The organism is Bradyrhizobium sp. HKCCYLS1011, assembly GCF_051167795.1.
Lineage (GTDB): Bacteria > Pseudomonadota > Alphaproteobacteria > Rhizobiales > Xanthobacteraceae > Bradyrhizobium.
The window spans coordinates 519,045-574,875 of record NZ_JBNPTT010000007.1 but is presented as its reverse complement, the minus strand read 5'-3'; the positions used below and the strand labels follow the sequence as shown (position 1 = coordinate 574,875).

Annotated in this window: 54 protein-coding genes (2 of these 54 only partly in view); 16 read left to right on the top strand and 38 right to left on the bottom strand. The window is 64.4% G+C overall.

From position 1 onward, the window contains the following. The 4 genes in view from ACQR1W_RS25785 to deoC are tightly spaced (at most 60 nt apart) and all read right to left on the bottom strand, a layout consistent with a single transcriptional unit that may run on beyond the window. A protein-coding gene (locus tag ACQR1W_RS25785; RefSeq protein ID WP_434853428.1) for a ribokinase crosses the window boundary here: on the bottom strand, positions 1-21 show its 5' end (the start). 912 nt of this gene lie to the left of the window's left edge; only the first 21 of its 933 coding nucleotides appear in the window; the start codon lies at positions 19-21; its stop codon lies beyond the left edge, outside the window. 2 nt (positions 22-23) lie between these two features. Further along, a complete protein-coding gene (locus ACQR1W_RS25780; protein WP_434853427.1) occupies positions 24-482 on the bottom strand; it encodes an RbsD/FucU family protein in 459 nt (152 codons plus the stop codon). 60 nt (positions 483-542) lie between these two features. Further along, positions 543-2,927 carry an aldehyde dehydrogenase family protein gene (locus ACQR1W_RS25775; RefSeq protein ID WP_434853426.1) on the bottom strand — a complete coding sequence of 795 codons (2,385 nt, stop codon included), beginning with the start codon at positions 2,925-2,927 and terminating at the stop codon, positions 543-545. Positions 2,928-2,937: 10 nt separating this feature from the next. Further along, positions 2,938-3,969 carry a deoxyribose-phosphate aldolase gene (deoC, locus tag ACQR1W_RS25770; protein WP_434853425.1) on the bottom strand — a complete coding sequence of 344 codons (1,032 nt, stop codon included), beginning with the start codon at positions 3,967-3,969 and terminating at the stop codon, positions 2,938-2,940. A 225-nt stretch (positions 3,970-4,194) separates the two neighbouring features. Between deoC and ACQR1W_RS25765 the strand changes: the two genes are divergently transcribed. Beyond that, positions 4,195-4,995, top strand: a complete 801-nt coding sequence (locus ACQR1W_RS25765; RefSeq protein ID WP_434853424.1) for a DeoR/GlpR family DNA-binding transcription regulator — start codon at positions 4,195-4,197, stop codon at positions 4,993-4,995. A 43-nt stretch (positions 4,996-5,038) separates the two neighbouring features. Here ACQR1W_RS25765 and ACQR1W_RS25760 read toward each other — a convergent pair whose 3' ends face one another. From ACQR1W_RS25760 to ACQR1W_RS25725, 8 genes are read right to left on the bottom strand one after another with little or no spacing between them, the layout of a single operon-like run. Continuing rightward, positions 5,039-5,758 (bottom strand): ABC transporter ATP-binding protein, encoded by a 720-nt coding sequence (locus ACQR1W_RS25760; RefSeq protein ID WP_434853423.1) that lies wholly within the window; start codon positions 5,756-5,758, stop codon positions 5,039-5,041. Next, positions 5,751-6,506 (bottom strand): ABC transporter ATP-binding protein, encoded by a 756-nt coding sequence (locus ACQR1W_RS25755; protein ID WP_434853422.1) that lies wholly within the window; start codon positions 6,504-6,506, stop codon positions 5,751-5,753. The genes ACQR1W_RS25760 and ACQR1W_RS25755 overlap by 8 nt, the downstream gene beginning before the upstream one ends. After that, on the bottom strand, positions 6,503-7,462 hold the full coding sequence (locus ACQR1W_RS25750) for a branched-chain amino acid ABC transporter permease (protein WP_434853465.1): 960 nt from the start codon (positions 7,460-7,462) through the stop codon (positions 6,503-6,505). Before ACQR1W_RS25750 ends, ACQR1W_RS25755 begins: the two co-directional genes overlap by 4 nt. A gap of 35 nt (positions 7,463-7,497) precedes the next feature. Next, a complete protein-coding gene (locus tag ACQR1W_RS25745; protein WP_008967997.1) occupies positions 7,498-8,373 on the bottom strand; it encodes a branched-chain amino acid ABC transporter permease in 876 nt (291 codons plus the stop codon). A gap of 15 nt (positions 8,374-8,388) precedes the next feature. Then, complete coding sequence (locus ACQR1W_RS25740) at positions 8,389-9,639, bottom strand: ABC transporter substrate-binding protein (RefSeq protein ID WP_434853421.1); 1,251 nt, start codon at positions 9,637-9,639, stop codon at positions 8,389-8,391. A 21-nt stretch (positions 9,640-9,660) separates the two neighbouring features. Continuing rightward, positions 9,661-12,036 carry a xanthine dehydrogenase family protein molybdopterin-binding subunit gene (locus tag ACQR1W_RS25735; protein WP_434853420.1) on the bottom strand — a complete coding sequence of 792 codons (2,376 nt, stop codon included), beginning with the start codon at positions 12,034-12,036 and terminating at the stop codon, positions 9,661-9,663. Further along, positions 12,033-12,569 (bottom strand): (2Fe-2S)-binding protein, encoded by a 537-nt coding sequence (locus ACQR1W_RS25730; RefSeq protein WP_434853419.1) that lies wholly within the window; start codon positions 12,567-12,569, stop codon positions 12,033-12,035. Before ACQR1W_RS25730 ends, ACQR1W_RS25735 begins: the two co-directional genes overlap by 4 nt. Further along, the gene (locus tag ACQR1W_RS25725; RefSeq protein WP_434853418.1) at positions 12,566-13,426 is read right to left on the bottom strand and encodes an FAD binding domain-containing protein; all 861 of its coding nucleotides are present in this window, start codon (positions 13,424-13,426) and stop codon (positions 12,566-12,568) included. The genes ACQR1W_RS25730 and ACQR1W_RS25725 overlap by 4 nt, the downstream gene beginning before the upstream one ends. Positions 13,427-13,677: 251 nt before the next feature. Here ACQR1W_RS25725 and ACQR1W_RS25720 point away from each other — a divergent pair, with 251 nt between their 5' ends. Then, positions 13,678-14,292 carry a TetR/AcrR family transcriptional regulator gene (locus tag ACQR1W_RS25720; RefSeq protein ID WP_434853417.1) on the top strand — a complete coding sequence of 205 codons (615 nt, stop codon included), beginning with the start codon at positions 13,678-13,680 and terminating at the stop codon, positions 14,290-14,292. Between the two features lie 40 nt (positions 14,293-14,332). Here the strand turns inward: ACQR1W_RS25720 and ACQR1W_RS25715 are convergent, their stop codons facing one another. Then, entirely contained in the window at positions 14,333-15,358 is a 1,026-nt protein-coding gene (locus ACQR1W_RS25715) for a LacI family DNA-binding transcriptional regulator (protein ID WP_434853416.1), read from the bottom strand. 222 nt (positions 15,359-15,580) lie between these two features. Here ACQR1W_RS25715 and ACQR1W_RS25710 point away from each other — a divergent pair, with 222 nt between their 5' ends. The 4 genes from ACQR1W_RS25710 (at position 15,581) to ACQR1W_RS25695 (ending at position 20,340) form a co-directional block, all read left to right on the top strand. Continuing rightward, positions 15,581-16,720: a sugar ABC transporter substrate-binding protein gene (locus tag ACQR1W_RS25710; protein ID WP_434853415.1), complete on the top strand. Its 1,140-nt coding sequence runs from the start codon at positions 15,581-15,583 to the stop codon at positions 16,718-16,720. Between the two features lie 124 nt (positions 16,721-16,844). Further along, a complete protein-coding gene (locus ACQR1W_RS25705; RefSeq protein WP_434853414.1) occupies positions 16,845-18,386 on the top strand; it encodes a sugar ABC transporter ATP-binding protein in 1,542 nt (513 codons plus the stop codon). After that, positions 18,383-19,363, top strand: a complete 981-nt coding sequence (locus ACQR1W_RS25700) for an ABC transporter permease (protein WP_434853413.1) — start codon at positions 18,383-18,385, stop codon at positions 19,361-19,363. Before ACQR1W_RS25705 ends, ACQR1W_RS25700 begins: the two co-directional genes overlap by 4 nt. Then, positions 19,360-20,340, top strand: coding sequence for an ABC transporter permease (locus ACQR1W_RS25695; RefSeq protein WP_434853412.1), 981 nt, complete (start codon positions 19,360-19,362; stop codon positions 20,338-20,340). The genes ACQR1W_RS25700 and ACQR1W_RS25695 overlap by 4 nt, the downstream gene beginning before the upstream one ends. Before the next feature lie 120 nt (positions 20,341-20,460). Here ACQR1W_RS25695 and ACQR1W_RS25690 read toward each other — a convergent pair whose 3' ends face one another. The 6 genes from ACQR1W_RS25690 to ACQR1W_RS25665 all read right to left on the bottom strand — a co-directional run bounded on the left by ACQR1W_RS25690 (position 20,461) and on the right by ACQR1W_RS25665 (position 26,360). Further along, the gene (locus ACQR1W_RS25690; protein ID WP_434853411.1) at positions 20,461-21,036 is read right to left on the bottom strand and encodes a histidine phosphatase family protein; all 576 of its coding nucleotides are present in this window, start codon (positions 21,034-21,036) and stop codon (positions 20,461-20,463) included. Positions 21,037-21,111: 75 nt separating this feature from the next. Further along, the gene (locus ACQR1W_RS25685) at positions 21,112-22,203 is read right to left on the bottom strand and encodes an ABC transporter ATP-binding protein (protein WP_434853410.1); all 1,092 of its coding nucleotides are present in this window, start codon (positions 22,201-22,203) and stop codon (positions 21,112-21,114) included. Between the two features lie 9 nt (positions 22,204-22,212). Further along, positions 22,213-23,046 (bottom strand): carbohydrate ABC transporter permease, encoded by an 834-nt coding sequence (locus ACQR1W_RS25680; RefSeq protein ID WP_434853409.1) that lies wholly within the window; start codon positions 23,044-23,046, stop codon positions 22,213-22,215. Positions 23,047-23,056: 10 nt separating this feature from the next. Beyond that, a complete protein-coding gene (locus ACQR1W_RS25675; RefSeq protein WP_434853408.1) occupies positions 23,057-23,974 on the bottom strand; it encodes a carbohydrate ABC transporter permease in 918 nt (305 codons plus the stop codon). 170 nt (positions 23,975-24,144) lie between these two features. Further along, positions 24,145-25,407 carry an extracellular solute-binding protein gene (locus ACQR1W_RS25670; RefSeq protein ID WP_434853407.1) on the bottom strand — a complete coding sequence of 421 codons (1,263 nt, stop codon included), beginning with the start codon at positions 25,405-25,407 and terminating at the stop codon, positions 24,145-24,147. After that, entirely contained in the window at positions 25,404-26,360 is a 957-nt protein-coding gene (locus tag ACQR1W_RS25665) for an N-acetylmuramic acid 6-phosphate etherase (RefSeq protein ID WP_434853406.1), read from the bottom strand. Before ACQR1W_RS25665 ends, ACQR1W_RS25670 begins: the two co-directional genes overlap by 4 nt. Positions 26,361-26,453: 93 nt before the next feature. Here ACQR1W_RS25665 and ACQR1W_RS25660 point away from each other — a divergent pair, with 93 nt between their 5' ends. The 4 genes from ACQR1W_RS25660 to nagA are packed head-to-tail and all read left to right on the top strand — an operon-like array spanning position 26,454 to position 30,239. After that, positions 26,454-27,332, top strand: coding sequence for a BadF/BadG/BcrA/BcrD ATPase family protein (locus ACQR1W_RS25660; RefSeq protein ID WP_434853405.1), 879 nt, complete (start codon positions 26,454-26,456; stop codon positions 27,330-27,332). Continuing rightward, positions 27,323-28,078: a GntR family transcriptional regulator gene (locus ACQR1W_RS25655; RefSeq protein WP_434853404.1), complete on the top strand. Its 756-nt coding sequence runs from the start codon at positions 27,323-27,325 to the stop codon at positions 28,076-28,078. The genes ACQR1W_RS25660 and ACQR1W_RS25655 overlap by 10 nt, the downstream gene beginning before the upstream one ends. Beyond that, entirely contained in the window at positions 28,075-29,100 is a 1,026-nt protein-coding gene (locus ACQR1W_RS25650) for an SIS domain-containing protein (protein ID WP_434853403.1), read from the top strand. The genes ACQR1W_RS25655 and ACQR1W_RS25650 overlap by 4 nt, the downstream gene beginning before the upstream one ends. Beyond that, positions 29,100-30,239, top strand: a complete 1,140-nt coding sequence (nagA, locus tag ACQR1W_RS25645; protein WP_434853402.1) for an N-acetylglucosamine-6-phosphate deacetylase — start codon at positions 29,100-29,102, stop codon at positions 30,237-30,239. The genes ACQR1W_RS25650 and nagA overlap by 1 nt, the downstream gene beginning before the upstream one ends. A gap of 68 nt (positions 30,240-30,307) precedes the next feature. Here the strand turns inward: nagA and ACQR1W_RS25640 are convergent, their stop codons facing one another. From ACQR1W_RS25640 to ACQR1W_RS25615, 6 genes are read right to left on the bottom strand one after another with little or no spacing between them, the layout of a single operon-like run. After that, positions 30,308-31,357 carry a LacI family DNA-binding transcriptional regulator gene (locus ACQR1W_RS25640; RefSeq protein ID WP_434853401.1) on the bottom strand — a complete coding sequence of 350 codons (1,050 nt, stop codon included), beginning with the start codon at positions 31,355-31,357 and terminating at the stop codon, positions 30,308-30,310. Continuing rightward, entirely contained in the window at positions 31,354-31,998 is a 645-nt protein-coding gene (locus tag ACQR1W_RS25635; protein WP_434853400.1) for a ThuA domain-containing protein, read from the bottom strand. Before ACQR1W_RS25635 ends, ACQR1W_RS25640 begins: the two co-directional genes overlap by 4 nt. Before the next feature lie 10 nt (positions 31,999-32,008). Further along, entirely contained in the window at positions 32,009-33,106 is a 1,098-nt protein-coding gene (locus ACQR1W_RS25630; RefSeq protein ID WP_434853399.1) for a Gfo/Idh/MocA family protein, read from the bottom strand. A gap of 22 nt (positions 33,107-33,128) precedes the next feature. Next, on the bottom strand, positions 33,129-33,977 hold the full coding sequence (locus tag ACQR1W_RS25625; RefSeq protein ID WP_434853398.1) for a carbohydrate ABC transporter permease: 849 nt from the start codon (positions 33,975-33,977) through the stop codon (positions 33,129-33,131). Continuing rightward, entirely contained in the window at positions 33,970-34,911 is a 942-nt protein-coding gene (locus tag ACQR1W_RS25620; protein WP_434853397.1) for a carbohydrate ABC transporter permease, read from the bottom strand. Before ACQR1W_RS25620 ends, ACQR1W_RS25625 begins: the two co-directional genes overlap by 8 nt. A 1-nt stretch (position 34,912) precedes the next feature. After that, complete coding sequence (locus ACQR1W_RS25615) at positions 34,913-36,172, bottom strand: extracellular solute-binding protein (protein ID WP_434853396.1); 1,260 nt, start codon at positions 36,170-36,172, stop codon at positions 34,913-34,915. 394 nt (positions 36,173-36,566) lie between these two features. On the opposite strand from ACQR1W_RS25615, the gene msrA reads away from it, so the two are divergent. Further along, positions 36,567-37,079 carry a peptide-methionine (S)-S-oxide reductase MsrA gene (gene msrA / locus ACQR1W_RS25610; RefSeq protein WP_434853464.1) on the top strand — a complete coding sequence of 171 codons (513 nt, stop codon included), beginning with the start codon at positions 36,567-36,569 and terminating at the stop codon, positions 37,077-37,079. A gap of 98 nt (positions 37,080-37,177) precedes the next feature. Here msrA and ACQR1W_RS25605 read toward each other — a convergent pair whose 3' ends face one another. Genes ACQR1W_RS25605 through ACQR1W_RS25595 form a run of 3 tightly spaced genes read right to left on the bottom strand, consistent with a single transcriptional unit; the run spans position 37,178 to position 41,135 of the window. After that, positions 37,178-37,600, bottom strand: coding sequence for a RidA family protein (locus ACQR1W_RS25605; protein WP_434853395.1), 423 nt, complete (start codon positions 37,598-37,600; stop codon positions 37,178-37,180). A gap of 21 nt (positions 37,601-37,621) precedes the next feature. After that, positions 37,622-38,800 (bottom strand): acyl-CoA dehydrogenase family protein, encoded by a 1,179-nt coding sequence (locus ACQR1W_RS25600; protein WP_434853394.1) that lies wholly within the window; start codon positions 38,798-38,800, stop codon positions 37,622-37,624. 16 nt (positions 38,801-38,816) lie between these two features. Then, a complete protein-coding gene (locus tag ACQR1W_RS25595; RefSeq protein ID WP_434853393.1) occupies positions 38,817-41,135 on the bottom strand; it encodes a bifunctional salicylyl-CoA 5-hydroxylase/oxidoreductase in 2,319 nt (772 codons plus the stop codon). A gap of 265 nt (positions 41,136-41,400) precedes the next feature. Here ACQR1W_RS25595 and ACQR1W_RS25590 point away from each other — a divergent pair, with 265 nt between their 5' ends. Further along, positions 41,401-41,907 (top strand): MarR family winged helix-turn-helix transcriptional regulator, encoded by a 507-nt coding sequence (locus ACQR1W_RS25590; RefSeq protein WP_008968028.1) that lies wholly within the window; start codon positions 41,401-41,403, stop codon positions 41,905-41,907. 13 nt (positions 41,908-41,920) lie between these two features. Here ACQR1W_RS25590 and ACQR1W_RS25585 read toward each other — a convergent pair whose 3' ends face one another. From ACQR1W_RS25585 to ACQR1W_RS25555, 7 genes are read right to left on the bottom strand one after another with little or no spacing between them, the layout of a single operon-like run. Next, entirely contained in the window at positions 41,921-43,579 is a 1,659-nt protein-coding gene (locus ACQR1W_RS25585) for an ATP-dependent acyl-CoA ligase (protein WP_434853392.1), read from the bottom strand. A gap of 15 nt (positions 43,580-43,594) precedes the next feature. Then, positions 43,595-44,752 carry an ABC transporter substrate-binding protein gene (locus ACQR1W_RS25580; protein ID WP_434853391.1) on the bottom strand — a complete coding sequence of 386 codons (1,158 nt, stop codon included), beginning with the start codon at positions 44,750-44,752 and terminating at the stop codon, positions 43,595-43,597. Positions 44,753-44,808: 56 nt separating this feature from the next. After that, complete coding sequence (locus ACQR1W_RS25575; protein WP_434853390.1) at positions 44,809-45,591, bottom strand: cyclase family protein; 783 nt, start codon at positions 45,589-45,591, stop codon at positions 44,809-44,811. 34 nt (positions 45,592-45,625) lie between these two features. Further along, on the bottom strand, positions 45,626-46,867 hold the full coding sequence (locus ACQR1W_RS25570) for an SDR family NAD(P)-dependent oxidoreductase (protein WP_434853389.1): 1,242 nt from the start codon (positions 46,865-46,867) through the stop codon (positions 45,626-45,628). A gap of 2 nt (positions 46,868-46,869) precedes the next feature. Continuing rightward, positions 46,870-48,042: a thiolase family protein gene (locus ACQR1W_RS25565; protein ID WP_434853388.1), complete on the bottom strand. Its 1,173-nt coding sequence runs from the start codon at positions 48,040-48,042 to the stop codon at positions 46,870-46,872. A 25-nt stretch (positions 48,043-48,067) separates the two neighbouring features. Further along, on the bottom strand, positions 48,068-48,493 hold the full coding sequence (locus ACQR1W_RS25560) for an organic hydroperoxide resistance protein (protein ID WP_434853387.1): 426 nt from the start codon (positions 48,491-48,493) through the stop codon (positions 48,068-48,070). Between the two features lie 19 nt (positions 48,494-48,512). After that, entirely contained in the window at positions 48,513-49,295 is a 783-nt protein-coding gene (locus ACQR1W_RS25555) for an aspartate/glutamate racemase family protein (RefSeq protein ID WP_434853386.1), read from the bottom strand. A 634-nt stretch (positions 49,296-49,929) separates the two neighbouring features. Between ACQR1W_RS25555 and ACQR1W_RS25550 the strand changes: the two genes are divergently transcribed. The 4 genes from ACQR1W_RS25550 to ACQR1W_RS25535 are packed head-to-tail and all read left to right on the top strand — an operon-like array spanning position 49,930 to position 54,643. Further along, positions 49,930-51,078, top strand: coding sequence for an ABC transporter substrate-binding protein (locus tag ACQR1W_RS25550; RefSeq protein WP_434853385.1), 1,149 nt, complete (start codon positions 49,930-49,932; stop codon positions 51,076-51,078). A 45-nt stretch (positions 51,079-51,123) separates the two neighbouring features. Continuing rightward, on the top strand, positions 51,124-52,167 hold the full coding sequence (locus ACQR1W_RS25545) for a branched-chain amino acid ABC transporter permease (protein ID WP_434853384.1): 1,044 nt from the start codon (positions 51,124-51,126) through the stop codon (positions 52,165-52,167). After that, complete coding sequence (locus ACQR1W_RS25540) at positions 52,164-53,933, top strand: branched-chain amino acid ABC transporter ATP-binding protein/permease (protein ID WP_434853383.1); 1,770 nt, start codon at positions 52,164-52,166, stop codon at positions 53,931-53,933. The genes ACQR1W_RS25545 and ACQR1W_RS25540 overlap by 4 nt, the downstream gene beginning before the upstream one ends. Next, entirely contained in the window at positions 53,930-54,643 is a 714-nt protein-coding gene (locus ACQR1W_RS25535; RefSeq protein WP_434853382.1) for an ABC transporter ATP-binding protein, read from the top strand. Before ACQR1W_RS25540 ends, ACQR1W_RS25535 begins: the two co-directional genes overlap by 4 nt. 13 nt (positions 54,644-54,656) lie before the next feature. Here the strand turns inward: ACQR1W_RS25535 and ACQR1W_RS25530 are convergent, their stop codons facing one another. The 3 genes in view from ACQR1W_RS25530 to ACQR1W_RS25520 are tightly spaced (each overlapping or abutting the next) and all read right to left on the bottom strand, a layout consistent with a single transcriptional unit that may run on beyond the window. Next, entirely contained in the window at positions 54,657-55,364 is a 708-nt protein-coding gene (locus ACQR1W_RS25530; RefSeq protein WP_434853381.1) for a hypothetical protein, read from the bottom strand. Beyond that, positions 55,361-55,798, bottom strand: a complete 438-nt coding sequence (locus ACQR1W_RS25525; RefSeq protein WP_434853380.1) for an acyl-CoA thioesterase — start codon at positions 55,796-55,798, stop codon at positions 55,361-55,363. Before ACQR1W_RS25525 ends, ACQR1W_RS25530 begins: the two co-directional genes overlap by 4 nt. Further along, positions 55,798-55,831, bottom strand: the 3' end of a protein-coding gene (locus tag ACQR1W_RS25520; protein ID WP_434853379.1) for a fumarylacetoacetate hydrolase family protein. The gene runs 875 nt beyond the window's last position; the window shows 34 of its 909 coding nt (coding positions 876-909); its start codon lies off the right edge, out of view; its stop codon occupies positions 55,798-55,800. The genes ACQR1W_RS25525 and ACQR1W_RS25520 overlap by 1 nt, the downstream gene beginning before the upstream one ends.

Sequence of the window (55,831 nt, the reverse complement as noted above, 5' to 3'; positions counted from 1 at the left end):
GGCAACACCTGTCTGCGCCATGATTACTGCGCTCCATCCGGCGGGATCACGCCCTTGGCGAACAGGAAGCAGCCATAGAAGCGGCGCTCGCCGGTCGCGATCACGCAATAGGCATTCTTGGCTTGCTCATAGAAGGCATGGCGTTCGACGCCGACCAGCGGCCAGGACTTACCCTCGGCGCGATCGATCACCGCCTGCACCTCCTGTTGCACCGGCGGCACCTCGGTCGGATGACCGACGATCTCCATCCTGACAGCGGCGTCGTCCACGAACGTGTCGAGCGGCAGCACCGAGAGCACTGCCTGGGCAGCGCGCGCCGCGCTGACATTGTCGATGCGCAGCAGCTCGCCGAACACGGTCTGTCGCGCGATTGAATCGGCCGGGAAATTGGTATCGCAGATGACCAGACGGTCGCCATGGCCCATCGCGCGCAGCGCGTACAGCACATCTGCATTGAGCAGCGGATCGATCGTTTTCAGCATGGTCCCTCCCTTTTTGCTTGGCCAGGACCTTAACGGTCCTTGTGCCCTGTTGTCGCGTCGCTAATCGCCATAGGGAATCCAGATGTTCTTCACCTGCACCGCATGGCGCAGCAAAATCGGCCCCTCCGATGCCGCCGCATCGTACCAGTCGGTCAGCAGCCCGTGATCGACCAGCGTGCGCTTGAGGTTGCCGACCGACAATCGCTCCGCAACGGCCGAGGCCTCCTTGGAGCCGAACACCCAGAGCGCGTCAACATCGTCATGCTCGGCCAGCACCTTAACCAGCGCGTCGCGCTTGCCTGTCACGATGTTGATCACGCCCGCCGGCACGTCCGATGTTTCCAGCACCTGATAGAGATCGGTCGCGACCAGCGGATGCCGCTCGCTTGGGACCACGACGACGCGGTTGCCCATCGCTATCAGCGGCGCAACCAGACTGATAAGCGCGAGCAGCGGTGCCTCGTCGGGACAGGCGACGCCGACTACCCCGATCGGTTCGTGCATGGCGAGCGCGATGCCGCGCAGCGGCGGCGTGTGCACTGCGCCTTCATATTTGTCGGCCCACGCACCATAACTGAACAGGCGGAAGATGGCGGCATCGACCTCCGCTTTCGCTTTGGCAGCCGTCAGTCCCGTCATCGCTGCGATGCGGGTGGCAAATTCGTCGCCGCGCGCGGACAGGTTCTCGGCGAGATAATACAGGATCTGGGCGCGGTTATGTGCGGTTGCCCGGCCCCACCCGTCGGCCGCTCGCGCCGCCGCCACGGCATTGCGGATGTCCTTGCGGTTGCCGTCGCCGACCTCGCCGAGATGCTTGCCCTTCGGGGACAGCACCGCGCGCGAATAGTTGCCGTCGGGCCGAACCTGCTTGCCGCCGATGAACAGTTTTGGCGTGCGGTCGATCGTCGGCAGCGCGAAACTTGCAGGCTCGTCTGTCTCAGTCACCGCGGGCTGCACAGCGCGCGGCTTGCGCCCTCTCCATGCGACCGGCTTGAGATATTCGGTGATACCCTCGCGGCCACCTTCCCGGCCAAAGCCGGACTCGCGATAACCGCCGAAGCCGACGCCCGCGTCGAACAGGTTGGTGGCGTTGACCCAGACCACGCCGGCTAGGAGCTTCGGCGCGATATCGAGCGCGCGGCCGATGCTCTCGCTCCACACGCTGGCCGCCAGGCCATAGCGCGTGTTGTTGGCGAGCATCACGGCCTCTTCCGGGGTGCGAAACGTCATCGCCACCAGCACCGGGCCGAAGATTTCCTCGATTGCGACCGTGGAGGACGGCTGTACGTCCCAGAGCAAGGTTGGCGAATAGAAGCAGCCGTGCTGGGGCAGTGCGCCGGGCGCCTGGTATTTCTGCGCGCCCTCCTTGACGCCGGTCTCGACCAGCGATGCGATGCGCTCGAGCTGAACCGGATCGACGATCGCGCCCATGTCGATCGCCTTGTCGAGCGGCGGCCCGACGCGCAACGTCTCCATCCGCCGCACCAGGCGCCGGCGGAAGGTTTCGGCGATCCCTTCCTGGACGAGCAGCCGCGAGCCGGCGCAGCACACCTGGCCCTGATTGAAGAAGATCGCATCGACCACGCCTTCGACGGCGGCATCGAGGTCGGCATCCTCGAACACGATGAAGGGCGACTTGCCGCCGAGCTCCAAGGTCAGCGATTTGCCGGTGCCGGCCGTGGCCTGCCGGATCAAGCGGCCGACTTCCGTCGATCCGGTGAAGGCGATCTTGTCGACGCCATCGTGATCGACCAGTGCGGCCCCCGTTGCGCCGTCGCCGGTGATGACGTTGAGCACGCCCGGCGGCAGGCCGGCCTGCGCGGCCAGCTCAGCAAACAGGAGCGCGGTGAGCGAGGTGAATTCCGCGGGCTTCAACACCACCGTGTTGCCCATCGCCAGCGCCGGCGCAAGCTTCCAGGCCAGCATCAGCAGCGGAAAATTCCACGGAATGATCTGACCGATGACGCCGAGCGGTGCGTAGTCCGCAAACTCGCGCTCCTGAAGCTGGGCCCAGCCGGCATGATGCAGGAAGTGCCGTGCCGCGAGCGGAATGTCGAGGTCGCGCGTTTCGCGCAGCGGCTTCCCGTTGTCGATCGCCTCCAATACCGCGAACAACCGCGCATGACGCTGCAGCATCCGAGCCAGTGCATAGAGATGCCTGGCACGGCCATGACCGCCGAGCCTCAACCATTGCGGCTGGGCCTTGCGCGCCGCCATCACCGCCGCATCGATATCTGCAGCGGAGCCTTGCGCCAGCTTCGCCAGCACCTTGCCGGTGGCGGGCTCCGAGGTCGTGAAATGCTTGCCATCCGCGGATGCTGCGAAGGCGCCATTGGTGAAATGGCCGAAGCTTGCGCCGTGTCTGGCAAGCCACGCCCGCGCCTCCGTATCTGCCTCCGGCGCCGGACCGTATTCCATCGTCTCGTAATATTGCAGGACGCTCACGGCCTTGTCCTCATGCCACGGGATGACGATTGAAGGCCGAGTAGCGACCGGTGACGTGATGCTCGAGCTGGCGCTCGATGTCGGCGAGCAGGCTCGAGGCGCCGATGCGGAACAGCGACGGCTCCAGCCACTCGCGTCCCAGTTCCTCCTTCATCAGGATCTGATAATTGAGCACGTCCTTTGCAGTCGAGATGCCGCCGGCCGGCTTGAAGCCGATCTTGTAGCCGGTGCGGTCCTGATAGCTACGGATCATCCGCAGCATCACCAGCGACACCGGAAGCGTCGCGTTGACGCCCTCCTTGCCGGTGGAGGTCTTGATGAAATCGGCGCCCGCCATCATGCAGACCATCGAGGCCCTGGCGACATTCCGCAATGTCTTCAGATCGCCGGTGGCGAGGATCGTCTTCAGATGCGCGTGGCCGCAGGCCGCGCGAAAATCCCTCACCTCTTGATAAAGCGCGCGCCAGTCGCCGGTCAGCACGTGCTCACGGGTGATCACGATGTCGATCTCCTCGGCGCCATCCTGCACCGAGGCCTCGATCTCCCTGAGCTTGACGTCATGTGGCACGAGGCCGGCGGGAAAGCCGGTGGAAACGGCGGCGACCGGAATGCCGGAGCCGTCCAGCGCCTCGACCGCGATCGCGACGAAGCGGTGATAGACGCAGATCGCGCCGGTGTGCAGCTTGCGGCCGGCGAAGCCCAGCGCATCGAGAATATCTGCGCGCACCGGCTGCCTGGCCTTGGCGCAGAGCCGCCGGACGCGGCCGGCTGTGTCGTCGCCATTGAGCGACGTCAGATCGATGCAGGTGATAGCCTTCAACAGCCACGCCGCCTGCGCCTCGTTCTTGACCGTGCGCCGGCCCGGCAGGCTGGCGACGCGGCGCTCGGCCGCTGAGAGGTTGACCCTGATCTCGTCGACCCAGTCCAGCTCGAGCGCGCGGCCCGCATTGCGCGCAATCGCGGCGGCCTCGACGGCGACCGACCGTTCGCGTCCGCGCAACGGGACGCGGGATGACTCCGGTATCGACGCACTCTGCGACATCGCGAAAGCCGCCGTGGCCACTAGTAAAACGACAGGCGCGGTCGCTGCGCCGGCTGTTTGAATCCTAACATTGGCACCCTCCCAGAGCCCGGCTATGCAGCTATAGATGCACACCGGCCAGCGGCTGATGTTCCGCCGTTGTTATATTCGCAACGTATTTATGTTTGAATTCTCACATCGTGTGACGCTATTGTCAACCGGCAGGACGCAAGGCTATTGAACGGCATGGTCGATATTCCCCCAAGCGCTGCGGGCCAACCCGACGCGCGCACCCAACGCCTGCAACGGCTGCGGCGCGCCATCGCCGAGAACGGTGCGCTGCATCTGAAGGATGCAGCCCAGCTGTTGAACGTCTCGGAGATGACGGTGCGGCGCGATCTGGCCACCGCCGATGCCGCGCTGGTCTGCCTTGGCGGCCACGTCGTGAATGCGACCGCACCCAGCGCCGTGAAATACACGATCGAGCAGGAGATCGATCAGCACACCCAGGACAAGCGGCTCGCCTGCCGGGCCGCTGCGGCACTGCTGCAGGCTGGCGATACCGTCTTCATCGACTGCGGCACCACGATGCAGTCGCTCGCCGAATGCTTGCCGGATGACCTGCCGTTATCGGTGATCTGCTACTCGATGAACGTCGCTGCGATCATGACGCAACGGCCGAGGACGCAAGTGATGCTGATGGGAGGCCTGTATCACCCCTCCTCCCAATCCTTTTCTTCCGACGAGGGCCTCGCCTATCTGCGCAAGCTCGGCATCAACAAGGCCTTCATCTCGGCCGGCGGTGTCCATGCGGTTCGCGGCGCGAGCTGCTCGAACTTTCATGAGACGGCGATCAAGCAGGCGGCCATCGCAACGGCGGTCGAAAGCATTCTGGTGGTCGATGCGAGCAAGCTCGACAGCCTGAAGCCGGCCTTTTTCGCCGAGCTCGAGTCGTTCTCCAGAATCATTGTCGGCGGCGCCGTGCCGCGCGAACACCGCAAGCCGTTCAAGCATCTCCCGCTGGAATATGCGACCAAGACCGGCTGACGATGGCGCTTCAAAAGGCAAGCGCCCAAGCCAATGGCTGCGATCAGACCGCGCAGTAGCGGTCCTGGATGTCCTTGTCCGCGAGCAGCGCCGCGGCGCTGCTTTCATAGACCATCTCGCCCTGATCGATGATCACAGCGCGATCGGCCAGCCGTAGCGCCCATTCGACATTCTGCTCCACGAGCAGCAGCGTCGTGCCCTGGTCGCGCAGCTTTCGAAACAGCACGCCCATCTCCTCGACCAGCACCGGCATGATGCCTTCCGAGGGCTGGTCGAGCAGGATCATCTTCGGTTTCGCGATCAGCGCACGGGCAATCGCCAGCATCTGCTGCTCGCCGCCGGAGAGCGTCACGCCTTCCTGATCGAGACGCTCCTTCAGGCGCGGAAAGGTTTCCGCGATCTCGTCGATCGCCGTGCGCTCCTTGATGCTGCTTGCAGCCGCGACCAGACCAAGCCGCAGGTTCTCGCGCACGGAGAGCCCCGGCACGATCCGCCGCTCCTCGGGCACATAGGCGAGACCAAGGTGGTAACGTCGATGCGCGCGAAGCGGCAGCAGGTCCCTGCCCGCAAACCGCACCCCTCCCGTCGCCCGCGGCATCAAGCCCATCACCGCCCGCAGTGTCGTGGTCTTGCCGGCCCCGTTACGACCGACCAGCGCCAGCACCTCGCCCGCCTTCACCTCAACGGAGATCCCATGAAGGACGTGGCTGGTGCCATACCAGGCATGAAGATCTCGGATTTGGAGCAGCGCGGTCTCAACCATAGCCTTCACTCTGTCCGAGATAGACCCGCCGAACCTCCGGGTTGCTCCTGATCTCGTCCGGCGCTCCGTCCGCCAGCAAGCGGCCGTGATGCAGCACGAGGATGCGCCTGCTCAGACCGAGCACCATCTTCATCTTGTGCTCGACCAGCAGGATGGTGCGCCGGTCGGCGAGCCGCTCCAGCAGCGCCACCATGTCCTTGGTCTCCTCCGGTCCCATGCCGGCGGTCGGCTCGTCGAGCAGCAGCAGCTCGGGCTCGGACACCAGCGCGATCGCGATCTCCAGCGCGCGCTGCTGGCCATGGGCGAGGAATTTTGCCAGCTCGCCGCGCCGGTGGAGCAGCCCCACGGCCTCGAGCGCGGCGTCGGCGCGTGCACCCAATTCGGCAAGACGCGCGCGGTTGCGCCACACATCGTACCTGACACTGAGCGCCTGTGCCGCGACGCGGACATTCTCATGCACCGTCAGGTCCGGAAAGATGTTGGTGATCTGGTAGGAGCGCGAGATGCCCCGATGCACGAAGCGGTGCTGCGGCAGCCCGTTCAACTCGCAGCCCTTGAAATGCAGCGTGCCGGAGCTCGGCGACAGCGCGCCGGACAGGATGTTGAAGAAGGTGCTCTTGCCGGCACCGTTCGGCCCGATGATCGAAGTCAGCTGGCCCGCCGCGAACGACACCGTGACGCCCTCGAGCGCGACGAAGCCGCCGAAGCGCTTGCCGATCCCTTCGGCACGCAACAGCTCGCCGCTCATCGTCGGGGCCTTGCGATGAGCAGGGTTTCCAACAGCGTGCCCCAGATGCCCTTTGGCAGGAACAGCACAAACAGGATGAAGATCGCGCCGACGAAGATCTGCCAATGCGGCGTCCACAGCGAGATGACGTCCTCCAGGATCAGGAACGCCGCGGCGCCCACGAACGGACCGAAGAAGCTGCGCGCGCCGCCCAACAGCACCATCATCACGATCATGCCCGAGGTCTGGTAATGCAGGATGTCGAGCGGCACGATCGACAGATGCAATGCCAGCATGCAGCCGCCGAGCGCCGAGATTGATCCCGACAACATGAACACGAGCAGCTTGCTGCGCTCGACGTCGTAGCCGCAGGCCCGGGCGCGCTGCTCGTTCTCGCGAATGGCCTCGATCACCGCCCCGAACGGCGAGTTCAAGATCCGCGACTGGAACCACAGCGCCGCCGCCGCGAACACCATCAGGACGTAGTATTTGTTGAGAGGATCGAGGAAGTTGATCTGCAGGCCGAACAGGCTGATGCGGTCGACCGTGAAGCCGCGCAGCCCGTTCTCGCCGCCGGTGAAAGAAGATGCCTGCAGCGCCACATAGTAGACGAGCTGCGCCAGCGCCAGCGTCACCATCGAGAAGTAGATGCCCCGGGTTCGGGTCGAGATCACGCCGATGACGGCGGCAAGAATAGTGCTGACCACAACGGCGGATGCAACCGCTGCGAACCACGGCATGCCATAACGGCCGATGGCAATGCCGGTGACATAGGCGCCGCAGCCGAAGAACGCGGCCTGGCCGAACGACAGCAGGCCGGTATAGCCGAACAGGAGATTGTAGCCCATCACCACGACGCCGTAGATCAGGACGTTGACGGCCAGCGCCTGCGAGGGCAGCAGCCACGGCAACGCCATCAGCATCGCGACGGACAGGAGAACACGCTGGTCCCCGAACCGGTCGAGCGCCCCGAACACCGATCTTGTGGCCGCGGCGCGATTGGATTGCGCGGTCACGCGACCCTCCCCCGCACGTTGAACAGCCCTTGCGGCCGGATCAGCAGCACGGCCGCCATCAACGCGAACATCACGATGGTCGCCATCTCGGGCGCAACCAGCGCCACCATGCTGATGGAGATGCCGACCAGGAGGCCGGCGACAACAGCGCCGGGAATCGAACCGAGGCCGCCGATCACGGTAACGACGAACGCCTCGGCCAGCACCAACGAACCCATCTCCGGATTGACACTGCGCATCGGGCCGGCCAGCACGCCACCGAGTGCTGCAAGCGCGACGCCGAGACCGAAGATGGCGAGCCAGACCCGGCCGATGTCGACACCGAGCACTTGCATAATCACAGGATCCCGCGCGCCCGCACGCACGATCAGGCCGATGCGGGTCTTCTCCAGCATCAACCAGAGCAGAACCAGGACCGCAGCCACCATAACGATCACGAAAATCCGGTAGCGGGGGAAGAAGCCGACGCCGAGATCGACGACACCAATGAGCTGAGACGGCGTCGGGAACGGGATGCCGTCACTGCCGAACAGGATCCTCACGCCTTCGACCAGGACGTAGCTGAGCCCGAAGGTCAATAGCAGCGGATCGTCGATCGAGCGGCCGTACAATCTGCGGATCAGAACGAATTCGATCAGCATGCCGAACGCGCCGATCAGGATCGGCGCCAGCAACAGGCCCCACCAGAACGAGCCGGTGAGGGACGCGAGATACAGGCCCGCATAGGCGCCGATCATGAACATGGCGCCGTGGGCAAAGTTGACCACGCCGAGCATGCCGAACACGATCGTGAGTCCGAGCGCAGTGATCACCAGGACCGCACCAAGGGCGATCCCGGACAAAAGCTGCATGATGATCAGCGACAGGTCCATCGGCGTGTGGCACGCTCAGGTCGCGTGGCCGAGTTCGCTGCAGCTCCGCAGCATATCCTCGGAGCCGGCATCGTTGGCCAGGATCGCAAACAGATCGTTGTCGTTGGCCATGGCGGACTTCTTCTTGGATTCCAGCACCAGCACCGACTGAACCGACTGGTGGTCGCATTTGCGATAATGCTGCGGGCCCTTGGTGAGATCGTATTGCAGCTTCTCCAGGGCATCGACGACCTTGTCCGTGTCGGTACCGCCGGCAGCCTGCATGGCCTGCAGCAGCGAGGCCACGCCGGAATAGCCATAGGCGCCGTAGTCGGTCGGGATGGCGCCGCCATTCGCAGCCCGGAAAGCGGCGTTGAAATCGGCCGCCGATTTGGACTGCGTCTCCAGCCCCCAATAGTAGTTTGCGCCGCCGACGACGCCCTCGAAGACATCGGCGCCAACCGCCAGCCGCTGATTGTGCAGCAGGACCGGAACCACGATCTTCATCTGCTGCTTGACGCCGAAATCCACGGCCTGCTTGATCGCGTTGGCCTGATCGCGGCCGAAATTGCTGATGCAGAGAACGTCCGGCCGCATCGACATCAGCCGCGGCATGAAGGTGGAGTAGTCGGCAGCCCCGAACGGGTGCAAGATCTCGCCGACGCTGTCGGCGCCGATCACCGCCTGTGCCCGCTTGAAGCCGCGCAGCATTTCATGGCCATAGGCATAGTCAGCCACCAGATGGGCGACCTTCATCCCTTTCTTGAAGGTGTGCTGCGCCACCGCCGCGGTGGTCATGTGGGGATTGAGCGCCTCGTGGAAGGTGTATTTGCTGAAGTCCTTGGCCTCGTTGATGGTGTCAGACTGGCTGATCGAGACGTAGATCACGCCGCGCGCGCGGGTCACCTCGTTGACCGCGAGCTGCACCGCGCTGGAGAGCGCGCCTACGACAGCGTGGACCTTATCCTTTTCGATCAGCTCCAATGTCCGGGTCGCTGCCTCGCCCGCATTGAGCTTATCGTCGCGCACGAGCAGCTCGACCTTCCGACCGCCGATGCCGCCCTTGTCGTTGACGAGCTTCACCGCGAGCTCGGCGCATTTGACCTGGTCGCGGGCCTCCGCAGCGAACGGCCCGGTCAGCGGCGTCGGAAAACCGATGCGGACGGTGTCGTCGGCAGCGCGGCCGAGCCGGGGCATCGCGACGGCCAGCGCGCCCGCGGACAGGCCGGCCAGCGCGGTACGGCGGGAGATCTTCAACTCTGTCGGCTTCGATCCGGCCTTCTGCATGATTTCCTCCATGATGTTCTGTTAGAAGCGCTTGAGCGCCTTCAGCACTGTTGTCGGCGTGATCGGAATTGAATTGATTGATGCGCCGAACGGCGCCAGCGCATCGTTGACGGCATTGAGCACACAGGCAGAGGCTGCCGCGGTGCCGGCCTCGCCGCATCCCTTCGCGCCCAAGGCCGTATCTTTGGTCGGCGTCTCGATATGCGCGATGACGATGTCAGGCATCTCCATCGCCATCGGGACCAGATAGTCGGCGAGCGAGCCGTTGATGAGCTGGCCGGTGTCGCTGTGGCGGCATTCCTCGAACAGGGCCGCACCGAGCCCCTGCACGACGCCGCCGCGCAATTGCTCGTCGACGAGCATGGGATTGATGATGCGGCCGCAATCCTCGACGACGAAATGCTTCAACAACTTGATGAAGCCGGTTTCGACGTCGACCTCCAGCGAGCAGCCCTGGATGCCGTTGGTGAAGGCAAAGGGGTAACCCTGCGGCGCGAAGTGGTGGCTGACCGTCAGCTGCGCCTGCGTGCCTGGCGGCAGCGTGTCGGACCGGAAATAGGCGATGCGCGCGATCTCGGCGATCGGCAGGCGCGGCGTCGCCGTCGACGCATCGACGACCTGGCCGTCAATGATGTCGAGCGCGGACGGCTGCTCCTGGAGAATGACCGCCGCGATTTCCAGAACGTTGCGCTTGAGCGCACGGGCAGCCTGCAGCGCGGTCTCGCCACCGATCCCGGCGCCGCGGCAGGCCCAGGTCGCGCCACCATGCGGGGTCACTTCGGTGTCACCGGTGATGACCTTGACCTGATCCTGCACGACGCCAAGCTGGTCGGCGACGATCTGGCTGATGATGGCCTCGGTGCCCTGCCCCTGCTCGGTCACCGAGATCAGGCAGCGTACCTCGCCCGACGGCGTGAGGCTGACGGTCGCACCATCCTGGGAAGAGATGCGCGCGCCGCCGACGCCGTAGAAGGCGGGGCTCGGATTAGTGATCTCGACGAAAGTTGCGATGCCGATGCCGCGATAGATGCCGCGCGTCCGCAGCTCCGCCTGCTCGGTCCGCAACGCGTCATAATCCATCATCGCATGCAGCCGCTGCAGGCAGGCCTGATGCGACAGCGCCTCGAACCGGTAGCCGGTCGGTGATGTCCGTGGATAGCCGTCATCGGCGATCACGTTTTTGTCCCGAATGGCAAATGGGTCAAGGCCAAGGCGGGCCGCAGCCATATCCACCAGCCGCTCGGTGACAGCGCAAGCGATGGGATGGCCGACCGCGCGATACTGGCTGGTCTGCACCTTGTGCTGGAAGATCACCTCCAGCGCGGCACGGTAGCTCTTGAACCCATAAGGTGCGCCGATCAGGCGGATCACCTGGTTGCCTTCGACCACGCTCGTGCGCGGATAGGTCGAGAACGCGCCGATCGCGGTGAGATCCTGCACATCCATCGCCAGGATCTCCCCGTCCGCGTTCAGCGCCATGCGCGCGCGCACACGATGGTCGCGGGCATGGATGTCGGAGACGAAGGACTCGGTGCGGTCAGCGACATATTTTACCGGGCGGCCCAGCAGGATGGAGAGGCCGACCGCCGCCATATCCTCGTGATAGACGTGCAGCTTCATGCCGAACGAGCCGCCAATATCGGTCGCGATCACGCGAACCCGCGCCTCAGGGATGCCGTAGTGGCGGGAATAGAGATCCTGGAATTGATAGGGCGTTTGCGTGGCGTGGTGGACCGTCAGCATTCCGGCGCTAGGATCGTAATCGGCGACGATGGCGCGCGGCTCCAACGTCACGGCCGTGTGACGGCCGAAGGAGAACTCCCCTTCCACGATATGGGTCGCCGTCGCAAAGGCGTCGTCGACGCCACCGCTGTCGAGCTGGCTGCGGAAGCAGACATTGCTGGCGCTGCCGGGATTGACCAACGGCGCGCCGCTCTGGCGCGCAGTGTCGAGATCGACCACGCTCGGCAGTTCCTCGTAGTCGACGACGATCAGTTCCAGCGCGTCTTCGGCGATCGCCCTGCTCTCGGCAACGACGGCGACCACCGCCTGCCCGGCCCAGACCACGCGATCCAGCGGCAATGGCAGCTGCGGCTCCGAAATCATGCCTTTGAAATGATCGAGCGTGCCGATCCAAGGTGTACAGATCTTGGCAAGGGCCTGACCAGTGGCGACGAGATGCACGCCTTCGAGCGCACGCGCCTGCTCGCAATCGATCGAGACGATCTTCGCATGCGGATGCGGGCTGCGCAAAAAAGCCGCGTGCAGCATGCGCGGCAGCCGGAGGTCGCTGACATAGCGGCCCCGTCCGGCGAGCAGCCGCTTGGCGTTGGGCCGTGGCACGGAACGGCCGATGTATGAGTTCGGGCGATCGAGCGAGGTCAGCGGCGCACTCATGCTGCGCCTCCATCCTCGCAAGACGCGGACGCGCGGGCCTTTGCCACCGCCTCGATGGCGTCGACGATCGCCTCGTAGCCGGTGCAGCGGCAGTAGTTGCCCGACAGCGCATCGCGGATCTCGTCGCGGGTGGGCCGCGCCGTCTGCGACAACAGCTCATGGGCACTGACCAGCATGCCCGGCGTGCAGAAGCCGCATTGCAGCGCATTGCGGCGATGGAATTCGGCCTGCAGATCGGAGATCGCGCCGCTTTCAGACAATCCTTCGATGGTATCAATGGCGGCACCGTCGGCCTGCACGGCGAACATCAGGCAGGAATGGACGGCCCGTCCGTCGAGCTGCACCAGGCAGGCGCCGCAGGCCCCCATCTCACACCCGGCATGCGTGCCCGTCAGTTCGAGCGTCGTGCGCAGGCAATCGACCAGGGTTTCGCGCGGGCTGGCGTCGCGTGCGACCTTGCGGCCATTGACGACGAAACGAACTCGAACAGTCTCCTCGGCCTCATCAGGCACATCGGCGTCGCGCTCGCTCATGCGCCCTCTCCGAGACGGCCGAGCAGCCGACCGAGCAGCACCCGGGCCAGATGCAACCGCATCGCCGGCGGCACGTCGTCGCTTTCGGGCGGCATCAGATCATTCGCAAGCGCGGCCTGAGCCGCGGCGATATGGGCAGCGTCCACCGCGGCTCCGGCCAGGACAGACTCCGCCTGCTTCGCCCGCGTCGGCACGTTGCCGACTGAGAAGAACGCGATACGGATGTCGTCCACGCGCTTGTCCGTGTAGGTCGCGAGCATGCCGCAACCGACCTGCGCATAATCTCCGCGACGCCGCGCCAGCTCGTCGAACGCAATGCGCTGGCTGGATTTGAATAGCGGGACATGGACCGCGACGATCAATTCGCCGGGCTCCAGCGCGGTCTCGAACAGGTCGAGGAAGAAATCGTCGGCTTTGACGCGCCGCTTTCCGGAGCGGCCGGCGATCTCGATCTCGGCATCGAGCGCCAGCGCCATGGCCGGAAACTCGGCGGCCGGATCAGCCAGCGCGATGCTGCCGCCGAACGTCCCCCGATTACGGATCGCCGGATGGGCGACGAACGGTGCTGCCGCCCGCAGCAGCGGCGCGAACTCCGCGATCAGTGGCTCGCTCAGCATCTCGCAATGGCGCGTGAGGGCGCCAACGCGCAAGAATTCGCCTTCGCGCCTGACGCCGCGCAGTCCGGCAATATGGGCGATATCGATCAACAGCCGCGGCGCCTGGAGGCGCAAGGACAGCGCGGGCACGAGGCTCTGGCCGCCCGCGATGTAACGGGCCTCGTCGCCGGCGCGCACATGCGCATCGAACGCCTCTTCCATCGTGCGCGCACGAAAATAGCTGAAAGCCCTCGCCTTCACCGCCGTTTCCTTGATCCCTCGGCTCGCCAGCCGGGATTGCCAGATTTGTAACCATCTGGTCTCAAAATCCTGACACGGGGGCAAACCGCGGTCAACAGGAAATGACCATTTGGTCACAAATGCGACCTGAGCTATCAAGACAGTCCCATCGCAGTTCATCGACGAGAATGGCACGGATAGCGAAGAAAGCGGCGAAGAAAACCGCCCCGAGACGGAGCAAGGCAGCGCGGACCGCTCCGCGGCGGCGCAACATGCGCGCGGCCGAACGTGAGCGGGCGATCGTGGACGAAGCGATCCGGTTCTTTGCCGAGCACGGCTTCGAGGGCCAGACCCGCGAGCTCGCTAAGCGCATGGGCATCACCCATTCGGCGATCTACCGTCATTTCCCGAGCAAGGAAGCGCTGATCGAACGCGTCTACCAGGAGGTCTATCTCAGCCGCTGGTCACCCGACTGGGCTCCCCTGATCCGCGATCGTGAGTTGCCGCTGGAGGCGCGACTGACACGGTTCTACCTGGACTATGTTGCCCGCGTGTTCGAGTACAACTGGGTCCGCATCTTCGTCTTCTCCGGCATGAAATCGTTCGGCATTGCCGGGCGCTATCTCGACCTGGTCCGCCGCGAGATCATCGAGCCGGCGACCATCGAACTGCGCCACGAGCTGGGGCTGGCGAACATCCAGGCCAGCCAGCTCACGGAGCGCGAAACCGAGCTGTTTTGGGGGCTGCATGGCCGCATCTTCTATCTCGCGATTCGCAAGTTCATTTACGCTACTCCGGTGCCTGCTGATATGAACGAGATCGTTCGAGATGCGGTACTGACGTTCCTGGACGGCGCAAGAAAGAGGATGCCCGCGCTCGTCAGTTAGCCTCCCGAACCCCCGGGGCACATCGGGCGGCGTCTGTCATTTACAGGCGAGCGCCGCGAGGACCGGTGCTGCCCCGCGCCACGATCTCGAAGCCGAGATCGATCTGGCGCCGCGCAGGCCGCTTGCCAGTTGCGATCACCTGAAGCACCAGCTCGGACGCCACGCGCCCCATATCGGCGCGCGGGGTCAGCACGGTCGACAGCGGCGGATTGGACGCCGCGGCGAATTCGAGGTCGTTGAAGCCGATCAACGAAATCCGACCGGGGACATCGAGTCCCGCCTGCTGGCAGGCGAACAGCGCCCCGAGCGCGATATTATCGTCGCAGCAGAAGATCGCATCGGGCGCCTCGACCGCGAGCATGTCCAATGTCAGCTTGCGCCCGAGCGAGATCGTCGCCTGCGCCGGCAGCCAGCCGACCAGCGATGAACAGTCCAGTCCCGCCTCCTCCAGCGCCGCGCAATAGCCCTCGAGCCGGGCCCGCGCACGATCGTCGCGTTGGCCGGAGAGATAGGCGATCCGCTGGTGCCCGAGATCCAGGAGAAACCGGGTCGCGGCATAGCCGCCCTTGCGCTGCGACAGGCCAACATTGAGGTCGATCGGATCATCGGCGAGCTCAAACGTCTGTACGACGGGGATGCGCGAACGCTCCAGCACGCGCTGCGCTGCCCGGGTCTGGTTGACCCCGACGAGGATGAGCGCTTCGACGTTCTGCCCGAGGAGTGTCTTGATCGCTCCCTCCTCCTCCTCGGCCGAGTAGCGGCTGCTCACGACCACCGGCCGGAAGCCGAGCGGCAGCAGGCTGTCATAAATCGCCTGCAGGTAGTCGGCGAAGATGCCGTTGGAGAGCGATGACACCACGACCCCGATCGAATGCGTGCGCGCGGAGGCGAGCCGGCTCGCAGCGAAGTTCGGCACATAAGCCAGTCGCTCGACCGCAGCATCGATCCGCTTGCGCAGCTCGGGCGAGACCATATCGGGCCGCCGCAGCGCCCGCGAAACGGTGATAGCGCTGACATTGGCAAGGCGCGCGACGTCCTCCAAGGTGGTGCGACGCTTCTGAAGCATGATCTCCGATGCGTAGTTCCAGGAGCTTTTGTGCTGACCTCACCTATGGCTTGACACATACCGCGCGGCAAACCGGGCAAGGGCAATTGACAGCGCTATCATAGGCCAGTAACCCTTGAGGTGTCGAGATGGCGGGCCACGCCCGAAAAACCTCCGTAAAAGAAGTGAGGCATCTCGCGCTGGCGTCACGCATTGGCACCACAACAACAGGGGAGGTCACAAATGTCGTCCAAGTCGATGAGGGCGCGATGCCTTGCAACCTGCGCATCGCTCGTGCTGCTGTCAGCCTTCGCCAGCAGGGCGTTGGCAGAACCCGAGACGGTCAAGGGTCCGGCGTCCGATCCCCAATGCATGGTCCCGTGGACCACCGACACCAAGTTTTTCAAATTTCCGGCCAAGAAGGGCCCCTACCGGATCGCCTTGGCGAACGGCTACATCGCCAACACCTGGCGCATCCAGATGATCCAGACAGCCAAGGCCTATGCGGCGCAGCCGGAGGTCAAGGCCAAGCTGAAGGAATTCAAGGTTGTCTCGACCGGCGAAGACGTGCCGGCGCAGATTTCGGCGATCAACAACTTCATCGACTCCGGCTATGACGCAATCGTCGTCAACGCGCAGAACCCGACCGCCTTCAGTCCGGTGATCAAGCGCGCCAAGCAGGCCGGCGTGATCCTGGTCGCCTTCGACAACATTCTCGCAACCGAAGACGCCATCAACGTGAATGTCGACCAGAAAGGACTTGGAGAGCTCTGGGCGAAATGGCTGGTCAAGAACGTGCCTGATGGCGGCAAGGTGCTCGAGGTGCGCGGCGTGGCCGGAACCTCGGTCGATACCGACAGGCACAACGGATTCCATGCAGTCCTCGACGGCTCCGGCAAGAAATGGCAGGTCACCGAGGTGGTCGGCAAATGGGACGACGGTGTTGCCCAGAAGGCGACGGCGGATGCCATTGCGACCAACGGACCGTTCGATGCGATCTCCGGCCAGGGCGGTGACACCGGAATCGTGCAGGCCATGCTCGATGCCAAGCAAAAGATGGTGCCGTTCGGCGGTGAGACCGAGAACGGCTTTCGCAAATTCTGCGCTACCAAGGCGTCGGAAGGCTTGAAGTGCTCCTCGGCGGGCACCGGACCCGCGCAGGTCGCGGTCGCGATCAAAGTGGCGCTCGCCGCGCTGGAGGGCAAGGTGGTGCCGCAATCGGTCAAGCTGCCGCTCGCGGTGGTCGAGGATCCCGACTTCAAGAAGGATCAGGACTACTTCCCCGCCCAGTCCGATAACTTCTTCGTCGGTAACTCCTTCCCGACCTGCGGCATCAACTTCACGGCGCAGGAAATCATGGGCCAGTCGAAGGAAAACCAGTAGGCCTCACAGCCCGCCGGCAGTGAGGTAGACCTGTCGTGCGCATGTCACCGTCGGATCGGGAGCCTGGACGCGAACGCGTTCGCGTCCAGCGTGGTCGGCTCGTTCGAGCCCTAAGGGAGCAAGCATGATCGCGGCCGAGCCGCTGTTTCGCGCCGAGGGGCTTTCCAAGCGCTACGGCGGTGTGATCGCTCTCGACCGGGCGGACCTCGAGGTTCGTCCGGGCCGAATCCACGCCATCCTCGGCGAGAACGGCGCCGGGAAGTCGACGCTGATCAAGTTGATGGTGGGCGTGGTCGCGCCGGATGAAGGCCGCATGACGCTGGAGGGCCGCGAGGTCGCCTTCGCGCGGCCGGCAGCGGCGACTGACGCGGGCGTCGTCTGCATCTTCCAGGAGTTGTCGCTGATCCCCGATCTGTCGGTCGCTGACAACATCATGATCTCCCACCCGCCGACGCGGTTCGGCATGATCGATCGGCCACGCCAGCGCCGAATCGCCGAAGAGGCGCTGCAACGTGCCGGCGCCGGCGACATCCATCCGCGTGCGCTGGTGAAGGATCTGCCGCTCTCACGCCGGCAGATGGTCGAGATCGCCAAGGCGCTGGCCCGGCAACCGAAGATCCTGATCCTCGACGAGGCAACGTCGGCGCTGACGGCATCCGACGTGACGAAAGTGTTCGAGGTGCTGAAGCGCCTGCGGTCGGAAGGACTGGCACTGCTCTACATCTCCCATCGCATGCACGAGATCGCCGCGCTCGCTGACGAATGCACCGTGTTTCGCAACGGCCGCAGGATTGCGACCTTCGCTGCCGGCACCAAGCGTGACGCGGAGGTGATCGAGCTGATGATCGGCCGCGAATACAAGCATGCCTTTCCCGAAAAGCCCGGGCCGAAGGCCGTCGGCCGGCCGCCGGCGCTGCAATGCAGAAGCCTCGGCTGGGCCGACCGGCTGAAAGATATTTCCTTTTCGCTGCATGCCGGAGAGATCATCGGCCTCGGCGGCCTCGACGGCCAGGGCCAGCGCGAACTGCTGCTCGCTCTGTTCGGTGTGCTGCGCGACTGCCGCGGCGACATCCTGATTGACGGCAACAACGTGAAGATCGAGAGCCCCGTCGCCGCCAAGTCCGAACGCATCGGGCTTGCCCTCATCCCGGAGGACCGCAAGACCGAGGGGCTGATGCTGCCGATGTCGGTGCGCGACAATCTCTCCGCCGCGGCGTTCGACCGCTTTTCGCGCTTCGGCGTCATCGATCGACAGCGGCAGTCCGCCTTGATCGACGAGATGATCCGCCTGATCGAGATCAAGACCGCCTCCCCCGACCTCGCCGTCAGCGCGCTGTCCGGTGGAAACCAGCAGAAGGTCGTCATCGCGAAATGGCTGATGAACAAGCCGCGCATCATCCTGCTCAACGATCCCACGCGCGGGATCGACGTCGGCACCAAGCAGGAGATCTACCGCCTGCTGCGGCGGCTCGCCGACGACAGCGCCGCCATCCTGCTCTATTCGACCGACTATGACGAGCTGATCGGCTGCTGCGACCGCGTGCTGGTGATGTATGATGGCGCCATCAAGCGCGAGCTGGTGGGCGCTGACATCACCGAGCGCGCGCTGGTCAGCAGCGCCCTCAATGTGCAGGACACCGAACCGGCTGAAGCGAGCGTGCCATGACTGAGTGGCGATACTGGTTCTCAGAACAGCGCGGCACCCTGCTGGCGATCGGCATCTTCGTCGCGATGTTCCTGATCTATGCCACCAACCATCCGGCCGGGTTCAGCGTCAACATGGTGCAGACCGCGGCCAACAAGGCGACGCTGCTGGCCTTCGTCGCGATGGCCCAGGCGATCGTGGTGATCACCGCCGGCATCGACCTGTCCGTCGGCATGATCCTGACATTGACCAACTGCCTCGCCTCCTGGATCGTGGTCGGCACCGCAACCGAGACGGCGCTCGGCGTGATCGGCGTGCTCGGCGCCGGCCTCCTCTGCGGCATGATCAACGGCGCCGTCGTGATCTTCGGGCGCCTGCAGCCGATCGTGACCACGATCGCCACAGGCGCGATGTATTACGGCGTCGCGCTATTCCTGCGGCCCAATCCCGGAGGGTCGGTCAACGAGACGCTCGCGGATACCTTGACCGGGCGGTTGTTCGGCGTGCTGCCGACCAGTCTAATGGCCCTGGCAGTGACGGCGCTCGTGATCTGGGTGCCCTACAGCCGGTCGGTCGTCGGCCGTGCCGCCTTCGCGACCGGCTCCTCCGAGGTCGCCGCCTACATGTCCGGCGCCCCGATCCGCGCCGCCAAGTTCACCGCCTACACGCTCGCCGGCTTGCTGTCCGCCATCGGCGGTCTGTTCCTGACCTTCTTCTCCTACACAGGCGAAGCGGCCTATGCGAGCGGCAATGCTTACACACTGTTCTCGATCGCGGCCGTGGTGCTTGGCGGCGTGTCGCTGATGGGCGGACGCGGCAGCGCGATCGGCGCCATCTTCGGCGCACTTGCGTTCCGAACCATCGGCGATCTCCTGTTCGTGTTCGACTTCGATCCGCTGTGGCAGCCGCTGTTCCAGGGCCTGGTGCTGATGCTCGCGGTTTCGATCGGCGCGTTTGGCCTGGTTCGCGTGCGCAATCGGCTGGAGTGGTTCGGATGAGTGACGCGATGGCATCCCGATCGGTCCAGCGCGGGACCGCCATGCTGCGCCGGCTCGACCCGGCCGTGGCCGCGTCCTTCGGCTGCATCCTGCTGCTGCTCCTGCTCGGCAGTCTCTATTCGCGCAGCTTCCTGTCGCCGGAATATCTTCTGCAGCAGCTGAAGGTCGCGAGCTTCCTCGGCGTGATCGCAACCGGCATGATGCTCGTGATTCTGCTCGGCCAGATCGATCTGTCGGTGCCGTGGGTCGTGACATCAGGCGCGATGATGGCGTGCGCGGTCGCCGCCCACGGGACCACCGGCGCCGTCATTGCGATTCCCTGCGGCATTCTCTGCGGCGCAGCTATCGGGATCGTGAACGGCATCGGCGTCGCCTATCTGCGCATTCCTTCGATGATCATCACGCTCGCGACCAACGCGGTCGCCCAGGGGCTGATGGTCGCGTACACCGGTGGCTTCGCTCCGCAGGACGCGGCCTCCAGGGCAATGCGCTATCTTGCCACTGGCAACGCCGTTCCCGGCCTTCCCAATGCGGTGCTGGTCTGGGCTGTCGTCGGAGCCGCCGCGATCTGGATGCTGTCGCGCACCACGTTCGGCCGCTCCATCTATGCGATCGGAAACCGCGAACAGGCCGCCTATCTCTCGGGCATCGACACGCGGCGCGTCACCATGCTGGCGTTCGCGCTGTCCGGCGCCCTCTCCGCCTTCGGCGGCGTGCTGCTCGCTGGTTATGCATCGAAGGCAGCGCAGTCGATGGGCGATGCCTACCTGCTGCCTTCCATCGCGGCGGTCGTGCTCGGCGGCACGCATATTCTCGGCGGCCGCGGCAGCTATCTCGGCACGGTGGCCGGCGTCGTGCTGATCACACTGCTGCAGTCGATCCTGTCGGTGATGCAGATTTCCGAAGCCGGCCGCCAGCTGATTTACGGCGCCGTGATCATCCTGATGCTCCTGATCTACGGCCGGCAGAAGACGTGAACAGCCGCGTGGTCGCCGCCTCGCTAATGGGTGCGCGAAACCACTCCGTTCGAGCGCCCATCCGTTGGTGGACCAGCTTGTCACCGACAACCATCCAACCGCAGTGCTCCCTCGGCACGATCAGAGGTCTTCGAGGGGACGCCACGAATGCTGCACGCGACGGCACTCCTTGGTGAATGCGAAGAAGCAGCCGCCGCCGCCAGGTTGATCATAGACTCGGTCGATCGCAACACCCGAATAGTAACAATACAGCAAGGTGCCGACGCCACCATGGCCGACGAAGAGGACGTCGCCCGGTTCATCTCGCGCCAGGACCTCTTCCAGCTCGCGGACGACACGCGACTGGGCATCAACCGCCCGCTCCCAGCCCCGGACGCTGATGTGGGGCTGGGCAAAGAACTGATCGGCGACCGCCTGAAACTCGTCCGGAACCAGGAAACCAGTCGCAGATCGATCATTTTCATGCATCGCCTCGCGAACCTCGACGGTAACGTTCAGCCTGGCCGCGATGATCTCGGCGGTCTCGATCGCCTTTCGCTCGCCGCTGCAGATGATCTGCGTTGTGCGAGCAAGCTGACGCGTGCTCCCGATCGCCTTCGTGCGCGTTCTTCCGATCTCGCTCAGGCCCCAGGATGGGACGGGGATCGCCGGATCGATGTTCACTTGAGGATGGGTGAGATAGCGTACGACGCTCATCATAGTTCAATGCTGACCCACAAGGCTGTTTACGATCGGCCGGCGTGCCGAGGCCGACCGATGCGTTCCGAACCGTTAGGCCTCGTTCTGCGTCGAAACCCTCAGGCCCGAAGCATCGAAGACGTGCACGTCCCGAGCCCCAGCGCCGAGCGTGGCTCGCTCGCCCGGCGTCGGCGTCTGCCGGCCGCGGACCTCGGCAACGAACAGCCTGTTGTCCGCGCGGCGCAGATAGGCGAAAGAGGATTCGCCGAGCCGCTCGACCAGCTCGACAACGCCTTCCACGGCGAAGGGACCATCTGCTCCGCGACCAAGATGCTCCGGACGGACGCCGACCGTCAGCAGGTCGCCGACCTCAAGTGATGGCGCCGACAGCTCGAAACTGCGAAAGCCGGCTCCAGCAACGCGCGCGCATCCGCTCTCGATACGCTCGACCTTCGCTTCAAAGAAATTCATCGCAGGCGAGCCGATGAATCCGGCGACGAACAGGTTGGCGGGCGCATAATAGAGATCGAGCGGCCTGCCGACCTGCTCGATACAGCCCCTGTTCATGACGACGATACGGTCGGCCAGGGTCATCGCCTCGACCTGGTCGTGCGTGACATAGACGATGGTCGATTTCAGCATCCGATGCAAATTCGCGATCTCGACCCGCGTCGAAACGCGCAAGGCCGCATCGAGATTGGAGAGCGGCTCGTCGAACAGGAAAACGGCAGGCTCGCGCACGATGGCGCGGCCGATCGCAACGCGCTGACGCTGCCCGCCGGAGAGATCGCGCGGATAGCGATCGAGCAACTCCTCGAGTCGCAGCATGCGAGCGGCCTCCGCGACGCGCCGCTCGCGCTCGGTCGGCGGCACGCCGGTGAACTTCAACCCGAAGGTCATGTTCTTGCGCACATTCATGTGCGGATAAAGCGCGTAGGACTGGAACACCATGGCGATGCCCCGCTCGGCCGGAGCGAGCGCGTTGACGAGCTTGCCGGCAATATGGATGTCGCCGCCCGATGCGCCGTCGAGCCCGGCGATCATGCGCAGAAGCGTCGACTTTCCGCATCCTGAAGGGCCGACGAGAACGACGAACTCGCCGTCCTCTATGTTCAGATTTATATCGTTGAGCACCTTCGTCGCGCCGTAACGCTTGTTGAGGTGCTCGATGCGCAGATTGGCCATTTTCCAAACCTATTTGACTGCGCCGGAAGTGAGGCCTGCGATGAGCTGGCGCGAAAGGATCACGTAGATCACGACGACGGGCAGGATCGCCATCGACAACGCTGCGAGCACGGAATTCCAGTCAGTGATGTATTGGCCGAGAAACTGCTGCACGCCGAGCGTGACGGTATGCGTCGTATCGCTCGAGGTCAGGATCAGCGGAAACCAGAGGTCGTTCCAGATCGGCACGATGGTGAACACGGCGACGGTCGCGATGGCGGGGCGCAGCAGAGGCGCCACGACTTCGAAGAAGATGCGGATCTCCGGCACCCCGTCGCAGCGTGCGGCGTCACGCAGGTCCTTCGGGATCTGCTGGATGAACTCGCTCAATATGAAGATCGACATCGGCAGGCCTTGCGCGACATAGACGAGGATCAGGGCCGTCAGGGTGTCGTTGAGGCCGGCAGACCGCATCATGTTGAGGATTGCGACAGAACCGAGCCGGATCGGCACCATGATCCCGATCGAGAGAAACAGCGCGAGCGCGGTCGAACCGCGAAAGCGGTATTCGGTCAGCGCCCAGGCCGCCATCGCACCGAACAGCAGCACCAGCGCCATGCTGACCAGGGTGACGATCAGCGAATTCGAATAGTAGGTCAGGATATGGGCGGTGCGAAAAACCTTCTGGTAGCCGATGAGGCTGAAGGTGGCAGCGTCCGGCGGAGCGAGCGGCGCGCCGAAGATGGCGCTGCGCATCTTGAACGAATTCATCACGACGAGCAGGATCGGACCGACCGCAAGCAGGCTGTAGGCGATCAGGACAAGATGGACACTGAAGCTCCTGGCGCGTTGCTTTCCGCTCATGCCGTCTCCGTCAGAATGCGTAGCGGCGGATGCGCCGCTGCACGAGAACGAGATAGAGGCAGAGGCCGACGAGGATGATGAAGAACATGATGGTCGCGACTGCGGCGCCCATCGTCGGATTGCCGAGCTGGAGCTGGTTGCCGAAGAAGGTGCGATAGAAGAACGTGCCCAGAATGTCGGTCGCGAAATTCGGCCCCGCGAGCGCGCCCTTGACCGAGTAGATCAGATCGAAAGCATTGAAGTTGGCGACGAAGGTCAAGATCGAGACCAGGCTGATCGTCGGCAGGACGAGAGGAAGCTTGATGTGCAGGAAGATGCGGAAATGTCCGAGCCCGTCGACCCGCGCCGCATCGATCAATTCGTCGGGGATGTTGAGCAAGGCCGCATAGATCAGCATCATCGGGATGCCGACGAATTGCCAGACCGAGATGAGGGACAGGGTGACGAGCGCGCTCGACTCGAGGCCGAGCCAGGGGGCGAACAGGGAGCCCAGGCCTACCGTCTTCAAGGCGCCGGCGGCCACGCCCCAGAGCGGCGAGAGGATCAGATTCCAGGAGAAACCGACAATGACGACCGAGAGCATCGTCGGAAGAAACATGACGGTGCGGTAGAAGCCCTTCAAGCTCAGGCCCGGCAGACTCAGAAGTCCGGCCAGCGCGATGCCTATCGGATTCTGCACGCACATGTGCACGGCGAAGAATATCAGATTGTTGCGGAAGGCGTTCCAGAACGGCTTCGACCACAACGCATCGCCGAGCAGCGCCTGGAAATTGGCGATCCCGATGAAATGCCGGGCTCCCGACGGGTCGCTCGTATAGGTCGATAACGCCATCGTCGCGACCAGCGGGTAGATCGAGAACAGGCTGTAGACCGCGAGCGCCGGTCCGAGAAAGAACAGCAGAAGGGCCGCGAGTCTTAGACGCGGCATTTGGGAGGTGATGTTAGAGACCGGTTCAGGCATGACAGAAAAAGATCGGACCTACAGCGCGTGCTCATCCTCTCCGCGCTTGCGCGTTGTGGCAAGACCTAGCGGAGTGTGCAGCGATCGAAGACAAGCACGGCTCCCTCGCCCCGCCGTTACGGAGAGAGGGACCGGCGTCACCTTGCGGGCTTGTACCACTTGTCGAGGCCGTCCTGCAGTTGCTTGGCCGCGGCCTCGGGCGTCAGCTTGCCGTTGACGACCTGCGCGGACACGTTCCAGAGCTCGTTTTCCAGATTAGGCGTACCGCGCGACAGGATCTGATACGAATTGCGGATCGTCGACTTGCAGGTCTGCCGCCATCCGACCATCGTTGCGGCGACGTCGTCATCAATCTTCACCGGTGTCTTGGCGAGCGGGAAGAAGCCGGGCAGCGCGTTGGCGTAGATCGTGGCGAATTCCGGGGTTGTCAGCCACTCCAGAAACTTTCTGGCATCTTCCTTGTTCTTGGATGCCGCATTGACGCCCATCGCGATGTCGGTGTGATCGGAAATATAGCAATCCGTCGTGCCGGCCGGCTGCGGCGGCGGGAACGCCCCCATGGCGAATTGCGCCTGGCCTCGGAACGTCGAGATGTCCCAGGAGCCGGCGGCATAGATCGCGCCCTTGCCGAGCGAGAACAGGTTCTGACTGTCGGCATAGGTCTGCGCCTGGAAACCGGACCCGAGATACGGCGCCCAGCCTGCGATCTCCTTGAACGCGGCGACATATTGCGGGTCGGTGAATTTCTCCTTGCCCGCGATCAGATTGGTGCGACCGGTCTCGCCCTTCCAATAGTCGGGACCGATGTTCTGGAATCCCATGGTCGCGGCCTCCCACTGGTCCGCCGTACCCATGACAAGCGGGATGTAGGTTCCGTCCTTTTTCAGCTTCTCCAGCACCGCATGGAATTCGTCGAGGGTCTTCGGCTCGGCGAGACCAAGCTTGGCGAAGGCGTCCTTATTATAGATGAAGCCGGTGATGACGGATGCCATCGGCACGCAGAATGTGGTCTTGCTGTCGTCGGTTTGCCACGCCGCCTTGGCAACATCGGAGAAATTGTCCATGCCCTTGAGGTCGTCGATGCTGTCGAGCTGGTGCTTCTGATAGAGCGCGAGCGAGGCGTCGAACGGGCGACACGTGATGAGATCGCCGGCCGTTCCGCCGTCGAGGCGAGCGTTGAGAGCGGCGTTGTATTCCTTCGGCGCGGAGGGCGCGAATTCGATCTTGATGTCGGGATAGTGTTTGTTGAAGGCAGGAATGATCTTCGAATTCCAGATGTCGGCGTCGTCATTGCGCCAGCTCTCGATCTTCAGCGTGCCTGCTTGGGCGGCTGCGAACCCCGCGAACAACGCCATCGCGGCGACTCCAGCTCCCATTGCAGCCTTGAATGTCCGTCTCATGCTACGCTCCCTTGTTCATTCGGTTTCTCGCCCATGACTGCTCCGCTGACTGCCGCGCGGCGCAAGGCGTCATCGATACGGCCTCCTGCGGCGGCGAGGCATGTGACGGCTGCGCCAACGCTGCTGACACCGCAGGCAATCAGGACCGCCGGCTTGACCTCGCCGCCCGCCTTGCGAAGCGCGCCTTCCGCCTCGGCATCGCTGACACCAGCAATCGTCGCGACGATCCCCCGCGCCCGTCCGCGCAATTTCGCATTATCAGCCTTCAGATTGACCATCAGCCCCTGATGGATGTGGCCGAGCCCGAATCCCATCAATGACGAGAGCATGCCAAGCGCGGCCTTTTGCGCCGCTCCGGCGGCGAGCCGTGTCGAGCCGCGCAACGCCTCCTCGCCGCTCTCGAGCAGGATCGGCGCGTCGGCACCGACGAGCAAGGGCGAGCCCTGATGATGTGCGATGCCGATCACAAACGCGCCGTGGCGGCGCGCCTCTGCGACGGCGGCGACGGTGAATGGGGTCGAGCCGCTCGCCGATACGGCAATCACGGCGTCGCGGGTGAGGTCACCAAGCTCCGCGATGGCCTGCTCACCTGCGGCGGCATCGTCCTCCGCGGAGCCATCGATGCGGAACGGCTCGGCGGTGCCACCGGGCAAGACGATCGCGATACGACTCGCATCGAGGCCGAAAGTACCGGGAAGCTCGGCTGCGTCTTCGGCCGCGGCAAGGCCGGAGGAGCCCGCGCCCGTGTAGACGAGACGCCCACCTTCACGCCAGATCGACGTGAGGCGACGTGCGGCGGCACGGATGTCGCTGGAGACAGCCGAGACCGACGCCATCGCACGACAGTAGGATGCAAGCATCGCCTCGGTGAACGCCGCCTCGTCAGTCATCGCGGCAGCGCCGGTGTCACGCCACTCCTCCGCGTCCGTCTCGAAGCTCGGCAGTATCGGCATCGTGAATACCAATGGTAGATACCTCTTGTATTTGTTTTAGGCGCGTGACATACCTCTTGTCTAGAGGTGTTATGGTATTTTTTAGGAGGCTCCTTGGCGACGACGCAGTTCTTCCTCGGTGTGGACGGTGGCGCAACGCGCTGCCGCGCGAGGCTGCGGGATTCGTCCGGCCGCGAGCTGGGGTGCGGGCTCGGGCCGGCGTCGAACATCTATCTCGATTTCGACGAGGCCATGCGGGTCGTCCGCGAAACGATTGAGGCTGCGATCGCCGGCGGCACTGCCACTCAGGAGATCGCGGTCGGCCTCAGCCTCGCCGGGCTTTCGGACGAGAAGGAAGCGGAGCGCGTTGCTGCCGCCCTGCCCGGCTTTGCGCGCGTCGTCGCCGTCAATGATGCGGTCGCGGCCTGCGTCGGCGCCAACGGCCTTGGCGATGGCGGCCTGATCATCGCGGGCACGGGCTCGGCCGGCATCGCTCGCGTTGGAGCCAAGACGACCATCATCGGCGGCCGCGGCTTCTGGCTCGGCGACGACGGGTCCGCTGCACGCCTCGGCGAAGCGGCGCTACGCGCGACATTGCGCGCGCTCGACGGCCTCGAACCGGCGAGCGGATTAGCAACGGCGCTGGCGCGTCATTTCGATAGCGATCCGCTGCGAATGAGCCGGTGGGCATCGGATGCAAGGCCCCGCGACTATGGCGCCTTCGCACCCCAGATTCTGGAGGTCGCCAGGTCTGGCGATGGACGCGCGCGTGAAATTGTCGGCGAAGCCGCCGGCGCGATTGCGGCGCTCGCGAATGCCTTGGGTGCACTCGGTGCCGAACGCATCGCGCTCGCTGGCGGCTTCGGCGAGCCCTTGCGTCCCTTTCTGCCGCCAGATGTCGCGCAACGCCTCTCCCAGCCACGGCGCGATGCGGTCGACGGTGCGATCCTGCTCGCCGGCGGACAACTCGCGGACGACGCCTCATGTCCATGATGGTCGAGGCCGCGCCGGGCCAGAAACTCTATCGCGCGGTGGTCGACGCGCTTCGGCGACAGATCGAGACCGGCCGTTTCGCAGAGACGCAATTACTTCCGGCCGAGCGCGAATTGTGCGAGCTGCTCGACGTATCGCGCACGACCTTGCGCAAGGCGATCGCCGATCTGATCGCCGAGGGCGTCTTGTATCACCGCCACGGCGCCGGCACCTTCATTCATCGCGCGACCCCGCGCGTCGAACAGCCCTCCTCGCGCCTGACGAGTTTCACCGAAGACATGCGGCTGCGCGGATTGGAAGCGAGCTCGCGCGAGCTCGAGCGCGGTGTGTTCCTGCCGACGCCGGAAGAAGCCATGATGCTCGGCGCAAGGCCGAACGAACGCGTATTCCGGCTCGGTCGTTTGCGGCTGGCCGACGGCTCACCGATGGCGATCGAGCGCGCCGCCATCCCCATGCGCTATCTGCCGGAACCGGACTCCGTTGGCGCATCGCTCTACGAGGCGCTAGCCTCGCGCGGGTTCAAGCCGATCCGCGGCCTGCAGCGCCTGCGCGCGACGCTCGTTTGCGATGCCGATGCGGACCTGCTCGGGGTCGCGCACAACAGTCCGGCGCTCTATATCCAGCGCATCGCCTATCTCGCAGACGGCTCCTGCGTCGAGTTCACCAAGTCCTGGTACCGCGCCGACGCCTATGACTTCGTCTCCGAGCTCACATTGTCACCGCCGATCCGAAAGGCGCGCCGATGACCAGCATCATGCTTCACGAAATCGGCGAGGCGGGCGACGCGGTCGCGCGTCAGCTTGGTCACAATGTGGAGCGGCTCGCTGAGCTTGGGGCGTGGATGCGCGCCCTGGATCCGCCGCTCGTCGCGACCATTGCCCGCGGCTCGTCGGATTGCTGCGCGCTCTATCTGAAATACCTCGTCGAGATCGCGTCCGGTATTCCTTGCGCCTCCATCGGCCCGTCCATCGCGACGCTCTATCGGACGCCGATGCGGCTTGGGGGCTGCGTTTCCGTGGCGATCTCGCAATCCGGGCGCAGCCCTGATATCGTCGACATGCAGCGCGCGGCGCGACGCGGCGGCGCGCTGGCCGTTGCATTGGTCAATGACGTCGCCTCGCCACTCGCCGAGGAGGCCGAAGTTCTGCTGCCGTTGTGCGCAGGCGCAGAACATTCGGTCGCTGCGACCAAGTCGATGGTCGCAGGTCTCGTGGCAGGCGCCAGCCTCGTCGCGGCCTGGCGCGAGGATCAGCAACTCGCAGACGCGCTCTCCGGCCTGCCGGACGTCTTGCGCGGACAGACGGCTGCACCGCCCACGGAGATGCTGGAGCAACTCGCGAACGCCCGCAGTGCCTTCGTGCTCGGCCGCGGCGCGACGCTTGCGATCGCCGCGGAGGCGGCGTTGAAGCTCAAGGAAACCTGTGCGATCCATGCCGAAGCCTACTCCGCGGCCGAGGTGCTGCATGGCCCGGCCGAAGTCGTGGACTCCGGATTTCCGGTCATCGCCTTTCTGCCGTCCGACGCGGCGCGGCAAGGCATGCTGCCGACGCTCGCGATGCTGGCCGATGCGGGCGCGACCGTGATCGCGATCGAAGCGGGCGGCACGGACGACGCGCATCGTCTCGCCACGGCGAAAGTCGAGGCGACGCTGCTGGAGCCCGTCGTCATGATCCACCGCTTCTACCGCCTTACCGAGGCGCTTGCGCTCCGGCTCGGGCGCGACCCGGACCGTCCGCGCAACCTTCGCAAGGTGACGGAGACCATTTGATGATCGTTCTGTCCGGCGCGCGCATTTTCGATGGCGAACGCTTTCGCGATGACCACGCGGTTGTCGTCGAGGCCGGGCGCATCGTCGCGATCGTCCCCTACTCCGAGAAACCTCACGGCGCCGTGCGCGATCTCGGCGGCGGTCTGCTTGCGCCCGGTTATATCGATGTGCAGGTCAATGGCGGCGGCGGCGTCCTGTTCAACGACGAGCCGACGCCTGAAGGTATTGCCCGCATCGCCGCCGCGCACCGCAAGCACGGCACCGTCGGCCTGCTGCCGACGCTCGTGACCGACGCGCCGGAGGTGATGGCCGCGGCGATCGCTGCCACGCGCGAGGCGCGCCGTCTGACCCCGGCCACCCTCGGCATCCATCTGGAGGGACCGTTCCTGGATCCGCGCCGCAAGGGCGCGCATGAGCTTAGATACATCCGCGACCTCGCGCCCAGCGACGTCGCGACGATCGCCGCGGCGAATTGCGGAACGGTGATGCTGACGCTCGCGCCCAACCGGGTCGGCGTGGAGCGCATCGCCGAACTGGTGCGGCACGGCGTGCTGGTCTCACTCGGCCACTCCGACGCAAGCTATGATCAGGCGTGCGCCGCCGTGAAGGCCGGGGCGCGCGCGTTCACCCATCTGTACAATGCGATGAGTGCGCCGGCCGGACGTGAACCAGGCATGGTCGGCGCCGCGCTCGATCTCACCGATGCTTTCGTTGGGATCATCGCGGACGGTCACCATGTGCACGACGCGAACCTGCGTATCGCCTTCGCCGCCAAGCGGCACGACCGCTTCATGCTGATTACCGATGCGATGCCGCCGGCGGCCGGCGGGCCCGACCAGTTCGATCTGCAGGGCCGCCGCGTGAGCAGCGTGGACGGCTGTCTGCGGCTCGACGATGGAACGCTCGCGGGATCAGTTCTGACCATGGACGAAGCTGTACGCTACGCCCTCAAGGTCGCGCGGCTGGCGCTCGGCGATGCGCTCGCGATGGCGTCGCGCGTTCCAGCGACGTTCCTGCGGCGCGACACGGAGCTCGGTCGCATCGCGCCCGGACATCTGGCGAGCCTCGTGCATCTCGACGACGACCTGCGGGTGCTCGACACCTGGATCGAGGGCCGGTCGACTTCCGATGGCTCCTGATGCACTCCCATGTCGCCGATCGCCATGCATCGAGGCCCTCACGACCCGACGCCCCCACGGACCCGAAGTTACGGCAGGTTGTCCCGCAGAAAAATGTCGATGCGGATGCGTTCCTGGTCGGGGCTGATCGGCTCACCCGAACAATGCGCGAGCAGGACGCGCGCCGCGGACCGCGCCTCGTGGCCGGGATCCTGGTTGATGATGGCATCGAGCGTGCCGCGGACCAGGAAACGCCGCGTGTACTGGGTCAGCTCATGAGTGATCCAGACCACCTCGCGCGCGCGGCCGGAGGCCTCGAGCGCGTCGGCGATACCGCGATTTCCGGCGCCGCAGCAGTAGATGCCGCGGAGATCGGCATGGCGGGTGAGTAGCGCAGCAGCAAGCTTCCGCGTGCGCTCGCTGTCGTCGCGGCCCTCGAGGATCGGTAGCGCGCGCAGGTTCGGATACTCGCTGGACAGGATTTGGCGAAAGCCGAACTGCCGCTCGGTGTGATCGCGCAGCGACAACGATCCCGCGATCACGGCGACGGTCCCCTCGCGGCCGGCGAGGAAACGTCCCATCAGCGTTGCCGCAGTCCGCCCCGCGGCCGGGTTGTCGATACCGACATAGTGCAGGCGGCGCGAGCTCGGCACGTCCGACACAAGGGTCACCACGGCGACCCCGCGCGCGGTGAGCTCGTCGATAGCGGCGCGCACCCTCGGATGGTCGAGCGCGATGACGGCTACGCCGTGATAGGCCGGCGACAGGTTTTCGAGCGCGCCGGCCAGCACATCCGGATCGAACACGTCGACATTGAGGATGTCGATGAAGCCCCGCTGGCCTGCAAGCCAGCCCGCGGTGCGCTGCACCTGTTCGGTCAGGTTGATCATGAAACTGTTGCTGCCGGTCGGCAGCACGAAGGCGAAGCGAAAACTCTGGCCGCGTGCGAGCCGCGCGGCGGCAACGTCGGCGCGGTAGCCGAGCTTGGCGACGGCGGCCTCCACCCGTGCGACGGTCTTGGCCCGCACGCCCTCGCGCCGGTTGACGACGCGATCGACAGTGGCAAGCGAAACGCCCGCCGCGCGCGCGACGTCCTCGAGTGTGGCGCGAATCGCCGGCTGGATCGCGCCGGCCGTCATTCGCGTGCCGCCCACAGCATGCCGCGAGTCATCAAAGTTCGGATCTCCGGCACATCGAGTTCGTAGGCGCGGTGGCCGAGCGAGGAATAAAACACCCTGCCCGCGCCGTATCGCTTCTTCCAGAGCACCGGCATCACCACGCCGTCGATCCAGGGGGCGTGCTCACCAGTGAAGGTCGTCGTCGCCAGCACCTCGTTGGCGGGATCGACATGCATATAATATTGCTCGGACCGATGTTCGAAACTCTTGAGGCCGTTCATGATGGGATCATCCGGCTTCGTTACATCGACCCTGTAGTCGATGATGTTGCCGGGATGCGCGACCCACTGCCCGCCGCACAGGAATTGATAGTCGACGGACTCGCGGAACGCATCGCACATGCCGCCATGATGGCCGGCGAGTCCGACGCCGCTACGCACCGCCGCGCAGAGGTTGAGCGCTTCCGCCTTTTCGATCCTCGACATCGTGTAGATCGGAATGATCAGCGACAGATCGTGTATAGCGGGATCGGCGAACGCCGCCGTCGTGGTCTCGATCCGCACCTCGAAGCCTTCCGCCTTCAACCACCCTCGGATCATCGACGCACAAAGATCGGGATCATGTCCCGGCCAGCCGCCCCAGACAATCATTGCCTTGCGCATGTTTCTGTCCTCAGTCGATCTGTCCGGTTTCGCGCCCCGCAGGCAGCATCGCCGGCCGCTCAACGCGACTTTCGATCTTGACGCGCCGCCCTTCATCAGCGGAGGTCTGGAACGCCTCCATCACCTCCAGCACATGGAACGCGAGCGCGCCGCTCGCACGATGCGGCCGGTCGTTCAGGATTGCGGTGGCCATGTCGGCGACGCCGATGGAGCGGAACTCGCCATCCACATGACCGTGCGTCAGCGGCACCACCTCCCATTCACCGCCGGTCTTTGCGACCTGCACCTCGCCGCCGAAGCGGTTCGGGTCCGGTACCAGTAGGCTGCCCTTGTCGCCATAGATCTCGATCGGCGCGTGCCGGTGCTTCGGCACGTCAAAGCTCATCGTGATCGAGACGACCGCCCCGCTCTCGAATTCGAGGGTGCCCGCGACATGGGTCGAAACCTCGACCGGGATCAGCGTGCCGTGGTTCGGCTGGCTGGTGACCAGGCGCTCCGACTTCGGGCGTGCGGTCGACCCCATCACGCTCGCGACCGGGCCGAGCAGTTGCACAAGATCGGTGATGTAGTACGGACCCATATCAAGCATCGGCCCGCCGCCGCGCAGATAGTAGAATCCCGGCGCCGGATGCCAGCGCTCATGGCCGGGGCAGCCGAAGAAGGCGCTGCCCGCCACAGGCGTGCCGATCGCGCCGTCGTCGATCAGCTTACGCGCGGTCTGGTGCCCACCGCCGAGGAACGTGTCGGGCGCGCAGCCGACGCGAAGGTTCTTCTCGGCGGCGAGATCCAACACCTTGCGGGCTTCCGCAACGTTGATGCCGAGCGGTTTCTCGGAATGGACATGCTTGCCGGCATTCAGCACCGCGAGACTGACATCAGTATGGGCAAGCGGCACTGTGAGATTGATGACGATCTCGACGTCATCGCGTTTGAGCAATTGATCAACCCGCATCCCGGGTAACCCGAAAGCCGCGCCCTGTCGCTCCGCGGCGTCGCTGCGCATGTCGGCCAGCGCCTTGACCTCAATCATCGGGAAGCGCTGGGCCGCCTTCAGATAGGCGGTGCTGATAACGCCGCAGCCGATGATTCCGACCCCTACTCTTCTCATTATGTTCTCCGTGAGCTGTCGTTCAACCCTTGAGTGCGCCTGACGTGAGGCCGGCGACGATGTGCTTCTGCGCCAGCAGGAAGAAAATGATCGTCGGCAGGATGGTCAGCGTGATGAAGGCCAGGATCAGGTTCCACTCGGACGAATACTCGCCTTGGTAAACCATGATGCCGAGCGGCCATGGATAGAGCGCATCGGTGTTGAGCATCACAAGCGGCAACAGATAGGCGTTCCAGCTGTTGACGAAGGTGATGGTGCCGACGGTCGCCAGAATCGGCCGCGACAACGGCAGCGTCACGTAGCGGAAGAACTTGATGTAGCTGCAGCCGTCGACCAGCGCCGCTTCGAGCAGTTCGTAGGGGATGTCCTTGAAGAAACGCCGCAGCAGCAGCACACTCATGGCCAGGCTGAACGCCACCTGCGGCAGCGCGACGCCTAAATAGGTATCGAGCAGCCCGAGATCGCGCACCCTGATAAAGAGCGGCAGCACGGCGGTCGCCGCCGGAAACAGCAGGCCGAGCGTCAGGTAGCTCAGCAGCATCGAGCTGCCGTAGAACCTGATATGAGCGAAGGTGAACGCCGCCATTGAGGCTGTGATCAGGGTCAATGTCACTGCGAGCGCGGAGATGATCAGCGAGTTGCGCAGGAGCTGCCAGTAGCGCGCGGAGAACAGGATATCAGCATAGTTCTGCCACTCCCAGTGGCCAGGCAGGCCGAACGGATTGACGCGCAATTCGCCGAGCGATTTGAAGCCGCCGAGCACGGTCGCGAGCAGCGGCACCAGCACGATGACGGCGACGACGGCGAGGAACACCGCCTTGAACAGCATGGCGGGATCGAACGGCGCACGGGTGGTTTCGGCATTACTCATCGCGCATGAACCACCGCTTGTAGGTGAACGCAAAGGTCACGCAGATCACGAACAGAATGACGCCGATGGCGCTGCCATAGCCGACCCGCATGCGGGAGATACCGTTGTTGTAGAGAAAGCTCACCAGCGTATTCGACGAGTCCGCAGGCCCCCCGCGCGTCAGGGGCATCACGAGATCGAACAGCTGCAGTGAGCCGATGATGGCGAAGAACACCGAGAGGCGGATGGTCGGATAAAGCAAGGGGATAATGATGTGGCGCAGGGTTTGCGACCGCGTCGCGCCGTCGATCCGGGCGGCCTCGATCAGGCTTTTGTCGAGGCTCTGGAGCGCCGCGATGAACAGCATCATGTGGAAGCCAAAGTACTTCCAGACGATCACGATCAGCACCGCCAGCATCGCGGTGTCGGTCGTGGCCAAGAGATGCGGCGGATTGGCGCCGAAGGTGCGCCAGATCGAGGCGACGAGCCCATAGTCGCCATCGTAGACGAAGCTGAAGATCAGCCCGGTCGCGATCTCGGCCAGGATATAGGGCAGGAAGAACAGCATGCGCAGCGCAACAGCCCCGCGAAAACGTTCCGCAAGCATCAGGGCCAGCGTCAGCGCCAGCGGGAGCTGGATCGCAAGCGAGACCGCGATGATCATGCCGTTGTTGCGGAGCGCGAGCCAGAACGCGCGCGTTTGCAGCACGAAACGGTAGTTGTCGAAGCCGATCCAGTTGGTTGGCCTGCCGAATCCATTCCAGTTGAAGGCCGAGTACCAGGTGGCCTCGCCGATCGGCAGCACCACGAAGAGCGTGAACAACAGCAGCGCCGGCGGCAGGAACAGGACCAGGACCGTGAAGCGGCCATCCCAACTCGGGCCGTGAACCACGAGCGGCGAGAACGATGTCTCCGCAACGCCCATCGCCGGCGAACTCGCGATCCGCCGCGCCACCTCAGTTTCCCTGCTTCCACGCCGCCTCGATCGCCTGAGCCGCGTCTTTCGGGCTCATGCTGCCGCCGGCAATCTCCGCAGCGACGTCGTTGACGACGCGACCGACCGAGGGGCCGAGGCTCTGGTCATAGAAGTTCTGATGATAGTTCGACTTCGCCAGATTGGCCGCGATCCGCTTCATGAAGGAGCTGTTGAGGCCCACATCTGCGCCCTGCACCACGGGGATGATGAAGTCGCCTGCTGCCAGACGCGTCTGCACGTCCTTCGAGATGAAGTACTTCAAGAAATCGACCGCTTCCTTCGGTGAGCCCTTGGTGACCAGCCAGCCGGTGATGCCGCCGAGCGTGTCGGACGGCGCGCCCTTGCCGCCGGCCACGACCGGAAAGTCGAACCAGCACATCTTGTCTTCGCTCAATCCGACCTTGTCCGCCGCGAGCGCGCGTTGCGTCTTATAGACGGTGCTGATCGCGAGCGTCATCGCCGCGTTGCCATCGGCGAAATAGCCGACGGCCTGCGGATTCTTGAAGCCGAGAAAACCGTTCTGGAACGGCTGGAGATCGACGAGTTGTTTGAACAGCTCACCGGCCTTTTGGAAGGTCTCGCCGGCGAAGCCGCCATTCTCGCCCCGCAATGCAGCGTCGAATGCCGGCTTGCCGCCGGTGCGCACCGCAAGATAGGTCCAATAGAAGTGCAACGGCCATTTGTCGGCGCCGCCGACCACGATCGGAGTCACGCCGACCGCCTTCAAGGTCTTCACCGCAGCAAGCAGATCGTCCCAGCTCTTGATCCCTGCGGGATCGACCTTGGCCTTGGCCATCAGCTCCTTGTTGCAGAGAAAGCCGACCTGTGACACCGCGGTAGGCAGGCCATAGATGCGACCATTGCTGGTGAAGGCGGCGAGCGCCGCCGGCGTCAGGCTGTCGCTGTAACCCTTCACCTGATCGGTAATGTCGTCGAGGACATCAGCCTCGATTTGCGCCTTGAGGACGCCGCCGGCCCAGCTGTAGATGATGTTCGGCCGATCCTTGGATTGCAGGATGGTCGGCAGTTTGGCCTTATAGGCCTCGTTCTCGAGGTACTGCATCTCGATCTTGACGCCCGGATACGACGCCTCATAGGCACGCGCGACCTCCTCCCAGACCTTCACCTGGGACGGATCTTGCTCGATGTGCAACCATTTGACGATCGTGTCAGCTGCGGCGGCGTTGGCCCAAAGCAGACATGCGGCAGCGGCGAGTTCCAGCCTCCCGAGCAGTCTCATCCAGTCCTCCCGATCGTTTTCTATCTTTGGATGTATCCTGTCTTCAATTCGTGAGGTACGCAACTAAAATTCTGATCTATGTACCTCACGCGGGAACCGGCCGGAGTCTGCAGGCGGATTGGGCGAGGCGGCGCAGCGGTCCAGCGATCGAAAGCTGCTTCGACCTCGCGATGGCCCTCAATCCAACGGGCCGCGACCGCACTCGCTCCGAATAGCTGGGACGGGCGCTACGCCTCCCACCGGATATCGTCCTGAAATCGAGATCCCGTTCGAACCCTATTGGTGGTGCAGCTTGCACCGCACCCCACCAGCTCGCGGGCAGCGCCGTTGTCCCGAGGGCAGCGAATGCTTATCTTTTGGCAGCCGAAGCAACTTCAAAATCTGGAAATCTGACATGGACGGAAAACGAGAACGCGCTGTTCTGGCGGGCGGCTGCTTCTGGGGGATGCAGGACCTGATCCGAAAGATGCGCGGGGTCATCGCGACGCGGGTCGGCTATACGGGCGGCGACGTCCCGAACGCGACCTATCGTAACCACGGCACGCATGCCGAGGCGATCGAGATCGTCTTCGATCCCGCCGTCATCAGCTACCGCGATCTGTTGGAATTTTTCTTTCAGATTCACGACCCCAGCACACTCAACCGCCAGGGCAATGATCGCGGGTTGAGCTACCGCTCGGCGATTTTTTACACGAGCCCCGAGCAGGAGCGGATCGCGCGCGAAACCATCGCCGACGTCGATGCGTCCGGACTCTGGCCGGGGCCGGCGACGACCGAGGTGGCGCCGGCCGGAGATTTCTGGGTGGCCGAGCCGGAGCACCAGGATTACCTGGAGCGCTATCCGGATGGCTACACCTGTCACTTCGTCCGGCCGAATTGGAGACTGCCGCGTCGCCAGGCGTCCTAGTGCCAATCTGACGTCAGTCACTTATCCGAACGATCTCAGGCGGCTCGCCGAGCTTGGCGATCCGCCGCGTCTCGAGAAGTTCAACCAACGCCCGGCCGTCAGCGTGGGACGACGGCCGTCGCTTCGATCTCGACGCGAGCTGATGCCTCGACAAGGCGCACAACCTGCACCAGCGCCATGCTGGGATAGTGAGTGCCGATGACGTCTCGATAGACTTTGCCGAGCGCCTTCAGATTGGTGACGTATTCGTCCATGTCGACGACGTACCAGGTCAGGCGCACGAGGTGATCCGGTCGGGCGCCGCCCTCTGCCAGGATCGCGACGATGTTTTCGAGCGTCTGGCGGACCTGCGCAACAAAGCCCTCGGCGAACTGCCCGGCTAGGTCCCAGCCGACGACTCCACCCGTCACGACAAGGCGTCCTTCGGCCATCACTCCGTTCGCATACCCTTTCGGCTGCGGCCAACCGCTGGGCTGAAGCACCTGCAGACCGCCGGTCACGGCAGCTTCTGGCTTTCTCATCGTACTCAATTCTCGATCCTTTCAGCGCGGCTTCAAAAGCTCGCGCGCCACAATCAGTTTTTGGACCTCGGTCGCACCCTCGTAGATGCGCAACGCCCGGATTTCGCGGTAGAGGCCTTCGACAACCTCGCCCTTGCGCACACCGCGGCCGCCGAACATCTGGACGGCGCGGTCGATGACGTGCTGCGCGGTCTCGGTCGCCGTCAGCTTCGCCATGGCCGCTTCGCGCGTCGTCGGCAGCTTCTGGACGTCGCGGCGCCAGGCTGCGCGGTAGGTCAGGAGCGCGGCAGCATCGGTGTCGGTTGCCATATCGCCGAGCGCAGCCTGGGTCAGTTGGAGATCTCCCAGAGTCGCACCGAACATCTGCCGGCTGCGCGCGTGCGAGAGCGCTTCGTCCAGCGCCCGCCGGGCAAAGCCGAGAGCTGCAGCCGCAACCGATGCGCGGAAGATATCCAGCGTTTGCATCGCCAGCTTGAATCCGCCGCCAGGCACGCCGAGACGACGGGCCGCTGGGATCCGGCAATTGGCAAAGCGCAAGGTCGCCAGCGGATGCGGCGCGATGACGTCGATGCGGTCGGCGATCTCGAAGCCGGGATCATCGGGAAAGACGACAAAGGCTGAGATGCCGCGGGCGCCCGGCGCCTCTCCGGTTCGCGCAAACAGCGTGTAGACATCGGCAATGCCGCCGTTCGATATCCAGGTCTTCTCACCGTCGATGACGTAGTCGTTTCCGTCGGCACGCGCCGTGCAGGACATGGCCGCCACGTCCGATCCTGCCTCCTTCTCCGACAGCGCGAAGGCCGCGAGCCATTCGCCAGCGCGAACCTTCGGTAGCACGGCCTTGCGCAACTCGGCCGAGCCGCCCAGTGCGATCGCGCCGGAGCCGAGCCCCTGCATCGCGAAGGCAAAGTCTGCAAGGCCGTCGGCATAGGCCAGCGACTCGCGCGACAGGCAGATCGAGCGCGAATCGATCGTCGTGGCATCGCCATCGGGTGCCGCGACCGCACAACTGAGCAACCCCGCCTCGCCCATCGCGCGCACGAGCCTGCGGCAGGCCCCATCGATATCGTTGTGATCGATCTGGTCGAGGGCTCCTGACCGAACGAAGCGGTCGAGCGCCTCGCCGATCGCGTGATGGCGCGGCTCGAAAAACGGCCAGTCGAGCCATTCGCGCCTGATCACCTTTGCCACGGAGCTCATCTGATCCCTCCTCCGCTTACTGCGCGGCTGCAGCGGCGGCACGCGCCAGATTGGCTTCGTATTGCCCCTTGGCGGACAGGTACTGTTTTGGCCAACTGATTGCATTGACGCCGATGCGCGCGGCCTCGTGCAGCGTCCAGGCCGGGTCCGCCAGATGCGGCCGCGCAATGGCGCAGAGGTCGGCGCGGCCCGCAGCGAGGATCGAGTTGGCGTGGTCGGCCTCGGAGATCGCACCTACCGCGATCGTCTCTATGCCGACCTCGTTCCGGATCAGGTCGGCGAAAGGCGTCTGGAACAGGCGCCCATAGATCGGCCGCTCCTCCTTCCAGACCTGCCCCGACGAACAATCGATGACGTCTGCCCCTGCCTCCTTGAACATCGCAGCGAAGATCGCCGCGTCGGCTGGGGTGTTGCCGCCTTCGGTCCAGTCATGGCAGGACAGGCGCACCGACATCGGCCGCTCGGAAGGCCACGCCGCGCGCATCGCGTTGAACACCTCCAGCGGAAAACGCGCACGGTTGGCGTGACTGCCGCCGTACTCATCAGTCCGCCGGTTGGTTAGCGGCGACAGGAAGCTCGATAGCAGATAGCCATGGGCGCAATGGAGTTCGAGCCACTCGACGCCCGCTGCCGCCGCGCGGCGGGTCGCCGCGACGAAATCGTCGCGCACACGGTCCATGTCGCCGCGCTCCATGGCCCGCGGCAGCTGGCTGTGGGGCAGATAGGGCAGCGCCGACGCCGAGATCAGCGGCCAATTGCCGGCTTCCAGCGGTTGATCAATCCCCTCCCATGCAAGCCGGGTCGATCCCTTCCGCCCGGAATGACCGAGCTGGATGCCGACCTTGGCATGTCCGAGGCTGTGGATCAGGTCGACCAGACGGCGCCACTGCGCGGCCTGCGCGTCGTTCCAGAGCCCGAGGCAGCCCGGCGTGATCCGCGCGTCAGGCGAGACACAGGTCATCTCGGCGAAAATCAGCCCTGCCCCGCCCATCGCGCGCGCGCCGAGATGGGCAATGTGGAAGTCATTGATGAGCCCGTCCTGCGCCGAATACATCGCCATCGGCGAGACCATGATGCGGTTCGCGAGCGAAAGACCGCGTATGCGGTGGGGCGTCAGCATCGGCGGTGGCACCCGTTCGCCGTCCTTGACGGCGATCCCTGAGCGCGCGGCGAACCAGCGCTCGAAGCCTTCCAGCCAGGTGCGATCGCGCAGGCGCAGGTTTTCGTGACTGATGCGCTGTGAGCGTGTCAGCATCGAATAGAAGAACTGCGGCGGCTCGAGCGTATCGGCATAACGGCGGCCAACCACCTCGAACCATTCCATGGCGTTGCGCGCGGCGTTCTGGATGCGCGCAACATCGACGCGGCGTACCTCCTCATAGGCCTCCAGCACGGTTTCGATGCTGCCGCGATCGTGACCATGGCGATCGAACTGGTTGGCGAGCTCGATGGCGTCATCGAGTGCGAGCTTGGTACCCGACCCGATCGCGAAATGCGCGGTGTGCGCAGCGTCCCCCATCAGCACGACATGGGAGCGGCCGTTGAATATGCTCCATTTGCCGCAGATCAGGCGGCTGAAATTGAGCCACGCCGAGCCGCGCAGATGGCGGGCGTTGGTCAGGAGCCTGGCGCCATCGAGCGTCTCGGCGAAGAGCTTTTCGCAGAAATCAATCGATCCTTGTTGATCCAGCTCGCCTAGCCCATGCGCGTTGAATGTGTCTTCGGTAGTCTCGACGATGAAGGTCGATGTATCACTGTCGAACTTGTAGATGTGGGCCTGGAACCAGCCGTGCTCGGTTCTGCGGAAGTCGAAGGTAAATGCGTCGAATGCCTTCTTGGTCCCGAGCCAGATGTACCGGTTCGGCCTCACCACGAGGTCGGGCTGGAACTGATCGGCATAGCGCGCACGTATCCTGGAATTGATGCCGTCAGCCGCAACGATCAGATCGGCGTCCGGAAATTCGAGATCGGACTCGACGTCGCGCTCGAAAGCCAGCTCGACCCCGAGCGCCTCACATCGCTTCTGCAGAATGTTGAGCAGATGCTTGCGGCCGATGCCGATGAAACCGTGGCCGGTCGTGCGCTGGCGCGTTCCCTTGAAGACGAGTTCGATGTCGTCCCAGTGGTTGAAGGCGTCCTCGATCTCTGCCGCGCTCTCGGGGTCGGCAAGACGCATGGCGGACATCATGGCGTCGGAGAACACGACGCCCCAGCCGAAGGTGTCGTAAGGCTTGTTGCGCTCGACGACTGTGATCGCATGCTCAGGATGCCGGCGTTTCATCAGGAGGCCCAGATAAAGCCCGGCCGGGCCGCCGCCGATACAGACTATGCGCATGATCCCTCGCTTTCGGGCGCCACGAGCCACCGATCAATTATTTTAAGTATAAAATAATTCGCTCGATGGCCGGATGTCAAGGCGCTTCGGCGAGTTACCGTCCATGGCTGGGCGCGTATTTTCGAGCTGGCAATAACCTGCAAATGCGCCGCGCGGTCGACCCATCCGGCTGCCTCCGGCGAAGCCTTGCATTTACTTTTGGCACAAAATATCTTGCGAGCTGTTCGCCAAAGCATCAGCTTTCAAGAGGCCCGGGAGAATTGATTTGGCACTCGCGAAGGAGTCCACACCTGTTTCGACCAGGAATGAGGCCGATCAGGAGGCCGAATATCGGGCTCAGACACGGCTTTGGCTTCGGCTCCTTGCCTGCACGACCCTGATCGAAGGCGAGCTGCGGCGCCGGTTTCGCGAAGAGTTCGATTTCACGATGCCCCGCTTCGATGTTCTTGCTCAACTCGACCGAGAGCCGAGCGGACTTGTGCTGGGAGAACTGCCCAAGCGCCTGATGGTCTCGGCCGGGAACCTCACGCCGATCGTCGACCGCCTGGTCGAGGACGGATATATCACCCGCACGCCGTCCAACCTCGATCGTCGTGTGCAGATCGTCTGTATGACGGTCGAAGGCCGGAAAGCCTTCAGGCGCATGGCCAAGAGTCACGGAGCGTGGCTCGCCGAGCTGCTGGCGGATGTCCCGGCGGACCGGCTCGAGGGACTGACCGGCGAGCTCGACGAACTCAAGGGCGCCGTCCGGGACGCGCTGCAAAAACCCTGAGCGGACGCGACTGTCAGCGTCGCAACTTGACTCCGGCCTTCTCGCGATCCCACGTATCGGTGGTTAGGCCCGCCTCACGCAGGACGCCTTTTTTGATCTTGCCGTTCTCGGTCAGCGGCATCCGGCTGACGATGCGCACATAGCGCGGAATGGCGAAATAGGCGATCCGCCCTTCGCAATGCCTGATGATGTCGACGGGCTCCAATGATTGCCCGGGCTCGAGCAGGATCGCGGCGGCGACCTCGTCCTCGCCCAGCTCGGAGGGCAGCGGATAGATGGCGCAGGCCGCGACTGCAGGATGAGAGAGGATGCTCTGCTCGACCTCCCACGAGGACACGTTCTCGCCACGCCTTCGGATCGAATCCTTCATGCGGTCGATGAAGCGGTAGTGCCCGTCTGAATCGCGAACCACTCGGTCGCCGGAATGAAACCACAGATTTTGCCAGGCCTCGACCGTCTTCTCCGGCATACCGAAATAGCCGGTGGCGAAAGCAAAGGGATCTCTGGCGCGGAGAACGAGCTCACCGGCCTGCCCATCAGGCAGCTCTGCATCGTTCTCATCGACGATCCGGGCCTCAAAGCCATCAGCCAGATAACCCATCGTCCCCGGACGATCGGACGGAATCGCGCCAGCGAACACGAAATTGGTTTCGGTCGATCCGTAGCCGTCGACCAGCGGCACGCCAAACCGCGCAAGGAATGGAGCGTGGATTTGTGGCGGCACGCCGCCGCCAAGGGCCACGCGAAGGCGATGCATCGAATCGTCCGCGCTGTTCGGCTGCGCCAGAAGCATCGAGGCCATGGCGCCGAGCAGATAGCCGACAGTCGCATTGTGCCGTCGCGCGGCGGCCCAAAAACCGGAAGCGGAGAATTTCGGCTCCAGCACATAGGTGCATCCGTTCAGGAGCGCCTGATAGAACGCATTCAGCGCGTTGGTGTGGAACAGGGGCAGCGTCGTGAACAGCACATCCCCCTCGCGGATGCCGAGCGCCCGCGCCGAATAGATGCCCCACCAGAACAGTTGAGCCTGCGGGCAGCACACCCCCTTTGCAGGCCCGGTGGTGCCCGACGTGTAGAGGATCGCAACGGTGTCGCCGGGGCGGACGGCGCCTGCCGGGGCAGCGGCTGTGAGAGCCGGCAACGGTGACGCGCAAAGCCTCGGATCGATTGTCGCGGCGGCAGCCCCGATGATCCAGGTCCGAGGCGGCAGCTCGACAGCCGCCTCGACACTTTCCATCGCGCCAACGAACTGGGCCTCCACCACCAGGAGCGCCGGAGATGAGTTGCGGAAAATGTGGGAGAGCTGGCAGCCGCGCAGCACGGTGTTGATCGGGACTGCGATGGCCCCGAGCCACGCGCAGCCGAGATAGACCTGCAGGAACTCCGGACGGTTCGAGCACATCAGCGCAACCCGATCGCCCCGCTTGATCCCCGCATCGACGAGCGCCTGGGCCGACGCGGCCGCAATGTCAGCGGTTTGCGCGAAAGTCCAGCGCGTCTCTCCGGCAACAAGCAGCACGCGATCGCTATAGCGCTCGGCCTGTCGCGAGAGAATTGTCGGGAGGATCCGATCGGACGGCGGAAACGATGTCATCGCGAGCGCCCAGGCCGGTGTCGCCATCTCCTGGCCGACCGTTTCGCTGGTGACCGCCGGCGCCTGGTTCTCCGTCACAACCGTGTTCCCGCCTCAGGGTAACAGCCTGTATTTGCCGTCCTCGATCTGGACCAGAATGCGCGAACGATCGTCGACGCCATGCCGATCCGCCGGCGTATAGGTGTATACGCCCTGCGTTCCGACGACCTCCTTGGTCGCAAACAGCGCCTGACGAAGCGCAGTGCGGAATTCCGGAGAGCCGGGCTTGGCGCCGGTCGCCATCGCGCGCTTGGCAGCGTCGGCGAACACCAGCCAACCGTCGAAGGAATAGGACGAGAATGCATCCGTCGGCGCCTCGCCATTGGCCTTCTCGAAGGCCGCGCGGAAATCCAGGGCAACCTTCTGAATCGGATTGCTGGCCGGAAGCTGCTCGGCCGCGATCACCGGCCCGGTCGGACATATGATGCCATTGGCCGCCTTGCCGGCGAGGCGCAGAAAGTCGGCGCTGATCATTCCATTGTTGCCGTAGAGCGGTCCCTTGTAACCGCGCTCCGACAAGGCAATGACCGGCAGCGCACCCGGCGTTCCGGTACCACCGAGCATGATGGCGTCGGGACGAGCCGCAAGCGCGCGCAGCACCTGCGCGGTCACCGACGAATCGGATCTGGCATAGCGCTCGTTGGCGACGACCTTGATATCCGCCGCCTTGGCACTCTGCGACAGCGAGTCGTACATGAGATCCCCGAATGCATCCGAGAACCCGATGAACGCGACAGTCTTAAGTCCGTGCGCCTTCATGTGATCGACGACGCCCCGCACCAGGAGCGGCATCGGCTGCGGCGTCTGCACCACCCAGGGCCCGCCCTCGCCGGTCGCAACGGCGGCGATCGGAGACACCGCGACCATCGGCACCTTCATTTCGACCGCGGCGGTCGCCATTGCCAGCGTCTGCGGCGCGCCCGACGTTCCCATCAGGATGTCGACCTTCTCCTGCTCGACCAGCTTGCGCGCGTTACGCGCCGAGGCGGTGGCATCGGAGGCGTCGTCGAGCTGGATCACCCGCACCTTCTCGCCACCGATCTCGCCGACATAAGCCTGTCCTGCTGCGATCCCCTTCGCGTTTGGAATGCCGATCGAGGAGACGGGTCCGCTCAGACCGGTGACGAAGCCGACAAGGATTTCGGCTCGCGCAATGTGCGGAGCGGCAACAAGCAATGCAGTGGAAAGCAGCAGGCTCTTGATCAAATTCATGGCGCCCATCTTTCGTGAGAATTTTTGTTCGGATCGGTGAGCGCCATGAATTCGCTTTAGCTTGGCGAAACCAGCGCGATGACGCGAAGCGGACTGCCCGAGCCGTTCTGGATCTTCAGCGGCGAGGCGACGATGACCGCTCCGGTGGCCGGAAGCTGGTCCAGATTGCACAGGCATTGCAGGCCGTAGCGGCCGGCCCCGTGCAGGAAGTGATGGGCGGGATACGGCGGCTGGAAATGCCCGGCCTGCCCGGCATCGGTGCCGATGGTCTCGGTGCCGAAGCCAAGAATGCCGCGCTCTTCGACCAGCCACTTCATCACCGCGGCGTTCGGGCCCGGCGTGTGGGCACCGTCATCCCTCAGGCTGGAATAGTCGCGCCAGCCCTTCTTCGACCAGTCGGTCCGCAACAGGACCCAATGGCGCTCCGGAATCCGACCGTGCTGCGCTTCCCAGGCCTCGACCGTCGGAACCGTGAGCAGAAAGTCCGCGTCCTGCGCCGCTTGTGCAGAGCAGTCGATGACGCAGGCCGGAGCGATCATGTCCTTCGGCGGCATGGTATCGACGGCGTTATTGGGCAGATCCTTGCCGGTGAACCAGTGAATCGGCGCGTCGAAATGCGTGCCGGTGTGTTCGCCGAAGGTGACATTGTTCCAGTACCAGGCTGGACCGCGACCGTCGTAGCGCGAGATTTCCTGGATGCGGACCGGCGCCGCCTGGCCGAATTCCGGCGGTAGCACGATGACCGGAAAATCCGGACTGAGCGTAAAGGTCAGATCGACGACGCGCACCGCGCCGGAGGAAATCGCACCCGCCAATTCCAGCAGAGTCTTGCTTTGCATTGTTACGTCCTCCGGCTTGGTTGAAATCCCGATCTCACCTGTCGAGCTCGCGCTCGAGCGCTTTCGGATTGGCCATGAGACGTTGCCGGATCTCTTCGGCAACATCTCCGACATACATTTCCTCGAGCCCGCCTCTCAGCCCCGACACGATCGCCTGCGCGACGACGCGCGGTGCCACCTTCGGCGGTGGCACGGTCTGAAACCATTCGGTGTCGACCGGCCCCGTGAACAGATTCATCACCTTGACGCCGCCGGGCCTGAGCTCGGCGCGAAGACAGTGCGAGAGCGACAGGCACGCCGCTTGCGAGGCCGAGTAGGCGCCAAAGGCAGGCCAGTTCGCCAGTGCATAGACCGAGAGAATGTTGACCCACGCGACGCTGTTGTTGATGCCGTCGGCACCACGCATCCGCATCGCCGGGCCGAAGCCCTGCGCCAGATTGATGAAGCCGAGATAGGCCTGATCGATCTCGTCCCGTGCGATGCTCGTGCCCTTGCGGTCGAGCAGGCCGCCGGGCCGCACATACTCGGTAGTATTGACGAGAATATCGACCTTGCCGCCGATGTCAGCGGCGAGATCGGCCACGGATTTTTCGTCCGCGGCATCAAGCGTCACGATCTCGATGCCGTCCTGACCGCGCAGCAGCTTTTCGCCGGTGAACGGCCGCCATGGTTCGGCAACACCGACGAACACCGTCTTGGCGCCTGCGGCCTTCAAGGCCGCGACGGCTTCCTGGCCGATCATGCCGCGGCCGTTGGTGACCAGCACGCGCCGGAATTTCGGGTCGGCCGTCATTTCCCGCCATTGCTTGTCGTCTGCCATGTTGGGAGTCTCCCCCTCGGGATGGGCAAAGGCAACCGCCTGACCGCTCTTGTCGAGTTGGAACGACATTCGGACCGGCGCGCCCTCCATGCAGTCGGCATGGAGGTGCGCCACGATCACCGGACCGCAATCCATCTTCACGAGGCCAATGCGCCAGGGCGCCCGCTCGCGGAAATAGATATCGCTCGGTACGCGCGCCGTCGTTTCGGCAAGAAGGATACCTCGTCGTGGGGCATCGACGAAGGCAAGGCTGGCCGACAGACAGGATGGGCAGGCCTCACGCGCTGGATAGGCAAAGGCGCCGCATGCTTCGCAACGCTGGAGGACGAAGCGTCCTTCGGCGGCTCCGCTCGTAAACCCGTACGATCTCCTGCTGCGCGGTCGCGGCGGAGAGGCAGGCAGCCGCGTCCGCAACAGCGGGTTTTTGCGCGGCGGTGGTTTGATCGGGTCGATCATCGCTAAGGCCCTGCGAAGATCGCGGCCCCGGAGGCGAGGCCGCGGTCGTAATTGATCATGCCGAAGCCCGATGCCAAAGCGATCCTTGCATCCCTGACCTGGGTCGGCCCCGCGATTCCCAGGACCTGCCGCACCCCTTCGACCAGACCGAGATAGGCGCCGGCGGCGCCGGCCTGCCCAACCGAGAGTTGCCCACCCGACGTGTTGTGCGGAAAGTCGCCGTCGATGGTGAGATCGTGCTGGCGCACGAACTCGGCCCCCTCCCCCTTCTTGCAGAAGCCGAGATCCTCGAACTGCATCATCGTGATGACGGGATAGTCGTCATAGGTCTGCACGAGGTCGAGATCGTCAGTCTTCACCCCGGCCATCGCATAAAGCTCGCCGACGTCCATCGCCCAGCCGCCGCGCACCTGCATCGGATCGTCGGCAAAGGCATTGTGCCGCTCGATGGTTGAAAGCAGCCGCGCGGCTTTCAGCCCGAGCGACGCTGCGGTCTCGTCCCGCATCACCAGGAAGGCCTCGGCGCCGGCGCATGGCATCACGCAATCAAAGAGATGGATGGGATCCGAGATCGGCCGTGCCGCCAGATATTGCTCCATCGTCAGCGGCGACTTCATCAGCGCATGCGGATTGCGCAAGGCATTGGCGCGCTGGGCGACGGCGATCCGGCCGACATCCTCACGCGCAACACCAAACGTCCGCATGTAATTGCGCGCAATCAGCGCGAAGCTGGAATTGGCGCCGCCAGCGCCGTAGGGATAGACCGCATCCTGGTTGAACCGCGAGAAGTTCTCCAGTGTCAGCCGAAATGAATCGACGTGGTTGGTGTCGCCGGCGACACACGCCACAATGTCGGCGTCGCGCGCCTGAACCGCGCGCGCTGCCTTCCGCAATGCTGCGATCGCGCTGGCGCCACCGAGCGGAATCGTATCCAGCCATCGCACGCACAGCCCGAAATGCTGCGTCAGTCCGATCCCGCTGTCAGTGCCCATGGTGAAACTGGAGACGCACAGACCGTCGATGTCGGAGACCTTGATGCCGGACTGCGCGACGAGCGCGCTCAAAGCGCGGCCAATCCACCATTGCGCGCTTTCGATGGAATAGCGCACATAGGGAATCGTGACGGGAGCCGCCATCACGACGCCGTCGTAGGGTGTGCGCAAAGTCTTCGTCACCGACCGCCCGCCTCGCTCATCCGCCTCAGATCACCGTCAGTTTCACGTCAATATTGCCGCGGGTCGCATTCGAATAGGGACAACGCTCGTGCGCGCCTGCAACGATCTCTTCGGCCACCGATTTCTCGACACCGGGCAGACTGACCTTTAATTCGACCGCGAGCGCATATCCGACAGGAACCGGACCCATCCCAACCTTCGCGGTTACCGAGGGCTCGCTGGATGGCGCGACCTTCCGGGTGCGCGCGACGAGCTTGATCGCGCCGAGAAAGCACGCGGCGTAACCGGCCGCAAAGAGTTGCTCGGGATTGGTACCTGCGTCCCCGGAGCCGCCCAGCGACTTCGGCAGGGACAGCGACACCGACAACAGACCGTCGTCGCTTATGGCCTTGCCGTCCCGCCCGCCGGCCGCCGTCACCGAGGTCTCGTACAGGATCTTTTCAGGACGCATCATGACTTGGACTCCGGGATTAACGGCTGCTACGGGCAAGCAGCGCGCGGAAATCGACGCGCGCCTGGGCGCTGGCCCGCCTGAAGCTCGGCCCGCGACTGGGCTCGGTGCCATTGAGCTGCCGGAGCTGCACCCACATTTCGGCACTCTTCAGCGCCACGGCCGCACAGTTGACTACCGGTGCGTGCCCGACCTTGAGGCCATGCTCCCGACCGATCAGAAGGCCTGGCAGCACACCGGCCGGAATCACGACATCGGCGCCGCGCTCCACCAGCGGACGGGCGCAGGCGACAAAATCCCCAATCATGCGGGCCTGCGCGGCGTGGTCTCCGGCGAACGCGCTGGCGAAATCCTCAGGCTTGCAGCCAAGCCCGGTGACGTGAACCACGCGATCGCCGAGGCCGTAACGCTCTGCCTGCTCGTGGTGCCAGACCTCGAAGACAGGATCGATCGTCACAAGACCGAGCCGGCGGCCGAGTTGCGACGCCGCCAGCAACGTCGCCTCGCCGGTCCCGATCACGGGAATGTCGAGCGCCGAGCGCAACTCGTAGAGCCCAGGGTCCTGGAAATGTCCCATCACGAAGGCGTCGAACCCGCCCTCCTCGGCCGCGATGCCGTTATCGATGGCCTGGACGGCACAGCGCAACTCCGCAAGCCGCCCGAACTCCCGGTCCGGCGGCGAAATGCCCTCGACATGAACCGTCGTGCCGGGCGCGGCGATGTTGTTGAGGTATTCCGACAGCAGCGCCATGTAGGGCGCGTTCACGCTCGCATCAACGAAGCTCTGCCAGAAGATGCGCATCGTCCTTCTCCTCAAGCGGTGGTCGGAGGATCGGTCGTCGGCTGCCGATGAATATATTTCAATCATAAACTAATTCGCGCGTCAAATGCGCGCTGCAGCGACGACAACGGCCGCCTCGCGGCAGCGCGAACGCGGCATTTTCGTAACATCGTCACGCGAGGAAGCCGCCGCACTCCTGCGGAATTGTATGCAATAACATTTTTTCTGACAGCGCCGTGACACGTGTTGACGGCCCCACCGGCAATACTTTAGGCTTTAAGTAATTCCTCGCCGGTCAGGCGACCGGCGGCCATGACAATGATGTTGCAGGGCACCGATTTTGAGAGACTCGATCGCGTGGATCATCGCCGTGCTCGAACAGCCGGCGGCAGCAGCAGCATCACCGGTCGCGCATGGCGGCCGGGCCGACGGCCTTTCATTGCGTCGGCAAAGGCCCGCCCGCATTCCCCGATGGGCCAGCTGTTCGAGCGGCAACCAGCGCCATGGCTGCTGACGCCCCGCCGAGCAAAACCTCTTCGGTCGCGCCCGGGATGCGGCGCTACAGCACCGCTTTCAGTCGGTTCATTCGTCGTTCGGGCTCGCCGTTCGGCAGCTTCGAGGCATTCCTGTCCAGCACCAACCGAGGAAGACGCACATGCGCAGGACTCTGAGCTTACTTGCACTTGTCGCCGGCATGTTCGCAGCACCGGCTGCGCAGGCCGACATCACGATCGGCTTCGTCACGTCACTGAGCGGACCAGGCTCCTCGATCGGCATCCCCTACGGGCGCGGCATCAATGCCGCCTATGAATACAAGAAGACGATCGGCGGCGAGACCATCCGCCTGATCCAGCTCGACGACGGCTCCGATCCGTCGACCGCGACCCGCAATGCGCGCAAGCTCGTGGAAGAAGAAAAGGTGGATCTTTTGATGGGCACTGCAACGGCGCCCTCGACGATCGCCATGGCGGCGGTGGCGAGTGAGCTGAAAGTGCCGATGATCGCGGTATCGCCGATCGGCAAGCTTCCGGAATCGCCGGAACAGTGGGTGGTCGCGGTGCCGCAGCCGGCTTCGCTCCTCGTCAAGATCGTCGCCGACCGCATGAAGCGCGATGGGATCAAGAACATCGGCTATATCGGCTTCTCCGATGCCTGGGGCGACCTTGTCTATAATGGTGCCAAAGCCGCCGAGGCGATCGACGATATCAAGGTGCAGACCAACGAGCGCTATGCCCGCACCGACACCTCGGTCACCGCACAGACCCTCAAGGTGCTCGCCGCGCGGCCTGATGCCGTACTGGACGGCGGGTCGGGCACGCAGGGCGCGCTGCCGCTCCTGAGCCTTTCTGAGCGTGGCTTCAAGGGTAAGACCTACGGCACAGTGGCGCTGGTCAACCCGGACTTCGTGCACGTCGGTGGCAAGGCGGCCGAAGGCATCCAGGTCTCGGCAGGCCCCGTCATCGTGGCCGAGCAACTGCCCGACGATCATTTCGCAAAGAAACTCGCGCTGGAGTTCCGTGCGGTCTACCAGAAGACCCATAATATACCGACCACCGACGGGTTTTCTGCCTATTCCTTCGACGCCTGGCTGATCTTCGCCAATGCCGCCGAGCGCGCACTCAAGTCCGCAAAGCCTGGGACCGCCGAATTCCGCACGGCGCTGCGCGATGCGATCCTCAGTACCAAGGAGCTGCCGGGTGTGCACGCCATCTACAACTTCAAGCCGGGCTCGGTCACAGGCGTGGACGAGCGCTCGCTTGTCGTGGTCCGCCTGACCGACGGCGCCTGGAAGTACGCGCCGTAGTCCGGAAATGGCAGGCCGGCAGTCGAACGAGGAAACGACGTCTCAATGACGAGCGACATCGCAGCCATTCTTGCGATCGACGGGATCGCCACCGGGGCCGTCTACGCCCTGGTGGCGATCGGGACGGTCCTGATCTTCACGGTGACGCGCGTCATCTTCATTCCCTTCGGCGACATCGCCGCGTTCACCGCGCTGACGCTAGCTGCGCTCGACGCAAAGCGCTTTCCGGGCACGGGGACCTTGGTCGTCGTGCTGGCCTGCCTTGCAACCCTGATGGAAATCGTCTCGCTCGTACGCGGCGGCGAGCTCCGGCTCCTGCCCCGCGCGCTTGTGTTCTACCTGGTGCTTCCGCTGGTCGTGGTCGGCGCCGCCTGGCTCGTGATGCGCGCCGATCCGCCGCTCGCCGTCAGGCTCGTGCTCGCGCTGATGCTGATCGCGCCCATTGCACCGCTTCTGGATCGGATCGTGTTCCGCCCGATCGCCGACGGCAGCGTGCTCCTGCTGCTGACGGTGTCGGTGGCGCTGCATTTCGCGCTGGTCGGCCTTGGCCTCTTGTTCTTCGGCCCCGAGGGGGTCCGGACCGAGCCGCTGACCTCGCTCTCGACCGAGTTCGCTGGCGTGCTGATCCCGGGACAGACCATGCTGATCGTGGTTGCAGCACTCGTTTTCAGCGGCCTCCTCTATCTCTTCTTCGACTTCACGCTGGTCGGGAAGTCGCTGCGTGCCACAGCCGTGAACCGGACCGGCTCCCGCCTGATGGGCATACGACCGGAGCGCGCCGGCACAATCGCCTATCTCCTTGGCTCGCTCATGGCCGGCGTGTCCGGCATCCTGATCGCGCCGGTGAACACTGTGTTCTACGACTCCGGCTTCCTGCTCGGCCTCAAAGCCTTCGTCGGCGCCATCGTCGGCGGCATGACCAGCTACCCCGGTGCGGCGATCGGCGCTGTCGGCGTCGGCATCCTTGAAAGCTTTGCGTCTTTCGAGAGCAGCGCGCTGAAGGATGTCATCGTCTTTTCGCTCCTGATCCCGATCCTGATCTGGCGATCCCTCGCCTCGCTGCATTCGGAGGAGGAGATCGAGGAATGACGCGCCTTCACATCAGGCTCGCCGCCAGCATCGCCGTGCTGTGTCTCGCGACGGCCCCCTTCGTCCTCAATCCGTTCAGCATCACGCTGATGAACTATATCGGCATCTATTCGCTGGTCGCCATCGGCCTCGCACTCCTCACCGGGGTCGGCGGCATCGTGTCGTTCGGGCAGGCGGCGTTCGTCGGCGTCGCGGCCTATGCGACGGCTTGGGTCTCCGCGCTGAACGGGTATTCGCCCTGGCTCGGACTGGTGTTCGGCGTGGCACTGACCTGCGGGGTGGCAACCGTTCTCGGCGTGGTCACGCTGCGGCTTCAGGGTCATTTCCTTTCGCTCAGCACTGTCGCATGGGGTCTCGCAATCGGCTTCCTGTTCGGCAATGTCGAGGGGCTCGGCCGCTTCAACGGCATCTCGTCGATTCCGCCGATCAGCTTCGGATGGATTGTGCTGACGTCCAGCGCGCAGATCTATTTCCTGATCTGGGGCATCGTCGTTGCCGTGCTCGTGCTCGGCTACAACCTCCTGGACTCCCGGCTCGGCCGCGCCATGCGCGCGCTCCGCGGCGGCAATACCCTGGTCGAGAGCCTCGGCATCAATGCCTTCCGGATCAAGCTCGCGACCTTCGTGATCGCGGCCTTCCTGGCCTCGCTTTCGGGATGGCTCTACGCCCATATGAGCCGCTTCATCAGCCCGGGGCCGTTCGATGCCAGCATGGGCATCGAATATCTGATGATGTCCATGGTCGGTGGCGCGGGCAGCCTGCTCGGCGGCGTGGTCGGCGCCGCCATCGTCACCCTGCTCAAGAACAGCGTACAGGATTATCTGCCGCTGATCGCCAAGGGCGCCTCCGGCCAACTCGAGATCGTCGCATTTTCCGCTCTGTTCATCCTGTTCCTGCAGTGGGCGCGACAGGGGATCGTTCCCTTCGTCGCGCGCTATCTGCCGAAAGCCAAGCGCGATCGGCCGCAACCAGCGCCGCCCCTGCCCCGTCGCGTGCAACCGAAGCCGGGCGAGCTCCTTCTGAAAGTTGATAGCGCCGAACGCCGGTTCGGCGGTCTGATCGCGCTCAACAATGTCAGCTTCGAGGTGCGGTCCGGCGAAATTGTCGCCGTCATCGGGCCCAACGGCGCCGGCAAGAGCACGATGTTCAACTGCCTGACCGGTGCGCTCAGAGTCAACAAGGGCGAAATCGTCTTTGCCGGACGTCCGATCACGGGCGATGCGCAATCCCGCATTGCCCGCGCCGGGGTGGCGCGGACATTCCAGCATGTGAAGCTGAGGCCGCGCATGAGCCTGTTGGAAAACGTGATGCTCGGCACCTACGCGCGCACGCACACCGGCCTGTTCGCCGGTGCCTTCCGCCTCAACCGGCACGAGGAGGCCAGCGCCAGGCACGAGGCGCAGACGCAGCTCGAACGCGTCGGGCTCGGCGAAAAGCCGTTCGAGCTCGCCGGCAATCTGCCGCTCGGCAATCAGCGCATTCTGGAAATCGCCCGTGCGCTGGCCGCGGACCCGGCACTCCTGGTGCTTGACGAGCCGGCGGCGGGTCTTCGCCGCCAGGAGAAGCTGCGGCTTGCCGAGTTGCTCAGGTCGCTGCGGGCGGATCACCTGACGATCCTGATCGTCGAGCATGACATGGAGTTCGTGATGTCGCTGGTCGATCGCATCGTGGTGCTCGATTTCGGATCCAAGCTCTGCGAAGGCGCTCCGGCCGCGATCCGCAGCGATGAGCGGGTTCAAGAGGCCTATCTTGGAGGCGTCGCGTGACCACGATGTTTTCCATGATCGATGTGACGGTCTGCTACGACAATGTCGAAGCAGTCCGCAACGTGTCGCTGTCGGTCGAGGAAGGGCAGATCGTCACCGTCATCGGCCCCAACGGCGCCGGCAAGACCACGCTGCTGATGGCGGCCATCGGCTTGCTGGCATCGCGCGGCCGCATGGTCTTCCGGGATAGCGACATCGGCAGGATGTCGGTCGAAGACCGCGTCGAGCGCCGGCTGTGCCTTGTCCCGGAGAAGCGCGAGCTGTTCTCCGAGATGTCGGTTGCCGACAACCTCCTGCTCGGCTCGTACAGCCTGCCGGATCGCTCGGGCGTCCAGAAAACGCTCGACGAGGTCTATGATCGCTTTCCTCGCCTGAAGGAGCGGCAGCGGCAAGCCGCCGGCACACTCTCCGGCGGCGAGCGGCAGATGCTCGCGCTCGGCCGTGCGCTCATGGCCAAGCCGAAACTTCTCATGCTGGACGAACCCAGCCTTGGCCTCGCACCACTGATCGTGCGCGAGATCTTCCGCACGATCTCATCCCTACGCGATCTCGGCGTATCGATCCTGCTGGTCGAGCAGAATGCGCGCGCCGCGCTGGAGACCGCTGACTACGGCTACGTGCTCGAGACTGGCGAGATCGTGCAGTCCGGCCCCGCGAAGGACCTCATCCACGATCCCAGGCTGATCACGGCCTATCTCGGCGGACACTAGAATTACGGGACTTCTAGACGCCCGGCCGAACCGTGTGGGTCAGCATCGGAAAATGCTTATTGCCGCCGGAGAATCGCGGGAACTGGAGGAAGTCCGCGCGCATACGCTTGATCACCTCGGAGCTCAACGCCAGCGAAAGCGCGTCCGGGCTGTCGAACACCAGCTTGTTGCGCTGCATGTGCTCGATCCGCTGCGACGGCAGCCGGTCGACCCAATCGATACGCGTATAGATCTCGACCTGGCGGACGTTTGGAAAGGTCCGCATGATCGCCGGGTGATGCTCCAGATAATGCAGGTTCCAGGCATTCATGTCCTCGGCCGGGCCTGGATAGTGCACGAGGTAGCTGCATGGAATGGTCGTGCCTGCCGGATGCGCCGCGGCCTCGACCGGAAACGCGCGCGTCAGCATCACCTGGTGCGTGACGTCCAATCCAGCGAGGCCCGACAACCCGGCGCCCACCGCCAAGCTGGCAAGGACGCCACCGCGATCCATCGCCGCCTCGCAAGCGAACAGGTCCGAGAACCGCAATTGGAGGGCGAAGGCTGGTCCTAAGCCGTCAGCGTTGTAGGGATGGTCGACCGACTGCTCCAGTGGCGTGAACAGCAAGCCCTCGATCATCTCCGGGATCGAGCCGACGAGTGCTGCAACGGCGGCAAGATCATTGGGCCCGAGCTGGCGCTCGCCCCGCGGATCGGAGAATGTCATGAAGAGCGAAATCATGACAGCACCGCCTGCACGTCCTCATCCGCGTGCAGATGCGACACCAGCGCGGCGCGAATATCATCCGGCCAGGCAATCGCGTGATGATCCACCAACGATGTTGCAGCAAGGATCTGGCCGGCCCGCCAGCGGATGCCATCCACGCCCGAGACGACATGCGCCAAATGAAGCGATGCCCGGCCGACCTTGCCTATGCGCAGCGTGAACGTGAGGGCATTCCCAAACATCGACGGTCGGGAAAAGTCGCAGGTCAGGCGCACCGTGGGCGTCCCGATCTTCCGAACCCTCATCAATTCCGGCCACGGAAAACCAATCGTCGCCCAGAATTCTTCGACGACGCCGTTGAGAATATTCAGGTAGGACGGGAAGTACGCGATCCCTGAGGGATCGCAATCCCCGAACCTCAGCTCGCGATCGAACGAGAAAATCGCCATCAGATCGCGACAACAGGGTGTCTGATCACACCG

Excerpts from the sequence above, each read along its gene's own strand:
- ACQR1W_RS25540 (WP_434853383.1), top strand. The coding sequence starts at position 52,164 with ATGACGCGCCTTCACATCAGGCTCGCCGCCAGCATCGCCGTGCTGTGT.
- ACQR1W_RS25600 (WP_434853394.1), bottom strand. The coding sequence starts at position 38,800 with ATGAGCTCCGTGGCAAAGGTGATCAGGCGCGAATGGCTCGACTGGCCG.
- deoC (WP_434853425.1), bottom strand. The coding sequence starts at position 3,969 with ATGTCGCAGAGTGCGTCGATACCGGAGTCATCCCGCGTCCCGTTGCGC.
- ACQR1W_RS25650 (WP_434853403.1), top strand. The coding sequence starts at position 28,075 with ATGACCAGCATCATGCTTCACGAAATCGGCGAGGCGGGCGACGCGGTC.
- ACQR1W_RS25710 (WP_434853415.1), top strand. The coding sequence starts at position 15,581 with ATGTCGTCCAAGTCGATGAGGGCGCGATGCCTTGCAACCTGCGCATCG.
- ACQR1W_RS25605 (WP_434853395.1), bottom strand. The coding sequence starts at position 37,600 with ATGAGAAAGCCAGAAGCTGCCGTGACCGGCGGTCTGCAGGTGCTTCAG.
- ACQR1W_RS25545 (WP_434853384.1), top strand. The coding sequence starts at position 51,124 with ATGACGAGCGACATCGCAGCCATTCTTGCGATCGACGGGATCGCCACC.
- ACQR1W_RS25655 (WP_434853404.1), top strand. The coding sequence starts at position 27,323 with ATGTCCATGATGGTCGAGGCCGCGCCGGGCCAGAAACTCTATCGCGCG.
- ACQR1W_RS25735 (WP_434853420.1), bottom strand. The coding sequence starts at position 12,036 with ATGAGTGCGCCGCTGACCTCGCTCGATCGCCCGAACTCATACATCGGC.
- ACQR1W_RS25665 (WP_434853406.1), bottom strand. The coding sequence starts at position 26,360 with ATGCCGATACTGCCGAGCTTCGAGACGGACGCGGAGGAGTGGCGTGAC.
- ACQR1W_RS25680 (WP_434853409.1), bottom strand. The coding sequence starts at position 23,046 with ATGAGCGGAAAGCAACGCGCCAGGAGCTTCAGTGTCCATCTTGTCCTG.
- ACQR1W_RS25715 (WP_434853416.1), bottom strand. The coding sequence starts at position 15,358 with ATGCTTCAGAAGCGTCGCACCACCTTGGAGGACGTCGCGCGCCTTGCC.
- ACQR1W_RS25575 (WP_434853390.1), bottom strand. The coding sequence starts at position 45,591 with ATGCAAAGCAAGACTCTGCTGGAATTGGCGGGTGCGATTTCCTCCGGC.
- ACQR1W_RS25550 (WP_434853385.1), top strand. The coding sequence starts at position 49,930 with ATGCGCAGGACTCTGAGCTTACTTGCACTTGTCGCCGGCATGTTCGCA.
- ACQR1W_RS25760 (WP_434853423.1), bottom strand. The coding sequence starts at position 5,758 with ATGGTTGAGACCGCGCTGCTCCAAATCCGAGATCTTCATGCCTGGTAT.
- ACQR1W_RS25560 (WP_434853387.1), bottom strand. The coding sequence starts at position 48,493 with ATGCGTCCTGAAAAGATCCTGTACGAGACCTCGGTGACGGCGGCCGGC.
- ACQR1W_RS25630 (WP_434853399.1), bottom strand. The coding sequence starts at position 33,106 with ATGAGAAGAGTAGGGGTCGGAATCATCGGCTGCGGCGTTATCAGCACC.
- ACQR1W_RS25530 (WP_434853381.1), bottom strand. The coding sequence starts at position 55,364 with ATGATTTCGCTCTTCATGACATTCTCCGATCCGCGGGGCGAGCGCCAG.
- ACQR1W_RS25745 (WP_008967997.1), bottom strand. The coding sequence starts at position 8,373 with ATGGACCTGTCGCTGATCATCATGCAGCTTTTGTCCGGGATCGCCCTT.
- ACQR1W_RS25685 (WP_434853410.1), bottom strand. The coding sequence starts at position 22,203 with ATGGCCAATCTGCGCATCGAGCACCTCAACAAGCGTTACGGCGCGACG.
- ACQR1W_RS25525 (WP_434853380.1), bottom strand. The coding sequence starts at position 55,798 with ATGGCGATTTTCTCGTTCGATCGCGAGCTGAGGTTCGGGGATTGCGAT.
- msrA (WP_434853464.1), top strand. The coding sequence starts at position 36,567 with ATGGACGGAAAACGAGAACGCGCTGTTCTGGCGGGCGGCTGCTTCTGG.
- ACQR1W_RS25740 (WP_434853421.1), bottom strand. The coding sequence starts at position 9,639 with ATGCAGAAGGCCGGATCGAAGCCGACAGAGTTGAAGATCTCCCGCCGT.
- ACQR1W_RS25700 (WP_434853413.1), top strand. The coding sequence starts at position 18,383 with ATGACTGAGTGGCGATACTGGTTCTCAGAACAGCGCGGCACCCTGCTG.
- ACQR1W_RS25580 (WP_434853391.1), bottom strand. The coding sequence starts at position 44,752 with ATGAATTTGATCAAGAGCCTGCTGCTTTCCACTGCATTGCTTGTTGCC.
- ACQR1W_RS25780 (WP_434853427.1), bottom strand. The coding sequence starts at position 482 with ATGCTGAAAACGATCGATCCGCTGCTCAATGCAGATGTGCTGTACGCG.
- ACQR1W_RS25675 (WP_434853408.1), bottom strand. The coding sequence starts at position 23,974 with ATGCCGCGTCTAAGACTCGCGGCCCTTCTGCTGTTCTTTCTCGGACCG.
- ACQR1W_RS25695 (WP_434853412.1), top strand. The coding sequence starts at position 19,360 with ATGAGTGACGCGATGGCATCCCGATCGGTCCAGCGCGGGACCGCCATG.
- ACQR1W_RS25720 (WP_434853417.1), top strand. The coding sequence starts at position 13,678 with ATGCGCGCGGCCGAACGTGAGCGGGCGATCGTGGACGAAGCGATCCGG.
- ACQR1W_RS25615 (WP_434853396.1), bottom strand. The coding sequence starts at position 36,172 with ATGAGACTGCTCGGGAGGCTGGAACTCGCCGCTGCCGCATGTCTGCTT.
- nagA (WP_434853402.1), top strand. The coding sequence starts at position 29,100 with ATGATCGTTCTGTCCGGCGCGCGCATTTTCGATGGCGAACGCTTTCGC.
- ACQR1W_RS25625 (WP_434853398.1), bottom strand. The coding sequence starts at position 33,977 with ATGAGTAATGCCGAAACCACCCGTGCGCCGTTCGATCCCGCCATGCTG.
- ACQR1W_RS25670 (WP_434853407.1), bottom strand. The coding sequence starts at position 25,407 with ATGAGACGGACATTCAAGGCTGCAATGGGAGCTGGAGTCGCCGCGATG.
- ACQR1W_RS25595 (WP_434853393.1), bottom strand. The coding sequence starts at position 41,135 with ATGCGCATAGTCTGTATCGGCGGCGGCCCGGCCGGGCTTTATCTGGGC.
- ACQR1W_RS25635 (WP_434853400.1), bottom strand. The coding sequence starts at position 31,998 with ATGCGCAAGGCAATGATTGTCTGGGGCGGCTGGCCGGGACATGATCCC.
- ACQR1W_RS25640 (WP_434853401.1), bottom strand. The coding sequence starts at position 31,357 with ATGACGGCCGGCGCGATCCAGCCGGCGATTCGCGCCACACTCGAGGAC.
- ACQR1W_RS25570 (WP_434853389.1), bottom strand. The coding sequence starts at position 46,867 with ATGATCGACCCGATCAAACCACCGCCGCGCAAAAACCCGCTGTTGCGG.
- ACQR1W_RS25765 (WP_434853424.1), top strand. The coding sequence starts at position 4,195 with ATGGTCGATATTCCCCCAAGCGCTGCGGGCCAACCCGACGCGCGCACC.
- ACQR1W_RS25730 (WP_434853419.1), bottom strand. The coding sequence starts at position 12,569 with ATGAGCGAGCGCGACGCCGATGTGCCTGATGAGGCCGAGGAGACTGTT.
- ACQR1W_RS25755 (WP_434853422.1), bottom strand. The coding sequence starts at position 6,506 with ATGAGCGGCGAGCTGTTGCGTGCCGAAGGGATCGGCAAGCGCTTCGGC.
- ACQR1W_RS25555 (WP_434853386.1), bottom strand. The coding sequence starts at position 49,295 with ATGCGCATCTTCTGGCAGAGCTTCGTTGATGCGAGCGTGAACGCGCCC.
- ACQR1W_RS25705 (WP_434853414.1), top strand. The coding sequence starts at position 16,845 with ATGATCGCGGCCGAGCCGCTGTTTCGCGCCGAGGGGCTTTCCAAGCGC.
- ACQR1W_RS25690 (WP_434853411.1), bottom strand. The coding sequence starts at position 21,036 with ATGAGCGTCGTACGCTATCTCACCCATCCTCAAGTGAACATCGATCCG.